This is a genomic window from Streptomyces sp. NPDC088794, assembly GCF_044750545.1.
In the GTDB taxonomy this organism is placed as follows: domain Bacteria; phylum Actinomycetota; class Actinomycetes; order Streptomycetales; family Streptomycetaceae; genus Streptomyces.
Map to the genome: position 1 here is coordinate 112,704 of NZ_JBIVKB010000017.1, position 56,167 is coordinate 168,870.

Below are 56,167 nucleotides of genomic sequence, written 5' to 3' on the forward strand. Positions count from 1 at the left end.
ACGCCGGCGACGCGGCGGAGGCCCTGCGCGAGATCCTGGAGTGCGGTGCCTCGGTCAACCTCTACATGGCGCACGGCGGCACCAGCTTCGGCGGCTGGGCGGGCGCCAACCGCGGCGGCGGCGCCCTGCACGAGGGCCCGCTGGAGCCCGACGTGACGTCCTACGACTACGACGCGCCGATCGACGAGTACGGCAGGCCCACGGAGAAGTTCCGGCGCTTCAGGGAGGTGCTCGCCGAGTACGCCGACGGGCCGCTGCCCGAGCCCCCGCCGGCGCCTCCGGGGCTGGCCGCGGACACCGACGCGCGGCTGACCGGCTGGGCGCCCCTGGACGTCGTACTGGACACGCTCGGCGGCCCCGAGGTCGCCGCGCCCGTCCCGCCGACCTTCGAGGAGCTGGGCGTGGACCGGGGGCTCGTGCGGTACTCGGTGACCGTGCCGGGGCCTCGGCAGCCGTACCCGCTGACCGCGCGCGGGCTGCGCGATCTGGCGGTGGTGTACGTCGACGGGGAGCGGGCCGGGGTGCTGGCCGAGGGCGACGAGCGGCTGAAGGAGCCCGTCGCCGGGCACGCGCGCGTGGAGCTGTGGGTGGAGTCCCTGGGGCGGGTCAACTACGGGCCGCGCTCCGGGGAACCCAAGGGCATCACCGGGGGGCTGCTGCACGAACGGCAGTTCCTGCACGACGTACGCGCGCGTGGGCTGCGCCTGGACGCGCTGGAGGACGTCGGGCCGGTGCCCTTCGGGGAGCTGCCGGGGGACGGTGCCCCGGGGTTGTACCGGGGCACCGTCGAGGTGCGGGGCGCCGGGGACGCCCGGCTCGAACTGCCGGGCTGGACCCGGGGGTTCGCGTGGATCAACGGATTCTGCCTGGGCCGCTACTGGTCCGTCGGCCCCCAGCACTCGCTGTACGTGCCCGGGCCCGTGCTGCGGGAGGGCGTCAACGAGGTGTGGGTGCTGGAGACGGAGGAGGCGGCGCCGGAGGGGATTCGACTGCGGCCCGTCCAGGAGGCGGCGGCTCCCGCAGTCGCCCCCGAAAGCCCCTAAAGGCCCCTCAAAGGCCCTAGAGGGCGTTCGCCGCCTTCGCTATGTCGGCCGCGAAGGTGCTGACCTGCGTGTACACGCCGGCCACTCCGGGGCGGGCGCAGCCGTCGCCCCAGCTGACGATGCCGACCTGGACCCACTTGTCGGCCGCGTCCCTGCGGAACATGGGTCCGCCGGAGTCGCCCTGGCAGGTGTCGACGCCGCCCTGGGGGTAACCGGCGCACAGCTCCTGCTTGGGCACCAGTTCGTTCCCGTAGTACCACTTGCACTGCGAGTCCGGGACGTAGGGGACGTTCGCCTTGAGGAGCTTGGTCGAGCCGGTGTTGGCGTTCTCCTTGGTGTCACCCCAGCCCGCGATGGTGAAGACACCGCGGTTGTACCGCGTGTCGGTGGCGATCTTCAGGGTGGGCAGGTCGATCGGGCGGGCCAGCTTGATCAGCGCCCAGTCCCGGCCGACGCCGTTGTAGCCGGTGGCCTGCTTGACCTTGGTGGACTTCACCTTGATCGCGGCGGCGGAGGTGAGGTCGGCGACCCCGGCGGTGGCGGTGATGCCGGTGTTGGTCCCGGAACCCGCCACGCAGTGGGCGGCCGTCAGCACGACGTCCTTCTTGTAGAGCGCTCCGCCGCAGCCCATGGAGAGGTGGACCATGAACGGGAACTCGCTCGACCCGGCGGGCGTTCCTCCGACGACGGGCGAGGGCGCGGCCTGCGCACTCACGGGCTGGAGGCCGGCCGCGGCGAGGGCGACGACACCGACGGCCGCGGCTCTGAGCCTCAGGGCCGAGCGGGTTCTCCTGGGCGGGGTGGAGGTCAACGTGGATCCTTTCGTGGCAAGTTGGGCGGCCCGCATTATGAAGATCGAACAGGCCCTTTGACAAGGGGGGTCGACAAAGGGGGCCCGTCCGTCCGGGCCGCGGAAGCCGCCCACGGGGATTCGGTTCGCCTCCCCGTAGAGTGGAATCGGGTTCAGGGCGTCTGAAGGGGGTCGGACGTGGCGAACGACGGTCCGGTCGAGCACGGCTACCCGCACCTGGAGACGGTGCGCGCCGCTGTCACCGCGCTCTACAAGCGCCTGTCGTACGACACCGTCCAGACCTTCTCGACCAGCGTGCTCCCCGCCGACGTGGCCTTCGCCGACACCGACGACCTGCATCTGGGCGCCCAGCGCGTGGCCCGCGAACTGGTCCGGCACTACCGCCTGCCCGACGCCCGGATGATCGTCGGCTTCCGCGAGATGACCCATGCCGCGAACGTCGAACTCGCCGCGGGACCCGAGTACTTCATCGAGCTGAACGACCGGTTCCGCACCCACCGCCGGGACATCGGCGCGGCCCTCGCCCACGAGGTCATGCACGTCTACCTGCACCGCCTCGACCTCTCCTTCCCCGGCACCCGGGACAACGAGATCCTCACGGACACGGCGACGACGTATCTCGGCGCCGGCTGGCTGCTGCTGGACGCGTACCGGGAGGACGCGGCCTCCTCGCAGAAGCTCGGCTACCTCACGCCGGAGGAGTTCGGCTACGTCCTCGCGAAGCGCGCCCTGGTCTTCGGAGAGGACCCGTCGATCTGGTTCACCAGCCCCCAGGCCTACGAGGCCTACACCCGCGGCATGACCAAGGCCCGCAACGACGAACAGCAGCCCCCGCTGACGGCGGCGGGGTGGGCGGGGCGGCGCCGGTACGCGCGCGACCGGCGGCATGCCCAGGTCCACCACACCGGCCCGGCATCGGGCTCCGCGTCGGGCTCCGCGGGTTCGGCGGTCTCGTACTCCTTCACGCCGGACGGCACGTCCGACGGCCACGGGCCGCTCCGGGTGTCGTTCCCGTGCCCGACCTGCCATCAGCGGATCAGGGTGCCGGTGAAGGGGCGGGTCAGGGCCCGGTGCGGGCTGTGCCGGACGGTGCTGGAGTGCGACACCTAGGCAGGACTCCGCAGCCGGCCCTCCTCGGCGGCCCCCTACGCTCCGTACACCGCCCCCGGCACCCCCGCCTCCGCCAGGAGCTTCAGCGCCGTCTCCCCCGCCTCCGCCGGGCTCCATCGCGCCCCCTTGTCCGCGCTCGGCCCCGACCGCCAGCCCTCCATGACCGTGATCCGGCCGCCCTCCGTCTCGAAGACCCGGCCGGTCACCCCGGCACTCGCGGCCGAGCCGAGCCAGATGACGAGCGGGGAGACGTTCTCGGGGGCCATCGCGTCGAAACCGGCGTCGGGGGCGGCCATGGTCTCGGCGAAGGTGCGTTCCGTCATGCGGGTGCGCGCCGCGGGGGCGATGGCGTTGACCTGGACGCCGTAGCGGGCGAGTTCGGCGGCGGCGACGAGGGTCAGCCCGACGATGCCGGCCTTGGCGGCGCTGTAGTTCCCCTGCCCGACCGACCCCAACAGCCCTGCTCCGCTACTGGTGTTGACGATCCGCGCGGTCGGCGCCCGGCCCGCCTTGGCCTCGGCCCGCCAGTGCGCGGCGGCGTGCTTGAGCGGGAGGAAGTGCCCCTTGAGATGGACGCGTACGACGTCGTCCCAGTCGTCCTCGTCGAGGTTGACGAGCATCCGGTCGCGCAGGAAGCCCGCGTTGTTGACGAGGGTGTCGAGCCGGCCGTACGCCTCCAGGGCGGCGGCGACCAGGGAGGACGCGCCTTCCGTGGTGGCGATGTCACCGCCGTGGGCGATCGCCTCGCCGCCGGCCGCGCGGATCTCGGCCACGACCTGCGCGGCCGGACTGTCCGCGCCCGGTGACCCGTCCAGACCGACTCCCAGGTCATTTACGACGATCCGTGCCCCCTCGGCCGCGAAGGCGAGCGCGTGGGCCCGGCCGAGCCCGCGCCCGGCACCGGTGACGACGACGACCCGGCCGTGACAGATTCCGCTCATCTCACGCCTCCTTCTGGGGAGTTGACGCCTGCTTCATCGGGACCGAGGTCTCTTTGTTGGCGGTGGCCGCGTCCAGAAAGGCCGGCGCCTCCCCGCCCCCGTGCACCAGCAGGCTCGCCCCGCTGATGTACGCGGCCGCGTCGGAGGCGAGGAAGACGGCCGCCGCGCCGATGTCGGAGGGCACGGCGAGCCGGCCGAGCGGCACCGTGCGGGAGACCGCCTCGATGCCGTCCTCGCCTCCGTAGTGCAGATGGGACAGCTCGGTGCGGACCATGCCGACGACGAGGGTGTTGACGCGCACCTCCGGCGCCCACTCCACGGCCATCGAGCGGGCGAGGCTCTCCAGACCGGCCTTGGCCGCGCCGTACGCCGCCGAGCCGGGCGAGGGCCGGCCGCCGCTGACGCTGCCGATCATCACGACGGCACCGCGCGCCCGCCGCAACTGCTCGTACGCGGCGAGCGAAGCGCCCAGCGCGGTGGTGAGGTTGAGCTCGATCACGCGCGCGTGCCACTCCACCGGGGCCTGGTCGAGCGGCCGGTAGGGTGCGCCGCCCGCGTTGTTGACGAGCGCGTCGAGCCGGGGCAGGCCGGCGAAGAACTCCCGTACGGCGTCCGGGTCCCGCAGGTCGAGGGGGACGAACTCCGTTCCCTTGAGGGGCTGTTCGGGCGGTCTGCGCGCACAGACCACCACTTCGGCGCCGGCCTCGACGAAGGCCCGCGCGATCCCGGCCCCGACACCTCGGGTGCCGCCTGTGACGACGGCGACCTTCCCGTTCAGATCCATCGCCGCTACCCTCCACCTAACAAACGTTTGGTGGAAAGGTAGCTGATGCGCGCATGGGTGTCTCCACCTCGTCCCCGGAAAAGGGGCCCGAAAAAGACGGCATCGCGATCGTCACGGTCGACTTCCCACCGGTGAACGCGCTGCCGGTGCAGGGCTGGTTCGCCCTCGCCGAGGCCGTGCGCGCGGCAGGACGTGACCCACGTACGCGCTGCGTGCTGCTCACCGCCGAGGGCCGGGGCTTCAACGCGGGTGTGGACATCAAGGAGTTGCAGGCGAAGGGGCCGAGCGCGCTGGTCGGCGCCAACCGCGGCTGTTTCGAGGCCTTCGCGGCCGTGTACGAGTGCGAGGTGCCGGTCATCGCGGCGGTGCACGGCTTCTGTCTGGGCGGCGGGATCGGTCTGGTCGGCAACGCGGACGTGATCGTGGCGAGCGAGGACGCCACCTTCGGGCTGCCGGAGCTGGACCGTGGCGCCCTGGGCGCGGCGACGCATCTGTCCCGGCTGGTCCCGCAGCACCTGATGCGCGCCCTGTACTACACCTCGCGCACGGCGACCGCGGCCGAGCTGCACGCGCACGGCTCGGTGTGGCGGGTCGTGCCGCGCGCCGAACTCCTGGATGCGGCACTGGAGTTGGCGCGGGAGATCGCCGCCAAGGACGGGGAGCTGCTGCGCCTGGCCAAGGCCGCCATCAACGGTATCGACCCGGTCGACGTGCGCCGCAGCTACCGCTTCGAGCAGGGCTTCACCTTCGAGGCGAGCGCGGTCGGGGTGGCGGACCGGGTCCGCGACACATTCGGGGCGCAGAAAGAGGGGGCGTAGGCGTGAGCGACAAGACGATGACCGCCGAGGAGGCTGTCTCCCGCCTGGAGAGCGGCATGACCCTCGGCATCGGCGGCTGGGGTTCCCGCCGCAAACCGATGGCCCTGGTACGGGCGTTGCTCCGCTCGGAGATCACCGACCTCACCGTCGTCTCGTACGGCGGCCCGGACGTCGGCATGCTCGCGGCGGCGGGCCGGATCCGCAAGCTGGTCGCCGCCTTCGTCACCCTCGACTCGATCCCGCTGGAGCCCAATTACCGCGCGGCACGCGAGCGTGGCGCCTTCGAGCTGACGGAGGTCGACGAGGCGATGTTCATGTGGGGCCTGCACGCGGCGGCGAACCGGCTGCCGTTCCTGCCGGTGCGGGCCGGTCTCGGCTCGGACGTGATGCGGGTCAACCCCGGCCTGCGGACGGTGACTTCACCGTACGAGGACGGTGAGACGTTCGTGGCGATGCCCGCCCTGCGCCTGGACGCCGCCCTGGTGCACGTCAACCGCGCCGACCGGCTGGGCAACGGGCAGTACCTGGGCCCGGACCCGTACTTCGACGACCTGTTCTGCGAAGCGGCGGACGCGGCGTACCTGTCGTGCGAACGGGTCGTCGACACAGCCGAGTTGACGAAGGAGGCACCGCCCCAGTCGCTGCTGATCAAACGGCACACCGTCACCGGCGTGGTCGAGGCCCCCGGCGGCGCGCACTTCACCTCCTGCGCTCCCGACTACGGCCGGGACGAGGCCGCACAACGCGAGTACGCGACCACGCCCTGGCCGGAGTTCGCCGAGCGGTACCTCGCCTCGCCCGAGACCTCGCCCGAGACCTCGCCCGAGGGGACCGGCTCATGACCGTCATCCGCACCCAGCTGCCCCCGCCCACCCGCGCCGAGTACTGCGTGATCGCCTGCGCCGAGGCCTGGCGCGACGGAGGGGAGATCCTGGCCAGCCCGATGGGCCTGATCCCGTCCGTGGGGGCGCGGTTGGCCCGGCTCACCTTCTCGCCCGATCTGCTGCTGACCGACGGCGAGGCGACGATCGTCCGCCCGGACGGGACGCCCGAGGGCTGGCTGCCGTACCGGCAGCACCTGACCATGGTCGCGAGCGGCCGGCGGCACGTGATGATGGGCGCGAGCCAGATCGACCGGTTCGGCAACCAGAACATCTCGTGCATCGGCGACTGGGAGCGGCCGAAGCGGCAGCTGCTCGGGGTGCGCGGAGCGCCGATCAACACCCTGAACAACCCGACCAGTTACTGGATCCCGAAGCACTCCCGGCGGGTCTTCGTGGAGAAGGTCGACATGGTCTGCGGAGTCGGTTACGACCATGCGGACGGCGCGCGCCACCACCGTATCCCTCGTGTCGTCAGCGACTTGGGCGTCTTCGACTTCGCCACTCCGGACCACTCGATGCGACTCGCCGCCCTGCACCCGGGCGTCACGGTGGAGCAGGTCAGGGAGGCGACCGGCTTCGAACTGACCCTCCCGGACGAGGTCCCGGCGACCCGTGAACCCACCGCCGAGGAGCTGCGGTTGATCCGCGAGGACATCGACCCGGCCGGCTCCCGGGCCAGGGAGGTCGGTTCGTGAGGGAGACCGCGTTCACCCGGCTCGTCGGGGTCCGGCATCCGATCGTGCAGACCGGGATGGGCTGGGTGGCGGGCCCACGGCTGGTCTCGGCGACGGCGAACGCGGGCGCGCTCGGCATCCTCGCCTCCGCGACCATGACCACGGACCGGCTGCGCGAGGCGGTCCGGGAGGTCAAGTCCCGTACGGACGCGCCCTTCGGGGTCAATCTGCGGGCCGACGCGTCGGACGCGGGCGACCGGGTGCGGATCATGATCGAGGAGGGCGTCCGGGTCGCGTCCTTCGCCCTCGCGCCCTCCCCCGAGCTGATCGCCGAGTTGAAGGCGGCGGGCGTGGTCGTGATCCCCTCGATCGGGGCCCGGCAGCACGCCGAGAAGGTCGCGGCCTGGGGCGCGGACGCCGTGATCGTGCAGGGCGGTGAAGGCGGCGGGCACACCGGCGAGGTGGCGACGACCGTGCTGTTGCCGCAAGTTGTGGACGCGGTGGACATCCCGGTGGTGGCGGCGGGCGGGTTCTTCGACGGGCGCGGTCTGGTCGCCGCGCTGGCCTACGGGGCGGCCGGGGTCGCCATGGGCACGCGGTTCCTGCTGACCTCGGACTCGACCGTGCCGGACGCGGTGAAGGCCCGGTATCTGGCGGCGACGGTGAAGGACGTCACCGTCACCACGGCGGTGGACGGCCTGCCGCACCGCATGCTGCGCACGGAGTTGGTGGACTCCCTGGAGAACTCGGGCCGCGCGCGAGCCCTGTCGCACGCCGTCCGTCGGGCGGCCGGGTTCCGGAAGCTGTCGGGGCTCACCTGGCGGCAACTGGTGCGCGACGGACTCGCCATGAAGCACGGCAAGGAGCTGACCTGGAGCCAGGTGCTGCTCGCCGCGAACACCCCGATGCTGCTCAAGTCGGCGATGGTGGACGGCCGTACGGACCTCGGGGTGATGGCGTCCGGGCAGGTCGCCGGGGTGATCGGGGACCTGCCCACGTGCGCGGAGCTGGTGGACCGGATCATGAAGGAGGCGGACGAGGTGACGGAACGGCTCAGAGCCGTTCGATGATCGTCACGTTGGCCTGTCCCCCGCCCTCGCACATGGTCTGCAGGCCGAACCGACCGCCCGTGCGCTCCAGTTCGTGCAGCAGGGTCGTCATCAGCTTGACGCCGGTCGCGCCGAGCGGGTGACCGAGGGCGATCGCGCCGCCGTTGACGTTGACCCGGTCGGGATCGGCGCCCGTCTCCTTCAGCCAGGCCAACACCACTGGCGCGAACGCCTCGTTGATCTCCACGAGGTCGATGGCGTCGATGGTCATGCCGGTCTTCTTGAGGGCATGGGCGGTGGCGGGGATGGGCGCGGAGAGCATGCGGATCGGGTCCTCGCCGCGCACGGAGAGATGGTGGACGCGCGCACGCGGGGTCAGTCCGTGTTCCCGTACCGCCCGCTCCGAGGCGAGGAGCATCGCCGCCGCCCCGTCGGAGACCTGCGAGGAGCAGGCGGCGGTGATGGTGCCGCCGTCGAGGACCGGCTTGAGTCCGGCCATCTTCTCCAGGGAGGTGTCCCGGCGCGGGCCCTCGTCGACGGTGACATGGCCGTAGGCGACGGTCTCCCGCTCGAAGCGGCCCTCGTCGATGGCCGACAGCGCGCGCCGGTGCGAGCGGAGCGCGAACTCCTCCTGGTCCTCCCGGCTGATCCCCCACTTCGCGGCGATCATCTCGGCGCCGGCGAACTGGTTCACCGGCCGCTCCCCGTACCGCGCGCGCCAGCCCTCGCTGCCCGCGAAGGGGCCCTGGGTGAAGCCGAGGGGTTCGGCGGCCTGCCGGGTCGCGAAGGCGATCGGTATCTGCGACATGTTCTGCACACCGCCCGCGACCACCAGGTCCTGGGTGCCGGACAGCACGCCCTGCGCCGCGAAGTGCACGGCCTGCTGCGAGGATCCGCACTGCCGGTCGATCGTGACACCCGGCACCTCCTCGGGGAGCCCGGCCGCCAGCCAGGCGGTCCGCGCGATGTCCCCGGCCTGCGGCCCCACCGCGTCCAGGCACCCGAAGACGACGTCCTCGACGGCGGCCGGATCGACACCCGACCGCGCGACCAACTCCTTGAGCACATGCGCCCCGAGGTCGGCCGGGTGGACTCCGCTCAGCCCTCCCTTGCGCCGCCCGACGGGCGTCCGGACCGCTTCGACGATGTAGGCCTCGGCCATGCCAACTCCCCAGACTCGCCCTTGAGTTGTGAGTGCTACGAGTGGTGCGCGTGACGAGCTATGTGCGTACGGCGATCCCGTCCAGCACCATCGACAGGTACTGCCGGGCGATCTCCTCCGGGCTGTGCTGTCCGCCGGGCCGGTACCAGGACGCGGCCACCCACACCGTGTCGCGCACGAACCGGTAGGTGAGCCGGACGTCGAGGTCGGCCCGGAACACCTGAGCGGCGACCCCTCTCTCCAGCGTGGACAGCCACGCCTTCTCGAACTTGCGCTGCGACTCGGCGAGGAACGCGAACCGCTCCTGCGCGACGAGCTGCTTGCTCTCCTTCTGGTAGATCGCGACGGCGGCGCGGTGCCGGTCGATCTCCCGGAACGACTCGGTGACCAGGGCCGCGAGCGTCTCGCGGGGCCCCGACTCGGCGTCCAGGACGGCGTCGTAGCCGCTCCAGAGCTCGTCGAGGAAGGTCCGCAGGATCTCCTCCAGCATCGATTCCTTGGAGTCGAAGTGGTAGTAGAGACTGCCCGCGAGCATGCCCGCGTGGTCCGCGATCTTGCGTACGGTGGTGGCGTTGTAGCCCTGCTCGGCGAAGACCTCGGCGGCGGTGTCGAGGAGTTCGCGGCGGCGCGCGGGAGCGGCGGTCACCTGGGGCTTCTTCTTGGTCGGCACGCGACCATTGTCGTGCCACAGCCCCGGCCCCTCATGCCGCTACGCATGCTGGCTGCTGACGGAGACGATCTCGCCGGTCATGTACGAGGAATAGCCGGAGGCGAGGAACACGATCACGTTGGCCACCTCCCAGGGCTCCGCGTACCGCCCGAACGCCTCGCGCGCGGTGAGCTCTTCCAGCAGCTCGGGCGTCGTCACCTTCGCCAGGTGCGCGTGCATGGCCAGGCTCGGCGAGACCGCGTTCACCCGCACCCCGTACGCCGCGGCCTCGATCGCCGCACAGCGGGTCAGCGCCATCACGCCCGCCTTGGCCGCCGCGTAGTGCGCCTGGCCTGCCTGGGCGCGCCAGCCCACCACGGAGGCGTTGTTGACGATGACCCCGGCGCCGGCCTCGCGCATCAGCCGCAGGGCCGCCCGGGTGCAGCGGAAGGTGCCGTTGAGGGTGACGTCCAGGACCCGGCCCCACTGCTCGTCGGTCATGTCGACGAGGTCCGAAGTCCCGCCCAGACCCGCGTTGTTGACGACGACGTCCAGCCGCCCGTGCGCGCGTACGGCCGTCTCGAACAGGGCCGTGACCTGCCCCTCGTCGGTCACGTCGCACGGCAGTGCGGTGACCGCGTCCGCCCCGAACTCCCCGGCCAGCTCGGCCTCGTGCTCCTTGAGCCGGCGCACATGCGCGTCGCTGATCAGCACGCGCGCGCCCTCCTCCAGGAACCGTCGGGCGGTGGCGCCCCCGATGCCGGCTCCGGCGGCGGCCGTGACGACCGCGGACCGCCCCGCCAGCAGCCCGTGTCCCGGCTCGTACGCGGGACTCTCGACGCCTGTCATAGGGCCACGCTAACCTACCAAACACTTGTTAGGGAAGGATGGCAGCCCATGGATCTCGCCTTCACGCAGGACGAGGACGCCTTCCGCGCCGAGACCCGGGCGTGGCTCGCGGACCATGTGCCGCGCACCGCTCTGCCGTCCCTGGAGACCGAGGCGGGCTTCGCCGCGCACCGCGCGTGGGAGGCCGAACTGGCCGCGGACCGCTGGTCGGTCGTCAACTGGCCGGTGGAGTACGGCGGCCGGGGCGTCGACCTGATCTCCTGGCTGGTCTTCGAGGAGGAGTACTGGGCGGCGGGCGCGCCGGGCCGGGTCGGGCAGAACGGGATCAGTCTGCTCGCGCCCACCCTCTTCGACCACGGCACGGCGAAGCAGCGGGCGCGCGTGCTGCCGTCCATGGCCACCGGCGAGACCGTCTGGGCGCAGGCCTGGTCGGAGCCCGAGGCCGGGTCCGATCTGGCCTCCCTGCGGTCCAAGGCCGTGCGCACGGACGGGGGTTGGCTGCTGAGCGGGCAGAAGACGTGGTCCTCGCGGGCCGCGTTCGCCGACCGCGCGTTCGGCCTGTTCCGCAGCGACCCGGACACCCCGAAGCCGCACCAGGGCCTGACCTACCTGATGTTCGACCTGCGCGCACCCGGCGTCACGGTCCGTCCGATCGGGCGCCTGGACGGGAAGCCGGCGTTCGCGGAGCTGTTCCTGGACGAGGTGTTCGTGCCGGACGAGGACGTGATCGGCGAGCCGGGCGCGGGCTGGCGGATCGCCATGTCGACGGCGGGCAACGAGCGGGGGCTGATGCTGCGCTCCCCCGGCCGCTTCCTGGCCGGCGCGGGACGGCTGCACCGGCTGTGGCAGGCGCAGGGCGCCCCGGAGGCGATGCGCGACCGGGTGGCCGACGCGGTGATCGGCGCCCGCGCCTACCGCCTGTTCACCTACGCCCACGCCTCCCGCTTCCTGGACGGCGAGTCCCTCGGCCCGGAGTCCAGTCTGAACAAGGTCTTCTGGTCGGAGTACGACATCGCGCTGCACGAGACGGCACTCGATCTCCTGTGCGAGCAGGGCGAGTTGACGGAAAACGAGTGGGCCGAGGGGTACGTTTTCTCCCTCGCGGGACCCATCTACGCGGGCACGAACGAGATCCAGCGCGACATCATCGCCGAGCGCCTGCTCGGCCTGCCGAAGGGACGCCGCTGATGCGCTTCCTGCTCGACACGGAACAGCGCGCGTTCGCGGCCTCCCTGGACTCGATGCTGGCGTCCGCGGACACCCCGTCGGCGATCCGGTCCTGGAGCGCCGGCGACCACACGCGCGGCTTCGACCTGTGGGGCCGTATCGCCGGGGCGGGCGTGTTCGCGCTGGCGGTGCCGGAGGCGTACGAGGGTCTGGGGCCGCGACCTGTCGAACTGGCCGTTGCCTTCGTCGAGTTGGGGCGGCACGCGGTGCCCGGGCCGCTGGTGGAGACGGTGACGGCGGCGGCCCTGCTGACCGAACCGGGCCCCGCGAAGCGGTACCTGCCGGCGCTGGCCTCGGGCGAGACCGTGGCCACCCTCGCCACGGCGGGCGGGTACGCGCTGGACGGGGATGCGGCGACCGCGCTGTTCACCCTGACCGACGGCGAGTTGCGCCTGGCCCCCGGCCACGGCCCCGTACGCGCCTCGCTGGACCCGGCACGGCGGCTGACCCTGCCCGCCACCGGCGGTGAACTCCTGCGCGCGGAGGCGCACTTCGGCGAGGCCCTCACCTGGGCCCGGCTCGCCACCGCCGCCCAGGCCCTCGGGGTCGGACTCGCCCTGCTCGACCGGACCGTCGCCTACGTCAAGCAGCGGCTCCAGTTCGGCGTCCTCATCGGGTCGTTCCAGGCGGTCAAGCACCAACTGGCCGACGCCAAGATCGCGTTGGAGTTCGCGCGCCCCCTGGTGTTCGGCGCCGCGCTCACCCTGGACCCGGCCGACGTGGCCGCCGCCAAGGTCGCGGCCTGCGAGGCGGCGTACACGACCGCCCGTACGGCACTGCAACTGCACGGCGCGATCGGCTACACCGCGGAGTACGACCTCTCCCTCTGGCTCACCAAGGCCCGAGCGCTGCGCACCGCTTGGGGCGGCCCCACCGAGTGCCGGGAGACGGTGCTCAGCGGCGGCGGTCGCCGCTGGTGAATCCTCAGTGGTGGTGGTCGCCGCTGGTGAGTTCCTTGTACTCCTCCGGCGTCGGCTTCGGGATCCGTGACTCGGGCCCGAACATCGCCCGGGCGAGCTGGGCCCGTACCCGCTGCGAGACGGTGACCTGTCGCCGTACACCGTTGGCGTCGACCATCGGGCCGATCTCGTAGGCCGGGTCCTGCTCGTGCTGGGTGAGGGTGTGCAGCTGGTCCTGCGGGAGTTGCTCGTGCACCTCGACGAACTCCCCGTGCGGCAGCCGCCGGATGACCCCGGTCTCCCGGCCGTGCAGCACCTTGTCCCGGTCGCGCCGTTGCAGCCCCATGCAGAACCGCTTGGTGATCAGGAAGGCCAGCACCGGCACCACGAAGAAGCCGATCCGCACGAACCAGGTGATCGCGTTGATGGACAGGTGCAGATGCGTGGCCACGATGTCGTTGCCGCCGCCGATCAGCAGCACCCCGTACAGGCTGAGCCAGGCGACGCCCAGGCCGGTGCGCACGGGCGCGTTGCGCGGCCGGTCCAGGATGTGGTGCTCGCGTTTGTCGCCGGTGATCCACGCCTCGACGAACGGGTAGACGCCGAGGGCGAGCAGGATCAGCGGGAAGAGCGAGAAGGGGATCAGGACGCCCGGCACGAGAGTGTGGCCCCAGGCGCTGATCTCCCATCCCGGCATCACCCGGATCAGCCCCTCGGAGAAGCCGAGATACCAGTCGGGCTGGGCACCGGTCGTCACCAGGTCGGGCCGGTAGGGGCCGAAGGCCCAGACGGGGTTGATGCTGGCGATGCCGCCCATGATCGTCAGGACGCCGAAGACGAGGAAGAAGAAGCCGCCCGCCTTCGCCATGTAGACCGGCAGGAACGGCATGCCGACGACCGACTTCTGGTCGCGTCCCGGCCCCGGGTACTGGGTGTGCTTGTGGTAGAAGACCAGGATCAGATGGGCGACCACCAGGCCCAGCATGATCCCGGGCAGCAGCAGGACATGGACCGGGAAGAGCCGCGAGATGATGTCGTGCCCCGGGAACTCGCCGCCGAACAGGAACATCGACAGATACGTGCCGACGATCGGGATCGACAGGATCGCACCGTCGGCGAAGCGGATGCCGGTGCCGGACAGCAGGTCGTCCGGGAGCGAGTAGCCGGTCAGGCCGGTGATGATGCCGAGCATCAACAGGGTCCAGCCGAAGATCCAGTTGACCTCGCGCGGCTTGCGGTAGGCGCCGGTGAAGAACACCCGCATCATGTGGATGAGCATGCCGGCGATGAAGACCACGGCCGCCCAGTGGTGGATCTGCCGGATCAGCAGCCCGCCGCGCACATCGAAGCTGATGTCGAGCGAGGACTCGTAGGCCCGGGTCATGACGACGCCGTTGAGGGGCTCGTACGAGCCGTGGTAGACGACCTCGACGCCGCTGGGCTCGAAGAACAGGGTGAGATAGATGCCGGTCAGGATCAGGATGATGAAGCTGTAGAGGCAGATCTCGCCGAGCATGAAGGACCAGTGGTCCGGGAAGACCTTGCGCATGTTGGCCTTGGCCAGGCCGTAGAGCCCGAGCCGTCCGTCGGCCCAGTCGGCGAGCTTCTCGCCCTTCCCGGCCGCGCTTCGACGGGCCGAACCACCCGTCTCCGCAGCCCCGTTGACCGATCGCGCCCCGTCCATGCAGCAGCCTCCCCGTCGGATCGACATCAGGGTTGCACGGGCGGGGGACTTAGCCAACGGTGCGTGCGGCCCGTCCGGCCGGCCGACCCGTTTTCCTGATCACCCCCGGCGTTCGATATTTTGTTCGCCGCCGCCCCAACCGGCTCGCTCTTCCGCCCCACCCTTCCGTCCCACCCCCTTCCCCACCCTCCGTCCAACCCCTGTCCGAGGAGCCGGCCGTGGATTCCGAGTCCGCCGTCACCACCTGCTATCGCCATCCCAAGGTGGAGTCCCACGTCCGGTGCACCCGCTGCGAGCGGCACATCTGCCCGGACTGCATGCGGGAGGCCGCCGTCGGCCACCAGTGCGTGGAGTGCGTACGCGAGGGCGCGCGGTCGGTGCGTGAGCCGCGGACGGCGTTCGGTGGCCGGATCTCGACGGTGCCGCTGGTGACGTACGTACTGATCGCGCTCAATGTGCTCGCCTACGTGGCCGAGGTGGCGCGGCCCGCGGTCGTGGACCGGTTCGAGATGCTGGGCCGGGGTCTGGTCGGGCCCGACGGCGGCCACTACGTGTGGCAGGCGGTGTACCCCGGCACCTTCCACGCCGAGGGTGTCGTGGACGGCGAGTGGTACCGGCTGCTCACCGGCGCATTCCTCCATCTGCCGCCCACCGGTGGGTCGTTCGGGATCCTGCACATCGTGATGAACATGGTGTCGCTGTGGAACATCGGGCGGGTCGTCGAGGCCCAGCTCGGCCGGGTCCGCTACCTCGCCCTCTATCTCCTGTCCGCCCTCGGCGGCTCGGTCCTGGTGCTGCTGATCGCCCCGGACACCCCCACCCTCGGCGCGTCCGGCGCGATCTTCGGGCTCGGCGCCGCCTACTACGTCATGGCCCGCCGGCTGGGCGCCGACATGGCGAGCGTCAACCGCTTCATGGCCGGCCTGCTGCTGTGGCTGCTGATCTCCGCCGGCCTCACCTCCTGGCAGGGCCACCTCGGCGGTCTGCTGGCCGGCAGCCTGGTCACGGTCGCCTTCGCCTACGCCCCACGCGACCGGCGCCGCCCCTTCGTCCAGGCGGGCGCGTGCGTGGCACTGCTCACACTGCTGGTGGTCCTGTCGCTGGCGAGGGTCGCGGAACTGACCGTGTGAGCGACCTGGGCGCGAGTGGCTCACATACCTTGGCCTAATCTGTGCGTCATGAGACGTGCCGGTTTCCTCCTGTTCGCGGCGGTCCCCGTGGCCCTCGCGGCGGGGTTCTACTTCCTGCCCGGGGACACCTCCGGCACCTCCGACGGCGCGTCGAAGAACCCCTCCGCCGCCGCCTCGCAGGACGACAGGGCGCTCGCCGGCCTGCCCCCGGGGCTCGCCGCGCCCGCGAAGAAGGAGCTGGCCCAGCAGCTGGTGGCGAGCGCCGAGAACTCGACCCTCGACTGGCGCAGCGCCTACGGCTACATCGAGGACATCGGCGACGGCCAGGGCTACACGGCCGGCCTCGTCGGCTTCTGCACCGGCACCCACGACCTGCTCACCCTGGTCCAGCGCTACACGAAGACCCATCCGGGCAACGGCCTGGCCGGCTACCTCCCCGCCCTGCGCAAGGTCGACGGCACGGACTCGCACGAGGGCCTGGACCCCGGTTTCACCGCCGCCTGGAAGGCCGAGGCGAAGCTGCCCGCCTTCCGCGCGGCCCAGGACGAGGAGCGCGACCGCGTCTACTTCGACCCGGCGGTCCGCGAGGCCAAGCTCGACGGCCTGGGCACCCTGGGCCAGTTCATCTACTACGACGCCATGGTCTTCCACGGCCCGGGCGACGACGCGACCAGCTTCCACGGCCTGCGCGAGCGCGCGATCCGCGAGGCGGACACCCCCGCCCAGGGCGGCTCGGAGAGGGCGTACCTGGACATCTTCCTGGACATCCGCCGCGCCGCCATGAAGGCCAAGAGCCCCGGCCTCGACACCTCCCGCGTCGACACGGAGCAGCGGCGGTTCCTGTACGACGGCAACCTGGCCCTGAAGACCCCGCTGACGTGGCAGGTGTACGGGGAGACGTACAAGGTGCCCTGACGGGCGCGCGGTCGGCGCTGCGGCGGGACAACGCGGCGGCGCCTGCCCTTGGGTCCGGTCGGGGACTTGTCGGGCAGACGCCGTCAGTGCTCCGTACGCCTTTGTACGGACGTTTCTTGATGAACCGTCAGACCATCAACGACCGGTCCGTCGGGCGGATCGGCGCCGGCAGGTCGCTCGCGCCGGCCAGGAACCGGTCGCAGCCGCGGGCGGCCGAGCGGCCCTCGGCGATCGCCCACACGATGAGCGACTGGCCGCGGCCGGCGTCACCGGCGACGAAGACGCCGGGCACATTGGTCTGGAAGTCGGCGTCGCGGGCGATGTTACCGCGCTCGTCGAGGTCCAGGCCGAACTGGTCGACCAGGCCGTTGTCCCGGTCGGTGCCGGTGAACCCCATGGCGAGGGTGACCAGTTGGGCGGGGATCTTGCGCTCGGTGCCCGGCTTCGGGGTCAGCCTGCCCTCGACGAACTCGACCTCGGTGAGGTGCAGCCACTGGACGTTGCCGTCCTCGTCGCCCTCGAAGTGGGTGGTCGAGACGGAGTAGACCCGCTCGCCGCCCTCCTCGTGCGCGGACGTCACCTTGTAGAGCATCGGGAAGGTCGGCCACGGCTGGGAGACCGGGTTCCGCTCGTCGCCCGGGCGGGGCATGATCTCCAACTGCGTGACGGAGGCGGCGCCTTGACGGTGGGCGGTGCCCACGCAGTCGGCGCCGGTGTCGCCGCCGCCGATGACCACGACGTGCTTGCCCTCGGCCGAGATCGGGGAGGTGACGTAGTCGCCCTCCTGGACCTTGTTCGACAGCGGCAGGTACTCCATCGCCTGGTGGACGCCGGTCAACTCCCGCCCCGGGACCGGGAGATCACGGGCGGTGGTGGCGCCGGCGGCGATGACGACGGCGTCGTAGCGCTTCTTCAGGTCGGTCGCCTTGAGGTCGACGCCGATCTCGATGCCGGTCCGGAAGCGGGTGCCCTCCGCGCGCATCTGCTCGATACGGCGGTTGATGTGCCGCTTCTCCATCTTGAACTCGGGGATGCCGTACCGGAGAAGCCCCCCGATGCGGTCCGCGCGCTCGTAGACGGCGACCGTGTGGCCGGCCCGCGTGAGCTGTTGGGCGGCGGCGAGGCCGGCCGGGCCCGAGCCGATGACGGCGACGGTCTTGCCGGACAGCCGCTCGGGGATCTGCGGGGCGACGTCACCGGTCTCCCACGCCTTGTCGATGATCGAGACCTCGACGTTCTTGATGGTGACGGCCGGCTGGTTGATGCCGAGCACACACGCCGACTCGCACGGAGCCGGGCACAACCGGCCCGTGAACTCGGGGAAGTTGTTCGTCGCGTGCAGGCGCTCCTGCGCGGCCGACCAGTCCTCGCGGTAGGCGTAGTCGTTCCACTCGGGGATGAGGTTCCCCAGCGGACAGCCGTTGTGGCAGAACGGGATGCCGCAGTCCATGCACCGGCCGGCCTGCTTGCTGATGATCGGCAGCAAGGAGCCGGGGACGTAGACCTCGTTCCAGTCCTTCAGCCGTACGTCGACGGGACGGGACTTGGCGACCTCGCGCCCGTGGTTCAGGAAGCCCTTCGGGTCAGCCATTGATCGCCGCCTCCATCATCTTCTCGGTGATCTCGGACTCGGAGAGTCCCGCCTGCTCGGCGGCGTCCTTGGCGGCGAGCACTGCCTTGTACGTACTGGGGATGATCTTGGTGAAGCGCTCGACCGCGGTGTCCCACTCGGCCAGCAGCTTCTCGGCGACCGTCGACGCGGTCTCCTCCTGGTGACGGCGCACCACGTCGTGCAGCCACTGCCTGTCCGCGTCGTCCAGCTCCTGGATCGCGCCCAGGTTGCCGACGTTGACGTTGTCGCGGTTCAGGTCGATGACGTACGCGATGCCACCGGACATGCCGGCCGCGAAGTTGCGGCCCGTCTCGCCGAGGACCACCGCGTGACCGCCGGTCATGTACTCGCAGCCGTGGTCGCCCACGCCCTCGGAGACCACCGTGGCACCGGAGTTGCGGACACAGAACCGCTCGCCGGTACGACCGCGCAGGAACAGCTCGCCGCCGGTCGCGCCGTACGCGATGGTGTTGCCCGCGATCGTCGAGAACTCGGCGAGGTGGTCGGCCCCCCGGTCCGGACGGACGACGACCCGGCCGCCGGAGAGGCCCTTGCCGACGTAGTCGTTGGCGTCGCCCTCCAGGCGCAGCGTGACACCGCGCGGCAGGAAGGCGCCGAAGGACTGGCCCGCCGAGCCGGTGAAGGTGATGTCGATGGTGTCCTCGGGCAGCCCTGCCCCGCCGAACTTCTTCGTCACCTCGTGGCCGAGCATCGTGCCGACCGTGCGGTTGATGTTGCGGATCGCGACCTGCGCGCGCACCGGCTGGGCGTCGGTGGCGCTGGACGCGGCCAGGGCGTCGGCGGCGAGCTTGATCAGCTCGTTGTCGAGCGCCTTCTCCAGGCCGTGGTCCTGCTGGATGACCTGGTGCAGCGCGGCACCCTCGGGCATCTCGGGCACGTAGAAGAGGGGGGCCAGGTCCAGGCCCTGCGCCTTCCAGTGGTTCACGGCGCGCTCGACGTCGAGCGTGCCGGCCTGGCCGACGGCCTCCTCGATGGTGCGGAAGCCCAGCTCCGCGAGGATCTCGCGGACCTCCTCGGCGATGAACTTGAAGAAGTTCACGATGTACTCGGCCTTGCCGGCGAACCGGTCGCGCAGCACCGGGTTCTGGGTGGCGATGCCGACCGGGCAGGTGTCGAGGTGGCAGACGCGCATCATGACGCAGCCGGAGACGACGAGCGGCGCGGTCGCGAAACCGAACTCCTCGGCGCCGAGCAGCGCGGCGATGACGACGTCACGGCCGGTCTTCAGCTGGCCGTCGGTCTGGACGACGATCCGGTCGCGAAGTCCGTTGAGCAGCAGGGTCTGCTGGGTCTCGGCGAGCCCCAACTCCCAAGGTCCACCGGCGTGCTTGAGCGAGGTCAGGGGCGAGGCACCCGTACCGCCGTCGTGCCCGGAGATGAGGACGACGTCCGCGTGCGCCTTGGAGACACCCGCGGCGACCGTGCCGACACCGACCTCGGAGACCAGCTTCACGTGGATCCGCGCCTGCGGGTTCGCGTTCTTCAGGTCGTGGATCAGCTGGGCGAGGTCCTCGATGGAGTAGATGTCGTGGTGCGGCGGCGGCGAGATGAGGCCCACACCCGGCGTCGAGTGCCGGGTCTTGGCAACCCACGGGTAGACCTTGTGGCCGGGCAGCTGGCCGCCCTCGCCGGGCTTGGCGCCCTGCGCCATCTTGATCTGGATGTCGTCCGCGTTGACCAGGTACTCGGAGGTGACACCGAAGCGGCCGGAGGCGACCTGCTTGATGGCGCTGCGCCGGGCCGGGTCGTAGAGCCGGTCCGCGTCCTCGCCGCCCTCACCGGTGTTGGACTTACCGCCCAGCTGGTTCATGGCGATGGCCAGCGTCTCGTGCGCCTCGCGCGAGATGGAGCCGTAGGACATGGCGCCGGTGGAGAAGCGCTTGACGATCTCGGAGACCGGCTCGACCTCGTCGACGGAGATCGGCTCGCGGCCGCTCTTGAAGCCGAACAGACCGCGCAGCGTCATCAGGCGCTCGGACTGCTCGTTCACGCGGTCCGTGTACTTCTTGAAGATGTCGTAGCGGTTGGCACGCGTGGAGTGCTGGAGGCGGAAGACCGTCTCCGGGTCGAACAGGTGCGGCTCGCCCTCGCGGCGCCACTGGTACTCGCCGCCTATGTCGAGGGCGCGGTGCGCGGGCGCGATGCCGCTCGCCGGGTACGCCTTCGCGTGCCGGGCGGCGACCTCCTTGGCGATGACGTCGATGCCGACGCCGCCGATCTTGGTGGCGGTGCCGCTGAAGTACGTCTCCACGAAGCCCCGGTCGAGACCGACGGCCTCGAAGACCTGGGCGCCGCGGTAGGAGGCGACGGTCGAGATGCCCATCTTGGACATGACCTTCAGGACGCCCTTGCCGAGCGCGTAGATCAGGTTGCGGATGGCCTGCTCGGGCTCGATGCCGGGCAGGAAGGTACCCGCGCGGACCAGGTCCTCGACGGACTCCATCGCCAGGTACGGGTTGACCGCGGCGGCGCCGAAGCCGATCAGCAGGGCCACGTGGTGGACCTCGCGGACGTCACCGGCCTCGACCAGCAGGCCCACCTGGGTGCGCTGCTTGGTGCGGATGAGGTGGTGGTGGACGGCCGCGGTGAGCAGCAGCGAGGGGATCGGCGCGTGCTCGGCGTCGGAGTGGCGGTCCGACAGGACGATCAGCCGGGCGCCGTTCTCGATGGCCGCGTCGGCCTCGGCGCAGATCTCCTCGATGCGCGCGGCGAGGGAGTCGCCGCCGCCGGAGACCCGGTAGAGACCGGAGAGGGTCGCGGCCTTGAAGCCGGGCATGTCGCCGTCGGCGTTGACGTGGATGAGCTTGGCCAGCTCGTCGTTGTCGATCACCGGGAAGGGCAGGGTGACACTGCGGCACGAAGCGGCCGTCGGCTCCAGGAGGTTGCTCGCGGGCCCGAGGGAGGAACGCAGCGAGGTCACGAGCTCCTCGCGGATGGCGTCCAGCGGCGGGTTGGTGACCTGAGCGAACAGCTGGGTGAAGTAGTCGAACAGCAGCCGCGGGCGCTCGCTCAGCGCGGCGATCGGCGAGTCCGTACCCATCGAACCGATCGGCTCGGCACCGGCCTTGGCCATCGGCGCGATGATGACGCGCAGCTCCTCCTCGGTGTAACCGAAGGTCTGCTGGCGGCGGGTGACGGAGGCGTGGGTGTGGACGATGTGCTCGCGCTCGGGCAGGTCGCCCAGCTCGATCTCGCCGGCCTCGATCCACTCGGCGTACGGCTTCTCGGCGGCGAGCTCCGCCTTGATCTCGTCGTCCTCGATGATGCGGTGCTCGACGGTGTCGACGAGGAACATGCGGCCGGGCTGGAGGCGGCCCTTGCGGACGACCTTGGCCGGGTCGATGTCCAGGACGCCGACCTCGGAGCCGAGGACGACCAGACCGTCGTCGGTGACCCAGTAGCGGCCGGGGCGAAGGCCGTTGCGGTCGAGGACCGCGCCGACCTGCTTGCCGTCGGTGAAGGTGACGCAGGCCGGGCCGTCCCAGGGCTCCATCATCGTGGAGTGGAAGGTGTAGAAGGCGCGGCGGGCCGGGTCCATGGAGTCGTGGTTCTCCCACGCCTCCGGGATCATCATCAGCACCGAGTGCGGCAGTGAACGGCCGCCCAGGTGCAGGAGTTCGAGCACCTCGTCGAAGGACGCCGAGTCGGAGGCGTCCGGCGTACAGATCGGGAAGACGCGCTCGAGTCCCTTGTCGCCGAAGAGATCCGAGGCGATCTGCGACTCGCGGGCCGCCATCCAGTTGCGGTTGCCCTTGACGGTGTTGATCTCACCGTTGTGCGCCACGAAGCGGTACGGGTGGGCCAGCGGCCACGACGGGAAGGTGTTCGTGGAGAAGCGGGAGTGCACGAGCGCGATCGCGGAGGCGAAGCGGCGGTCGGACAGGTCCGGGAAGAAGGGCTCCAGCTGGCCGGTGGTCAGCATGCCCTTGTAGACGATGGTCCGCGCGGACAGCGAGGGGAAGTAGACCCCGACCTCGTGCTCGGCGCGCTTGCGCAGCACGAAGGCCCGGCGGTCCAGGACGATGTCCTTCGACGCGCCGTCGGTGACGAAGATCTGCCGGAAGGCGGGCATCGTCGAACGGGCGGTGGCACCGAGCAGTTCGGGAGCGACCGGCACATCGCGCCAGCCGAGCACGGTGAGGCCTTCCTCGGCCGCGATCGTCTCGATCCGCGAGACGGCGTCCTGGAGGCCGGCCTCCGGCAGGAAGGCGATGCCGACCGCGTAGCCGCCCGCCTCGGGCAGCTCGAATCCGGCCACCTCGCGGAAGAACGCGTCGGGGACCTGGGACAGGATGCCGGCGCCGTCGCCGGAGTCGGGCTCGGAGCCGGTGGCGCCGCGGTGCTCGAGGTTGCGCAGGACCGTCAGGGCCTGCTCGACCAGGGTGTGGGACGCCTCGCCGGTGAGGGTGGCCACGAAGCCGACGCCACACGCGTCGTGCTCGTTGCGGGGGTCGTACATACCCTGCGCAGCAGGGCGAGCATCCATGAAGGACCAGTTCTGGCCATTCTCGGAATGCTGGGACGGCTGGCGCGGCGTACGCATCGGCTCTCCCGTCGTCGTCTCAAGTGGCATATGCATAGTGCCGAGGGACGACGTTGGCCCTCTGCGGAGTGCAAAATTTCGTGCAGGTTACATGATGGGGCGGTTCTCGGGAACTGGATACTACGTCCCAACATGCGGACGTCACGGGGTCGCGGTGGGGGTACCGGGCCCAGCGACGGAAGCCGTAGGGGACCCGAGCGGACAGATCGATGCCCGTCGGTCCGGGCGCGAGGAGGGCTACGTCGCCCACCTCACGGATGCGCGACAGGCCTCATTGCCCGCAGCGCTTACGGCTCATGCCCGGTGGTTAAGCACTCGAAACCAGCTAGTAACGGCTACTTATGCGTCAGTCCGCATACCTAGCGGTCCCCCTATCCTACGGCCGTCCCGAAGAACCCGCCCAGGGCGTACGTCACACCGGCCGCGGCACCCCCGAGAGCGAGCTGCCGAAGCCCGCTGAACCACCAGCTCCGGGCCGTCACCCGAGCCACCACGGCCCCACACCCGAAGAGCCCGACCAGCGCGAGCAGCACCGCAGGCCACAGCGAGGTCGCACCGAGCAGATACGGCAGTACGGGCAGCAGGGCCCCCAGCGCGAAGGCCCCGAACGACGACACGGCCGCAACCGCAGGCGAGGGCAGATCCCCCGGGTCGATGCCGAGCTCCTCGCGAGCATGGATCTCAAGAGCAAGCTCGGGATCACGAGAGAGCTGCCGCGCCACCTCCCGCGCAAGGTGGGAGTCGACCCCTCGCGCCTCGTACAGGGCGGCCAACTCGGCCTCCTCATCCTGCGGATGCTTCCGCAGCTCCCTGCGCTCCACGTCCAACTCGGCCTCGACAAGCTCGCGTTGGGACGCCACGGACGTGTACTCCCCGGCGGCCATGGAGAAGGCGCCGGCGGCAAGCCCTGCCAGCCCCGTGAGGACGATCGCCTGATGCCCGACGGACCCACCGGCGACACCGGTCATCAACGCGAGGTTGGACACCAGCCCGTCCATGGCCCCGAACACGGCGGGCCGCAGCCACCCTCCCGTCACATCCCGGTGCGTGTGGTTGTCACGGTGCGCCTCATGAAGGGCGGCCTCGGTCTCGATGATGGCCATGCGCGAATCTCCCCAGCAAGCTAAGCCAAAGCTAACTTTAGACACGTTCCACTCTTGAACAACGCCAAAGATACACACGCCCATTCCCGCCCACCAGCAAGGAAAGGCTGCGCTAACCTGCGGCTTTACCGCTTCCCGCTCACCCGTGCGGGGCCCCGCCCAGATGTCGACCGGGTGACATGAGACCTCCGGACGCTCTGGTCAACCGCCGATGGTGGGACACATCCGCAAAGGTGCCGCGCCCTGTGCGGACCCCCGCCCGGAGAGGCCGTCCATGACATCGATCGCCTGCATCCCCTCGGCCCCGGCCCCCGGGAACGCCCCCGAACTCCGCGAGCGGGCCCGCGGCGCCCTGCTCGGCCTGGCCGTCGGTGACGCCCTCGGGGCCCCCGCCGAGAACATGAAGCCCTCCGAGATCCGGGCCCGCTGGGGCCGCATCACGGGCTACGTGGCCGAGGAACCGGCGGGCACGGACGACACGGAGTATGCGATCTTCTCGGGCCTACTGCTGGCCCGCCACGGCTCGGCCCTCTCCCCCTCCCACGTGGAGGCGGCCTGGCACGAGTGGATCGCGGACCGGGACGAGGGCCCGTTCAGGGGCGCGGGTTTCAGCGAACGCGGCACCCTGGAGAACCTCCGCCGAGGCCTGGCGGCCCCCATCTCCGCGCAACACCGCCATGCCTGGAGCGACGGCCTGGCGATGCGCGCGGCCCCCTTCGGCGTCTTCGCGGCGGGCCGCCCGGCGGAAGCAGCCCGCCTGGTAGCGATCGACGGCTCGGTGAGCCACGACGGCGAGGGCATCTACGGCGGCCAGGCGGTAGCGGCAGGCGTCGCGGCGGCGATGGCGGGCGCCCCCACGATCGCGGTGGTGGCCTCGGCCCTGGCGGTGATCCCGGACGACTCCTGGACGGCCCGCTCCCTGCGCCGAGCGGTGGCAGTGGCCCACCGAGGCGAACGCGCCGTCCGCTCCGCGGTCGTCATCGGCGGCTACCCCTGGACCGACCTGGCCCCCGAGGCGGTCGCCCTGGCCTTCGGCGCGTACGCGGCGGCGGACGGCGACTTCGCGGAAGCGGTCCTCACGGCGGTCAACATGGGCCGCGACGCGGACACGACAGCGGCGGTGGCGGGCGCGCTGGCGGGAGCGACGCGGGGGGTGTCGTCGATCCCGGAGGAGTGGGCAACACGAATCGGCCCAGCCCGCGGAAGCTGCCTACCGGCGATGTCCGGCCACCACGTCCTGGAGGTGGCGGACCTGCTGACCCGGGCGATGCCCAGGGAATACGAGGCCACCGAGCCGACGGCCGACGGATCGGGGGCGACGCGATGAGACCACCGGGACCGTGGTCCGAGGGAATGGGCACGAGCGCCCCTACGACCATGACGCCTATTGACGAGCCGACGCCCAGGAGCACGCCGACCACCATTGAGCCGACGCCCAGGAGCACACCGACCGCCAGCGAGCCGACATCCACGATCACGCCCACCACCAGCGAACCGACGTCCGCGGCGGAGCCGATCGGACCGGAGGTCGCCGATGGTGGGATCGCCCCACAAGGGCCACCGGCACCCGACAAGGAAAGTTGTACGGGTGGTGCGGGTGGGAACAACCGGGCCGAAGGCGAAGCCGAGGCCCGCAAAGCGACAACCCTCGGCCTCCTCCTCGGCCTGGCCGCAGGCGACGCCGCAGGATGGCCCGCAGCAAGACACCGAGCAACCCGCATGCCCCAATGGACCCGCCGCCTGACCCGCGAACTCGACACCTTCGCCGAACAGAACGCAACCACAACCCTCCCCGTCCCCATCGCGCTGAACCAACCCCCCGAGCCCCTCAAACTCGGCCCCTCGGACGACGCGGAATGGGCAGCCTTCGCCGCAGAAGCCCTACTGAAGGCCGGCGACGACACCGCCCTCGGCGACCTCTCAAGAGACCGCCGCACAAGAGCCGCCATCGACCTCACCTGGAACGCCCTCGCCGCAGAAGTAGCCGCCGCAGCAAACCGCGCCCCGGAAGTCGAATCCGCCGTACTCCCCCTCCGCGCCCGCATCTCCGTCCGAGCCGGCCTAGGAAACCTCGCAGCCGGCCTACGCCCACCCGCCACCGGCCACGACAACCCCCACTACTTCGACGACGCGGCCTGCGTAAGAGCCTGCGTCCTCGCGCTAGCCCACCCCGGCGACCCCGAACGCGCCGCCGCCCTGGCCGAGTTCGACGCCCGCTACACCCAGGACGGCGACGGCGTACACGGAGCAAGGGCGATGGCCGCGGCGGTATCCCTCGCCCTGACGGGAGCCGACGTGGACACCTGCGTATCCGCGGCCCTCACCGAACTCCCCGCATCCACAGAGATCGGCCGCAACGCCCGCCACGCCCTCCACCTGGCCGCAACCACCGAATCCGCCTTCGCCCTGATCCCCCTCCTGGAGCACCAAATCGTCGACCACGTCTACAGCTACGGCATCGCCGCCGCCGAAACCGTCTCGGTCGCCCTCGCCCTCGCAACCGCCGCACAGGGCCGTATCGCCGAGGCGGTCCCCGCCGCGGCCTGCCTCTCCCGCGTGGCCGACTCCGCCCCCGCCCTGGTCGGCGCCCTCACCGGCGCACTGAGCGGCGGCGACGCCATCCCCGCCACCTGGCGGGACGCCTGCCGCACTCTCTCCGGCTGCGCACTCCCCCGCCTCACCGGCACCGACCTGGTGGAACTCGCCGGACTCCTGGAAGCCGCACAACCGGCCCCGCCAGGAGCATGATTCGGTGCATGCCTCTCAAACAACCCACACAACAAGAAACCACCCTTGAGGACCGCATCACCGGAGCCCTGGTGGGCGCGGCGGTCGGCGACGCCCTCGGCGGCCCGGTCGAGGGCTACTCCCCCGACCAGATCCTCGAACGCCACGGCGGCCGCGTCCACGGCATCGTCGGCCCCTGGAACGGCGACGACTGGCGCACGGCCCGCCCGATCGCGCCGTACCACAAGGGCGACGGCCACGTCACCGACGACACCTTGATGACGCACGCGCTGATCCGCGTCTACGCGAAGGTCCGCGACCACCTGGACGCGTACGCGATCGCCGACCACCTGGTCCCCGACCTGACGACGAACCCGCGCTGGATCCCGGAGTTGGAGGCGGAGGCCCTCCCCCTCCACCGCATCTTCCTCGCGGAGAAGTGGCTGGTGGCCCGCCTCCACTACGGCCACGTGGACCCGCGCGAGGCCGGCGTGGGCAACATCGTCAACTGCGGTGCGGCGATGTACATGGCCCCGGTGGGCCTGGTCAACGCGGCCAACCCGAGGGGCGCATACACCGAAGCCCTGGACATCGCGGCGGCCCACCAGTCCTCGTACGGCCGCGAGGCGGCAGCGGTCTTCGCCGCGGCGGTGGCGGCGGCCTGCGTACCGGGCGCGACCCCCGACTCGGTGGTCGCGGCCTGCCTCACCGTGGCGAAGGACGGCACCCGCACGGCAATCGAGCAGGTCTGCGAAGCAGCCACGCACTACTCGGACTTCGAATCGGCGCTGATTCCCCTACGGGAGGCGGTGGCGCCGTACGACACGGTGGGCCCCGACTACCGCTCCCCCTCCCTGGACGCCCGGCGCCCCTCCCGCACCAGGGCGATCGAGGAACTCCCCATCGCTCTCGGCATGTTGGTGGTCTCCGGCGGCGACTTCCGCCACGCGGTGCTGGGTTCGGTGAACTACGGCCGGGACTGCGACTCGATCGCGACGATGGCGGGCGCGATGGCCGGCGCGTTGGGTTCACCGGTCCCACAGGACTGGTCCAAGACAATCGCGGAGGCCAGCCGCCTGGACCTCTGGGAACCGGCGACGACCCTCACCGCCGTAGCGCGCGAGATCTTCGAAGGAGACGTCCACCGACGCCGAGCCCACGAGGCCGCGTTCACGCAGATCGCAGGCCCCAGATGCTCCGACTGACCTGGGTCCAACCAGAAGACCTGATCGGCCACGAACTCCACCAGGCAATCCTGGACGGCCGAGAACCCACAACCATCGCAACCCGCTGGCGAACGGCGGGAGGCCACGAGGCCCCTCACAGAGCAGGCGCGTCCCCCGACCCGACCTCCCGCTACCTACGCCAACTGGCAGAAGACCTACTGGACGAACTAGCAGACCTACCAAGCAAGTTGACCGAGCACGAACCAACAGACCTAGCAAGAATCAAAGCGAGCTGTCCCCACTGGCCCTATCCAGCCCAAGCCAGCGGCCCAGACTTGCCCCACCCAGCCCAAGCTGGCGGCCCCACCTGCCCCCCTCCCGCCCCAGCTGCGGGCAGTCGTGCCGCTGGGGCGGCACGGGTGGGCGCAGCGGCACCCCGCAAGCGCGGGCAAGCGACACCCACCTCCACAGCACCCCTCACCCAGGCCGGCCTGGAAGCAGCCTGGCTGGGCAGAGCAGTCGGCTGCCTCCTGGGCAAACCAGTGGAGAAACTCCCCCTCGAAGCCATCCGCCAACTGGCCAGATCCACCAACAACTGGCCCCTGAACACCTACTTCACAGCAAAAGGCGTCCCCGCCGAACTCCTCTCCACCCACCCCTGGAACCGCCGCTCCGCCCCCACCTCCCTCGCCGAGAACATCGACGGCATGCCAGAGGACGACGACCTCAACTACCCCCTCCTGAACCTCCTGTTGCTACAACGCCACGGCAGACACTTCACCCCCACCGACCTGGCCACCCTCTGGCTCGACGAACTCCCGGCCGGCCGCACCTTCACCGCGGAACGCATCGCCTACCGCAACCTCCTCACCGGCATCGAACCCCCACAGACAGCCCGCCACCGCAACCCCTTCCGAGAATGGATCGGCGCCCTGATCCGCGCCGACGTCCACGGCTGGACCAACCCCGCCGCCCCCGCCGCCGCGGCCGAGCAGGCCCACCGCGACGCCACCCTCACCCACACCGCCAACGGCGTCTACGCGGCGATGTTCATCGCGGCCACCATCGCCCAGGCGACCACCGGCACCCACGACATCCACACCTGCCTCCGCACCGGCCTCACGGTGGTCCCACCCCGCTCCCGCCTCGCCGAAGCCATCCACCACGCGATCCGACTCGCCCGGAAACACCAGGACTTCGACACCGTCGTCGACGAACTCCACGCCACCTACGCCCCCACCCACCACTGGGTCCACGCCATCCCCAACACCGCCCTGATCACCGCCGCCCTCACCCACGCGAACGGCGACTTCACCGGCTCCGTCTCCCGCGCGGTGGGCGGCGGTTGGGACACCGACTCCAACGGCGCCACCGCGGGCAGCATCGCCGGACTCCTCGCCGGTACCCCCACCGCCCTCCCCGACCACTGGACGGCCCCGCTGAAGAACCGACTCGCCACCTCCGTCGGCGACTTCGACGGCACCGGCTTCGACACCCTGGCTCACCTCACCCACCGGGAGGCTTCCCGCCCATGACCCACATCGTCGTACTGGGCAGCACGAACATGGACCTGGTCGCGTACGTCGACAGGGCGCCGGAGCGCGGAGAGACCGTGACGGGACGGGAGTTCCGTACGATCACCGGCGGCAAGGGCGCCAACCAGGCGATCGCCGCCGCCCGCGCCGGCGCCACGGTGACGATGATCGGCGCCGTCGGCAACGACGTCTACGGCCCCCAACTCCGTGCCGCCCTCGAACACTCCGGCGTCGACACCGACCTCCTCCGCACGATCGACACCCCCTCCGGCACCGCCCACATCGTCGTGGACGACGACGGCGGCAACGCGATCGTGGTCATCCCCGGCGCCAACGGCACCGTCGACCACCTGGCGCCAGGCGACGAGGCCCTCATCGCCTCCGCCGACGCCCTGCTCCTCCAGTTGGAGATCCCCCTCGCGGCGGTGATCGCGGGCGCGCAGGCGGCCCGCGCCCACGGCGTCCGCACGATCCTCACCCCCGCCCCCGCCCAACCGCTCCCACCCGAACTCCTCGGCGCCGTCGACCTGTTGGTCCCCAACGAGCACGAGGCGACCACCCTCACCGGCCTCGCCGACCCGATCGCCGCGGCCACCGCCCTGCTCGACAGCGTGCCGGCGGCCGTCGTCACCCTCGGCCCGGCCGGCTGCCTCTACGTCACCCGCGGCGCCGAACCCCTCGCCGTCCCCGCGCCCGAAGTGACCGCCATCGACTCGACCGGCGCCGGCGACACCTTCGTGGGCGCCCTCGCGGTGGCCCTCGCCGAGGAGCGCCCGATCCGCGAGGCACTCAAGTGGGCAGCGGCGGCAGCCGCGTTGTCGGTGCAACGGCCCGGCGCGTCGGCGTCGATGCCGTACCGCTCCGAGATCGAGACGGAGTACGCCTCATGAACACCGAACCCACCAGGACCACCCCCGCCACCACGACCACACCCCTCGGCCCGGCCTCTTCCCCGCTGTCCGGCCTGCGCGTCCTCGACCTCGCCACCCTCTTCGCCGGACCCCTCGCCGCCACCCTGCTCGGCGACTTCGGCGCCGAGGTCGTCAAGATCGAGCACCCGACGAAACCCGACCCCTCGCGCGGCCACGGCCCGTCCAAGGACGGCGTCGGCCTGTGGTGGAAGCTGCTGGGCCGCAACAAGCGCACGATCACCCTGGACCTGTCCAAGCCCGGCGGCCGGGACACCCTCCTGCGCCTCGCCGCCACCGCCGACGTGATCATCGAGAACTTCCGCCCCGGCACCCTGGAGAAATGGGACCTCGGGTGGGCCGAACTCTCCGCCGCCAACCCCGGGTTGGTCCTCGCCCGGGTCACCGGCTTCGGGCAGTTCGGCCCGTACGCGCACCGCCCCGGCTTCGGCACTCTCGCCGAGGCGCTCAGCGGCTTCGCCGCGATCACCGGCGAACCGGACGCGCCCCCGACCCTCCCGCCGTTCGGCCTGGCCGACTCGATCGCGGGCCTGGCGACGGCGTACGCCGTGATGACCGCCCTCGCCGCCCGCGACCGCACCGGCGAGGGCCAGGTCGTCGACATGGCGATCATCGAGCCGATCCTCACCGTGCTCGGCCCCCAGCCCCTCTGGTACGACCAGCTCGGCCACGTCCAGCCCCGTACCGGCAACCGGTCCGTCAACAACGCCCCGCGCGGCACCTACCGCACCGCCGACGGCAGTTGGGTCGCCGTCTCGACCTCCGCCCAGTCGATCGCCGAACGGGTGCTGCGCCTCGTGGGACGCCCGGAGCTGATCGACGCACCGTGGTTCGCGACGGGCGAGGGACGGGCCCGCCACGCCGACCTGCTCGACGAGGCCGTCGGCGGCTGGATCGCCGAGCGCCCTCGCGACGAGGTGCTCGCGGCCTTCGAGAAGGCTGAGGCCGCGGTCGCCCCGATCCAGGACGTACGGGATGTGATGGAGGACCCGCAGTACGCGGCCCTCGACACGATCACCACCGTCGAGGACCCCGAACTGGGCCCCCTGCGCATGCAGAACGTCCTCTTCCGCCTCTCCGCCACCCCCGGCGCGATCCGCTGGGCGGGCCGCCCGCACGGCGCGGACACCGACGAGGTCCTGACCGACCTGGGCCTGACCCCGGCCGAACTGGCCACCCTGCGCGCGGCGGGCGCCGTATGAACACAACCCCGCTGAACGCAACCGCGACGAGCACGACCCCCCTGCCCCCGATTCCACTGACCTGGCTCTACGCCCCCGGCGACCGCCCGCACGTAGTGGCCAAGGCGCTCGCGTCCGGCGCCGATGTGGTGGTGGTCGACCTGGAGGACGCGGTCGCCCCGGACCGCAAGGAGTACGCCCGCGCGGCCACCGCCGAACTCCTCACCGCACCCCAGCCCGTCCCCGTCCACGTCCGCGTGAACGCCCTCGACGGCCCGCTCGCGGTCCAGGACCTCGCCGTACTGGCCGCCCTCCCCGGTCTCTCCGGTCTCCGCCTCCCGAAGGTGACGTCCGCGACACAGGTGATCGCCGTCGCGGAGGCCACGGCCCCCGCCGCCCCTGTCGAGGGAGACGCGCCCGCGCTCCACGCCCTCCTGGAATCGGCCCTCGGCATCGAACACGCCCACGCCATCGCCACCGCCCACCCCGCGCTGCGCGGTATCGCGCTGGGCGAGGCGGATCTACGGGCCGACCTGGGCGTACGCGAGGACGCGGGGCTGGACTGGTGCCGGTCCCGGGTCGTGGTGGCCGCACGGGCGGCGGCCCTGCCCCCGCCGCCGCAGTCGGTCCATCCGGACATCCGTGACCTGGAGGGCCTGGCCGCGTCCTGCGCGCACGGCCGCACCTTGGGTCTCCTGGGCCGGGCCGCCATCCATCCCCGTCAACTCCCGATCATCGAACGGGCCTACCTGCCCACGAAACGGGAGATCGAGGAAGCGGAGACGGTCGTGAAGGCGGCGACGAGGGAACAGGGCGCCCAGGCGCTGCCGGACGGGAGGTTCATCGACGCGGCGGTGGTGACAGCGGCGCACCGTACCCTGTCACTCGCCCGCCGCCGCTGAGAGTCGGAAAAGCGGGCCGGTCAGCCCTTCTTGGCCGACTCGGCCTCGTCCTTCACGTCTTCGTCGGCCGAGTCCTCGTCGGCCGCGCTCTTCTCACCGGTGGTGTCGTCCTCGGCGGCTTCCTTCGCCTCCGAGGACGCCTCCTTGTCACCGGCGTCCGCCTTGGCGGAGACGTCAGTCTGCTTCTTCTCGTCCCCGTCGCCGTCGGCCTCGCCGTCCTCCGCGGCGCCCGGCTCCACGACCTCCTCGCGTCCCGGCCGCTTCTTCGCCGAGATCACGAAGTACGTGACCGCCAGCAGGAAGACGACCATCGCGGTCCAGTCGTTCAGCCGCAGACCCAGGATGTGGTGGGCGTCGTCGACGCGCAGGTACTCGATCCAGGCCCGGCCCACACAGTACGAGGCGACGTACAGCGCGAAGGCCCGCCCGTGGCCGAGCTTGAAGCGCCGGTCGGCCCAGATGACCAGGAAGGCGACGCCGACGCACCACAGGGACTCGTAGAGGAAGGTCGGCTGGTAGGTGCCGGGCACCCGCCCGTCCGTCGAGGACGTGATCTTCACGGCCCAGGGCAGATCCGTCGCCTTGCCGTAGAGCTCCTGGTTGAACCAGTTGCCCCAGCGGCCGATCGCCTGTGCGAGGGCGATGCCGGGTGCGAGGGCGTCGGCCCACGCCGGCAGCGGGATGCCCCGGCGCCGGCAGCCGATCCAGGCGCCCACCGCGCCGAGGGCGATCGCGCCCCAGATACCGAGGCCGCCCTCCCACACCTTGAAGGCGTCCACCCAGTCACGGCCCTCGCTGAAGTACAGCTCGTAGTCCGTGATCACGTGGTAGAGGCGACCGCCGACCAGGCCGAACGGCACGGCCCAGACCGCGATGTCGGCCACCGTGCCGGCCCGGCCGCCGCGGGCGATCCAGCGCTTGTTGCCGAGCCAGACCGCGACGAAGACGCCGATGATGATGCAGAACGCGTAGCCGCGCAGCGGAATGACACCGAAGAGGTGCACCACCGAGCGCGACGGGCTGGGAATGTAGGCAAGTTCCATGGCAGGGTCGACGCTACCGTGCCGGACCGGGCGCATGACGGGCGGCCCGGCAACGGGTCCATAACAGGGTGGTGAGAATCGTCCACCCCTGATCGCTCACCCCTTGTTCGCCTCCTGCACCTGCTGCTTCAGCTTCGCGGGAGTCATCGACTGGTCCGCGTAGATGTTCTTGCCGTTCAGCAGGACCGTCGGCGTGCCGCTGAAGCCGCCGGTGGAGAAGGCCTGCGCGGACTTCGCGACCCAGCTGTTGTGCGTACCCTCCTCGACACATGTACGGAACGTCGCCGTGTCGAGTCCGTCGACCTTGCCCGCCAGCTCGATCAGCTTGCTGTTCTTGGCGTAGGCGTCGTCGGTCTCCGTCGGCTGGTTCTCGTACAGCGTGTCGTGGTAGTCGCGGAACTTTCCGGCGTCCTGGGCGCAGGCCGCCGCGTTGGCCGCGTTGCGCGAGCCGGTGCCGCCGAGGTTGCCGTCGATGATCGTGACCAGGTGGTACTCGACCCGCAGCTGGCCGGAGTCCGTCAGCTCGTGCAGCGTCGAGCGGTACGCCGACTCGAAGGCCTTGCAGGCCGGGCAGCGGAAGTCCTCCCAGACCGTGAGGGTCGTCTTCGCCCCGTCCTTGCCGACCGGGATCGCGAGGCTGTCCTTGCCCTGCGCCCCGGAGGGTGCCACGACCGGTCCCGCGGACTTGCTGCCGTCGTCCTTGCCCGAGTTGGCGGCGACCACGCCGATCACCGCCGCAAGACCCAGGACGCAGACGACGCTCGCGCCCACGATCAGCGTCCGCCGTCGCCGCTCCCCGGCCTTCTGCTTCTCACGCTCGACCGCCAGCCGCTCGCGAGCGGTGCGCTTTCCGTCACGGTTCTTCTCACTCACACCCCCAGAACGAACCGGGGAGGCGCAGCGCGCCTCCCCGGTCCCAGCTCCACCCGTTCGAGTGACTGGCTGTTCTGTTACGAGCTCTCAGGCGCGCGTGTCCACGCCTTCCTGCCTCCGTTCGGCCTACGCCTGTCCGCGTACGCCCTTGGCCAGTTCACCGGCGAGCGCGCGGACCGCCTCGACGCCGGCCGCGTCGTCCGGCGCGTCCAGCATGCGCTTGACGAAGGCCGAGCCGACGATCACACCGTCGGCGAAGCCGGCCACCTCGGCGGCCTGCTTGGCGTCGGAGACCCCGAGCCCGACGCAGACGGGCAGGTCGGTGCCGGTGGCGCGGGTGCGTGCCACCAGGTCCTGGGCCTGCGCGCCCACGGAGGCGCGGGTACCGGTGACGCCCATCAGCGAGGCGGCGTAGACGAAGCCGCTGCCCGCCGCGGTGATCCGGGCGAGCCGTTCGTCCTTGCTGCTGGGCGCGACCACGAAGACCGTGGCGAGCCCGTGCTTCTCGGCGTGCTCCCTCCACAGCCCCGCCTCCTGCACCGGCAGGTCGGGCAGGATGCAGCCCGCCCCGCCGGCCTCGGCGAGCTCGGCGGTGAAGCGCTCGACGCCGTAGCGGTCGATGGGGTTCCAGTACGTCATGACGAGTACGGGCTTCCCGCTCGCCGCGTGCGCCTCGCGGACCGTACGCATGACGTCCGCGATCTTGACTCCGCCGCGCAGGGCGATGTCGTCGGCGGTCTGGATGACGGGCCCGTCGAGGACGGGGTCGCTGTGCGGCAGCCCCACCTCGACGACGTCCGCGCCACCGTCGAAGGCGGCCTTGATCGCCTCGATGCCGCCGTCCACGGTCGGGAACCCGGCCGGGAGGTAGGCGATGAGCGCGGAGCGGCCTTCGGCCTTGGCACCGGCGAGGGTGTCGGACAGCAGCTGAATGTTCCCGCTCACTTGGCGTCCCCCTCGATCTCGGCGGTGGCGGCGGCGTCGGCCGCGACCTCGGCGTCGGTGTCGTACAGGCCGAAGTAGCGTGCGGCCGTGTCCATGTCCTTGTCGCCGCGGCCGGACAGGTTGATGACGATCAGCCCGTCCTTGCCCAGCTCGCGGCCGACCTCCAGGGCGCCGGCCAGCGCGTGGGCGCTCTCGATGGCCGGGATGATGCCCTCGGTGCGGGACAGCAGGCGCAGGGCCTGCATCGCCGCGTCGTCGGTGACCGCGCGGTACTCGCCGCGGCCGCTGTCCTTGAGGTAGGAGTGCTCGGGGCCGATGCCCGGGTAGTCCAGACCGGCCGAGATGGAGTACGGCTCGGTGATCTGGCCCTCCTCGTCCTGGAGGACGTAGGAGCGGGAGCCGTGCAGGATGCCGGGCTCGCCCGCGGTGAGGGTCGCCGCGTGCTCGCCGGTCTCCACACCGTGCCCTGCTGGCTCGCAGCCGATGAGGCGTACGCCGGCGTCCGGGATGAAGGCGTGGAACAGGCCGATGGCGTTGGAGCCGCCGCCGACACAGGCGATGGCCGCGTCGGGGAGGCGTCCGGCGCGCTCCAGGATCTGCCGGCGGGTCTCGACGCCGATCACGCGGTGGAAGTCGCGGACCATGGCCGGGAAGGGGTGCGGGCCGGCGACCGTACCGAACAGGTAGTGCGTGTGGTCGACGTTGGCGACCCAGTCGCGGAAGGCCTCGTTGATCGCGTCCTTCAGCGTGCGGCTGCCGGACTTCACGGCGACGACCTCGGCGCCGAGCATGCGCATGCGGGCCACGTTCAGGGCCTGGCGCTGGGTGTCGATCTCGCCCATGTAGATGGTGCATTCGAGGCCGAACAGCGCGCAGGCCGTCGCGGTCGCCACGCCGTGCTGGCCGGCGCCGGTCTCCGCGATGACCCTGGTCTTGCCCATGCGCTTGGTGAGCAGGGCCTGGCCGAGGACGTTGTTGATCTTGTGCGAGCCGGTGTGGTTGAGGTCCTCGCGCTTGAGGAATACGCGGGCACCGCCCGCTTCCGCGGCGAAACGGGATACCTCGGTCAGCGCGCTGGGCCTGCCGGTGTAGTTGACCAGGAGGTCGTCCAGTTCGCGGGCGAACTCCTCGTCGTGCTTGGCCTTTTCGTACTCGACGGCGACCTCGTCCACGGCGGCGACGAGGGCCTCCGGGATGAACTTGCCGCCGAACGCGCCGAAGTAGCCCTCGGCGCTGGGGATGTGACCCTCGGGGTCGGGAATGAAGAACTCGCTGGGCATGCGGAAACCTCACGGTGAGTGCGGAAAAAGACACTGATCGCCGTGGGGGCGGGGGTTGTTCAGATGGCTGCGGGACCGCTGTGGCTGGTCGCGCAATCCCCGCGCCCCTAAGGGGCGCGCTGCCATCGGCGGCCGTTTACCTGCCCAGGTTCGTCTCCGATGACGTAACGGACCCTGCGGCCGTGGATCCTGCGCGCCGGGGCGCGGCAGCCCCGAGGGCGGCAGCCGCGCGCGAGGCGGGCGTGCCGGTCCATGGGGGTCAGGGTGAGCGTCATCGGGGGTAACTCTAGCCGGAGATCAGCTGCGGCCGTGGCGGAGTGCGGGGTGTTCGCCCGCGGCCACCAGGTCCGCGACCGCGGTCTTCGGGTCCTTGCCCGTCACCAGGGACTCGCCGACCAGGACCGCGTCGGCGCCGGCGTTGGCGTAGGCGATGAGGTCGTGCGGGCCGCGGACGCCGGACTCGGCGATCTTGACGAGGCCGGCGGGGATCTCGGGCGCGAGGCGCTCGAAGGTGCCGCGGTCGACCTCCAGGGTCTTCAGGTTGCGCGCGTTGACGCCGATGATCTTGGCGCCCGCGTCCACCGCCCGCTCGACCTCGTCCTCGTCGTGCACCTCGACGATCGGGGTCAGACCGATGGAGACGGCCCGCTCGATCAGCGACTCCAGGGCCGGCTGCTCCAGGGCGGCCACGATCAGCAGCGCGAGGTCGGCGCCGTACGCGCGGGCCTCCCACAGCTGGTACGACGTGACGATGAAGTCCTTGCGCAGGACCGGGATGTCCACGCGGGCGCGGACGGCCTCCAGGTCGGCCAGCGAGCCGCCGAAGCGGCGCTGCTCGGTCAGCACGGAGATGACGGCCGCGCCGCCCGCCTCGTAGTCCGCGGCGAGTCCGGCCGGGTCGGCGATCGCGGCCAGCGCGCCCTTGGAGGGGCTGGAGCGCTTGACCTCACAGATGACCTTGACGCCGTCGCCCTTGAGCGCGGCCAGTCCGTCCTTGGCCGCGGGAGCCTTCGCCGCGCGTTCCTTGAGCTCGTCGAGGCTGACGCGCGCCTGCCGTTCCGCGAGGTCGGCACGGACTCCGTCGATGATCTCGTCGAGCACACTCACGCGAGCGGCCCCCTTCCAGACGGTTGACTGTTGAAGCGGTTGACCCGGAGATAAAACCGGTGGTCACGTCGATGGTATCCGGAGCGGGGCGTAGGCCTCACATCCGGTTGACGCCGGTCCCACTACCTGGACATTCGGTAATTGATCAAGGGTGCAGCCAGCCACCGAGGGGCAGGTTCCGGACAACCGTGAAGACCAGCAGCAATGCCCCCAGCGACCACAGGTGCACCGGCCCGAGATCGATCCGCAGCGGCCGTCCGCGCGCCGCGCGCACCACCCATACGGTCCACACCACGGCGAAGCCCAGATAGGCGACCACGGCCAGCGCGTTGTCCTGGAGCGCCGCCAGGAAGTCCCCGTGCGCGAAGGCGTGCGCGCTGCGCAGGCCGCCGCAGCCGGGACAGTAGATGCCGGTGAGGCTGTACAGGGGGCAGGCCGGGTAGTGGCCGGGTTCGTTCGGGTCCACGGTGCCCACGTAGGCGAAGGCCCCGACGACCGCGGCGAGGATCCCCGCGGGGACCGCGATCCGTCCCAGTGCCGACCCGGAGTCGGACGGCGTCACCCTCTGGCTGTCGGCGTTCACGTCTCGCATTCTGCCCCCTCGCACACGGATGCGACACGAGTGAGGGGCGACCCGGCACCGGATCGCCCCTCACGAAAGCCGTGTGCGCGTCAGCTCTTGACGCCCACCGGGTTGCTCGCGGCAGCGGCGGCGGCCCGCGCCTCCGCGTGCGGGTCCTCCTTCGACTGGCCGAGGCCCATCCCGCGCATGATGAGGCCGACGACCCCGCCGAGGACCACGACGACCATGCCGGCCCAGAAGCCCGCGGGCTCAGCCATCACCATAAAGACACCCGAAACGCAGAACCCGATGAAGGCGATCGTGACACCGGTCCAGGCGGCCGGGGTGTGACCGTGGCTGCTGCCCGCCATGACTTGCTCCTCGTTGCTGTGTGTACGTCGTGTACGTCTCCGAGCCAAACGCTCAGCACTCATTGTTCCGCATACGCGGGTGCAAGCTATCCCGGGGTCACGTCAAGCGCCCCTTCAGGGGCGCGGGGAACTGCGCGACCAGCCACGACCAACCGACACTCGCGCACCCGGCACCCTCCCCCAGAGCGACTACGCCCCGGTGGGATCCTCGCCCCGATCCAACGCCTTCCAGATCTCCTCCGGCCGATCCGGATCCACCGGCGCAGCCCTACGGCGAACCCTCGGAGCACCGTTGCGCTCGTACCGACCGGACATCGCAGGCCACAACCGCCCGTACCGAATCGCGAGCAACCCGGCCAGCAGAAGCAACCCGCCGCCAACAGCGGCAACGTACGGCCAAGCGGTATGCGAGAGCGCATCAACAGTCGCCGACGTGTCGCCCGCCGCCTTCGCCGCCTGCTCGTCCAACGCAGAGCTGTCCGACACGCCAAGCAGCGCAGCGGCAACCGTGCCGGCGCCCGAGAGCGCGAGCAGCACCGAGACCAGCAACCGCCCCGCCTTGCGAACAGCGAAGACGGCGACCAGCGCGGCAAGGCCGACTATCGCCAGCGCCGCGGGCACACCCGTGACGTCACTTCCCCTGGCGGTCAGCGGAAACGCGCCGCCGGCCACCGTCGCGGTGCCCTCCGACCAGCGTTGGCGCGTCGACAACAGCGCCACGGCCGCGCCGAGCGCGCCGGACGTCAGGGCCACGGCAAGACTCCGGCGGGCGGCCCGAGCGGGTCCCGCGGCTTCGGATCGGGGGTGAGGAACAGCAGTCACGTACCCCACTATTGCCTGAACCCCGGGCGAACCGTCACCCGGGGCTCACGTGATACGCGCCCCACTGCCCGGAAAGAGTCCGGTTTGCGGCCTTAACTGCCCAGCCGGTTCGCCGTGTGGACGGCGCGCAGGACCGCCGCCGCCTTGTTGCGGCACTCCTCGTCCTCGGCGACCGGATCGGAGTCGGCGACGATGCCGGCGCCCGCCTGGACGTACGCCGTGCCGTCGCGCAGCAGGGCCGTGCGGATGGCGATGGCGGTGTCGGAGTCGCCCGCGAAGTCGAGGTAGCCGACGCAGCCGCCGTACAACCCCCGCCTGGACGGCTCCAGTTCGTCGATGATCTGCATCGCCCGGGGCTTGGGCGCGCCGGAGAGGGTGCCGGCCGGGAAGCAGGCCGTCAGGACGTCGTAGGCGGTGCGGCCCGCGGCCACCCGGCCGGTCACCGTGGAGACGATGTGCATCACGTGCGAATAGCGCTCGATGGACATGAAGTCGACGACCTCGACCGAGCCCGGCTCGCAGACCCGCCCCAGGTCGTTGCGGCCCAGATCGACCAGCATGAGGTGCTCGGCGCGCTCCTTGGGGTCGGCGAGCAGCTCGTCGGCGAGGGCCTGGTCCTCCTGCGGGGTGGCCCCGCGCGGGCGGGTGCCGGCGATGGGGTGGACCATGGCCCGCCCGTCCTCGACCTTCACCAGCGCCTCCGGGCTGGAGCCGACCACGTCGAAGCCCTCGAAGCGGAAGAGGTACATGTACGGCGACGGATTGGTCGCCCGCAGGACCCGGTAGACGTCCAACGCGCTTGCCGTGCACGGCGTTTCGAAGCGCTGCGAGGGGACGACCTGGAAGGCCTCGCCGGCCCGGATGCGCTCCTTGACGTCCTCGACGGCGGCCCGGAAGTCGGGGCCGCCCCACAGCGCGGTGTACTCGGGCAGTTCGGAGGGCGGGAGTGCGGCCGGCGGCTGGGCCACCGCGCGCGAGAGGTCGGCCTCCATGGCGTCGAGGCGGGCGACCGCGTCCGCGTGGGCCTCGTCGACGCCCGTGTCGAGGTCGTTGTGGTTGATCGCGTTGGCGATCAGCAGGACCGAGCCCTCCCAGTGGTCCATGACGGCGAGGTCGCTGGTCAGGAGCATGGTCAGCTCGGGGAGCCTGAGGTCGTCGCGCTCGCCGGGGCCGATCTTCTCCAGGCGACGCACGATGTCGTAGCCCAGATAGCCGACCATGCCGCCGGTGAAGGGCGGCAGGCCCTCCTGGTGGGGCGTGTGCAGGGCCTCGATGGTGGCGCGCAGGGCGGCCAGCGGGTCACCGTCGACCGGGACGCCGACGGGCGGGGTGCCGAGCCAGTGCGCCTGGCCGTCGCGGGCCGTGAGCGTGGCGGCGCTGCGGACTCCCACGAAGGAGTACCGAGACCATTGGAAAGCTGTGCGGCCGTTCTCCGCGGACTCCAGCAGGAAGGTGCCGGGGCGCTCGGCGGCGAGCTTGCGGTAGAGCGCGACCGGGGTGTCGCCGTCGGCGAGGAGCTTGCGGGTGACCGGGATGACCCGACGGTCGGTGGCCAGCTTGCGGAAGGTCTCGAGGTCCATGGCGGCTGACCCTACTGATTCGGGACGGCGGAGCCGGAATCGGAGCCGTCCTTGAGGAGCGCTTCGGAGCCGTCCCTGAGAAGCACTTCGGCACCGTCCTTGAGAAGCACGTCCGCGTCGAAGCAGGTGCGCGCGCCGGTGTGGCAGGCGGCGCCGACCTGGTCGACCTTCACGAGGACCGTGTCCGCGTCGCAGTCCAGGGCGACGGACCTGACGTGCTGGACGTGCCCCGAGGTGTCGCCCTTGACCCAGTACTCCCGGCGGCTGCGCGACCAGTACGTGCAGCGTCCGGTGGTCAGGGTGCGGTGCAGCGCCTCGTCGTCCATCCAGCCCAGCATCAGCACCTCTCCGGTGTCGTACTGCTGGGCGATGGCGGGCACGAGCCCGTCGGGGCTGCGCTTGAGGCGGGCGGCGATCTCGGGGTCGAGACCGCTGGACTGGGGCTTGCTGGTCATGGGTGCCATTGTGCCGCGCGGCACTGACAGTGACGGGACGGTGTCCACTGTGCGGACTTGGTGGACGGTCGTACGCTGGCAGCATGTCGACCTTTGCCAAGCGCGAACGGCTTCTGCTCGCCGATCTCTTGGAAACCGCGGGCCCTGACGCCCCGACCCTCTGCGAGGGCTGGCAGGCCCGGGACCTCGCCGCGCACGTGGTGGTGCGCGAGCGCCGCGCCGACGCGGCCGGCGGCATCATGATCAAGCAGCTCGCGCCACGTCTGGACCGGGTGATGGCGGAGTTCGCGGCGAAGCCGTACGAGGAGCTGATCCAGCTCATCCGTACGGGCCCGCCGCGCTTCTCTCCGTTCCAGCTCAAGCAGCTCGACGAGGCGTCCAACACGGTCGAGTTCTACGTCCACACGGAGGACGTACGGCGTGCGCAGCCGGAGTGGACGCCCCGCGAGCTGGACCCGGTGTTCCAGGACGCCCTGTGGTCCCGCCTGGAGCGCATGGCCCGGCTGATGGGCCGCGGCGCGCCCACCGGCCTGGTGCTGCGCCGTCCCGACGGCCAGACCGCGGTCGCCCACAAGGGCGCACCGGTCGTGACGGTGACGGGTGAGCCCTCGGAGCTGCTGCTGTTCGTCCACGGCCGGCAGAACGTGGCCAAGGTGGAGCTGGACGGCGACGAGAACGCGATCGCCAAGCTCCAGGAGGCCAAGCAGCTCGGCATCTGAGGCATCCCAGGCATCCGGAAGGGCGCTCTGCTTTGGAAGGGCGCTCTTCTTTGGAAGGGCGCCCCTCTTCAGCTAGCGAACGGGATGCCCCGCGTCCCTGAGCGCCCGCTTCACTTCCCCGATCCGCAGATCCCCGAAGTGGAAGACGGACGCGGCGAGCACGGCGTCCGCGCCCGCGCCGATGGCCGGCGGGAAGTCGGTGAGCCGGCCCGCGCCGCCGGAGGCGATCAGCGGGACCGTGACGTGCTTGCGGACGGCCTCGATCATCTCGATGTCGTAGCCGTCCTTGGTGCCGTCCGCGTCCATCGAGTTGAGCAGGATCTCACCCGCGCCCAGCTCGGCGGCCCGGTGCGCCCACTCGACCGCGTCGATGCCGGTGCCCTTGCGGCCGCCGTGCGTGGTGACCTCGAAGGACCCGCTCTCGGTGCGCCGCGCGTCCACCGAGAGGACCAGCACCTGGCTGCCGAAGCGCTCGGCGATCTCCTGGATCAGCTCGGGGCGCGCGATCGCCGCCGTGTTGACGCCCACCTTGTCGGCGCCGGCCCGCAGCAGCTTGTCCACGTCCTCGGCGGTGCGGACACCGCCGCCGACCGTGAGCGGGATGAACACCTGCTCGGCGGTGCGGCGCACCACGTCGTAGGTGGTCTCGCGGTTGCCCGAGGACGCGGTGATGTCCAGGAAGGTCAGCTCGTCGGCGCCCTCGGCGTCGTAGACCTTGGCCATCTCGACGGGGTCGCCCGCGTCGCGCAGGTTCTGGAAGTTGACGCCCTTGACGACCCGGCCGTTGTCGACGTCCAGGCAGGGGATGACGCGTACCGCGAGGGTCATGCGGAGGACTCCCCTCGGTACGCCTCCACCTCGACCTCGACGACCAGGCTGGGGTCCACGAAGCCGGAGACGATGATCATGGACGCGGCGGGCCGGACCGTGTCGAACAGCTCCTTGTGCGCGCGCCCGACGTCGTCCACGTCCCGGGCATGCGTGATGTACATGCGCGTACGCACCACGTCGTCCCGGCCCAGACCCAGCTGTTCGAGCGCCGCGACCGCCACCTTGAACGCGTTGATCGTCTGCTCGTAGGGACCGCCCCCGGCGATCTCACCGTCCACTATCGACGTGCAGCCGGCGACCAGCACCAGTCCGTTCGGCAGTTCCACCGCGCGGGAGTAGCCGAACTGCTCCTCCCAGGGCGCTCCGCTCGACACGCGTCGTACACCGCTCACTTGGCTACCGCCTCCAAGGCCTCTTCCAGGGTGAACGCCTTCGCGTACAGGGCCTTCCCGACGATGGAGCCCTCGACACCGAGGGGTACCAGCTCGGAGATGGCGCGCAGGTCGTCGAGCGAGGACACGCCGCCGGACGCCACGACCGGGCGGTCGGTGGCCGCGCACACGTTGCGCAGCAGCTCCAGGTTGGGGCCCTGGAGGGTGCCGTCCTTGGCGATGTCGGTGACGACGTACCGTGCGCAGCCTTCCTTGTTGAGGCGCTCCAGCGTCTCGTAGAGGTCGCCGCCGTCGCGGGTCCAGCCGCGGCCGCGCAGGGTCGTTCCGCGTACGTCGAGACCGACCGCGATCTTGTCGCCGTGCTCGGCGATGACCTTGGCGACCCACTCGGGGGTCTCCAGGGCGGCCGTGCCGAGGTTCACCCGGGTGCAGCCGGTGGCGAGGGCCGCGGCGAGGGTGTCGTCGTCGCGGATGCCGCCGGACAGTTCCACCTTGATGTCCATGGCGCCGGTGACCTCGGCGATCAGCGCGCGGTTGTCGCCGGTCCCGAACGCGGCGTCCAGGTCGACCAGGTGCAGCCACTCGGCGCCCGACCGCTGCCAGGCGAGGGCGGCCTCCAGCGGGGAGCCGTACGAGGTCTCCGTGCCGGACTCGCCGTGCACGAGGCGGACGGCCTGACCGTCACGGACGTCGACGGCGGGGAGGAGTTCGAGCTTGGCCATGGTCTAGAGGGTTCCGATCCAGTTGGTGAGCAGCTGTGCGCCGGCGTCGCCGGACTTCTCGGGGTGGAACTGGGTGGCCCACAGGGCGCCGTTCTCCACGGCGGCCACGAAGGGCTTGCCGTGCGTCGACCAGGCCACCTTGGGTGCGCGCAGCAGGCCGTTGTGGACTTCGAGGGACCAGTCGTGGACGGCGTAGGAGTGCACGAAGTAGAAGCGCGCGTCCGTGTCCAGTCCTGCGAAGAGCTGGGAGTCGGCCGGTGCCTCGACGGTGTTCCAGCCCATGTGGGGCACGATGTCGGCCTGCAGCGGTCCGACCGTGCCGGGCCACTCGTCGAGGCCCTCGGTCTCCACGCCGTGCTCGATGCCCCGCGCGAACAGGATCTGCATGCCGACGCAGATGCCCAGCACCGGGCGCCCGCCGGCCAGCCTGCGGCCGACGATCCAGTCACCGCGCGCGTCCTTGAGACCGCGCATACAGGCGGCGAAGGCGCCGACGCCCGGCACCAGCAGACCGTCCGCGTTCATGGCCTTGTCGAAGTCGCCCGTTATCTCGACCTCGGCACCCACGCGCGCGAGGGCACGTTCCGCGGAACGGACGTTCCCGAAGCCGTAGTCGAAGACGACGACCTTCCTGGCCGCGCTCAATTCCACACCTCCAGCCGGACCACACCCGCCACCAGGCACATCGCGGCGGCGATCGACAGCAGCACGATCAGGCTCTTGGGCATCTCCTGCTTGACGAAGGAGATGATGCCGCCGACCAGGAAGAGGCCGACGACGATCAGGATGGTCGACAGGCCGGTCACAGCGCGCCCTTCGTGGAGGGGAGGATGCCGGCCGCGCGCGGGTCGCGCTCGGAGGCGTAGCGCAGGGCCCGGGCCAGCGCCTTGAACTGGCACTCCACGATGTGGTGCGCGTTGCGCCCGTACGGCACGTGCACGTGCAGTGCGATCTGGGCCTGGGCGACGAAGGACTCCAGGATGTGCCGGGTCATCGTCGTGTCGTACTCGCCGATCATCGGCGCCATCTTCTCGGGCTCGGTGTGCACGAGGTAGGGGCGGCCGGAGAGGTCGACGGTCACCTGGGCCAGCGACTCGTCCAGGGGAACCGTGCAGTTCCCGAAGCGGTAGATCCCGACCTTGTCGCCGAGCGCCTGCTTGAAGGCGGCGCCGAGGGCGAGGGCGGTGTCCTCGATGGTGTGGTGCGAGTCGATGTGCAGGTCGCCCTCGGTCTTCACCGTGAGGTCGAACAGACCGTGCCGGCCGAGCTGGTCGAGCATGTGGTCGTAGAAGCCGACCCCTGTCGACACGTCGACCTTGCCGGCTCCGTCGAGATCGATCTCGACGACGACCGAGGTCTCCTTGGTCACCCGCTCCACACGTCCTACGCGGTTCATGCGCTCTGCTCCTTCTTCAGTTCACGGACCGCGTCGAGGAACGCGTCGTTCTCCTCCGGGGTTCCGGCGCTGACCCGCAGCCACCCCGGGATGCCGTTGTCCCGGACCAGGACACCCCGGTCGAGGATCGCCTGCCAGGCGGTGTGGGAATCCGCGAACCGCCCGAACTGCACGAAGTTGGCGTCCGATTCGACCACTTCGTAGCCGATGGCCCGCAACTCGCCCACCAGCCGGTCCCGTTCGCCCTTCAGCTGCTCCACGTACCCGAGCAGTGTGTCGGTGTGCTCCAGGGCGGCCAGCGCGGTCGCCTGGGTGACAGCCGACAGGTGGTAGGGCAGCCGTACGAGCTGCACGGCGTCGACGACGGCCGGGTGCGCGGCGAGATAGCCGAGCCGCAGGCCCGCCGCCCCGAACGCCTTCGACATCGTCCGCGAGACGACGAGATTCGGCCGACCTTCGAGCAGCGGCAGCAGCGAGTCGCCGTGGCTGAACTCGATGTACGCCTCGTCGACGATCACCATGGACGGCTTGGCGGCCTGCGCGGCCTCGTACAGCGCGAGGACCGTCTCGGGCGGAACGGCGTTGCCCGTGGGGTTGTTGGGGGTGGTGATGAACACAACGTCGGGCTTGTTCTCGGCGATCCACCGCTCGGCGGCGGCGAGATCGATCGTGAAGTCGGCGTTGCGCGGGCCGGAGATCCAGCCCGTGCCCGTGCCGCGCGCGATGAGCGCGTGCATCGAGTACGACGGTTCGAAGCCGATCGCCGTGCGGCCGGGCCCGCCGAAGGTCTGGAGCAGCTGCTGGATGACCTCGTTGGAGCCGTTGGCGGCCCAGACGTTGGCCCGGCCGACCGCGTGACCCGCCGTGTCCGTCAGGTACTTGGCGAGCTGGGTGCGCAGCTCGACCGCGTCCCGGTCCGGGTAGCGGTTGAGGTCGCGGGCGGCCTCGCGGACGCGCTCGGCGATGCGCTCGACCAGTGCCTCGGGCAGCGGGTAGGGGTTCTCGTTGGTGTTCAGCCGTACGGGCACGTCCAACTGGGGCGCGCCGTAAGGGGACTTGCCGCGCAGCTCGTCCCGTACGGGCAGATCGTCGATTCCGAAGCTCACTTGCCGGGCACCTTCCAACCGAACCTTGCCTTGATCGCCGCTCCGTGCGCGGGCAGGTCCTCCGCCTCCGCCAGCGTGACCACGTGATGCGCCACGTCGGCCAGCGCGTCCTTCGTGTAGTCGACGATGTGGATGCCCCGGAGGAAGGACTGCACCGACAGGCCGGAGGAGTGGCAGGCACAACCCCCGGTCGGCAGCACGTGGTTGGAGCCGGCCGCGTAGTCCCCGAGGGAGACCGGCGCCCAGGGTCCGACGAAGATCGCGCCGGCGTTCCTGACCCGGTCGGCCACCGCCGCCGCGTCCGCCGTCTGGATCTCCAGGTGCTCGGCGCCGTACGCGTCGACCACCCGCAGCCCCTCGTCGACGCCGTCGACGAGGACGATCGCGGACTGCCTGCCCCGCAGCGCGGGGACGATCCGGTCCTCGATGTGCTTGGTGGCCGCGACCTGCGGCTCCAGCTCCTTCTCGACCGCGTCCGCGAGCGTCACGGAGTCCGTGACCAGGACGGCGGCCGCGAGCGGGTCGTGCTCGGCCTGACTGATCAGGTCGGAGGCGACGTGCACCGGGTCGGCGGTCTCGTCGGCGAGGATCGCGATCTCGGTGGGACCGGCCTCCGTGTCGATGCCGATCTTGCCCGCGAAGTAGCGCTTGGCGGCGGCGACCCAGATGTTGCCGGGGCCCATCACCATGTTCGTGGGAGCGCAGGACTCCGTGCCGTACGCGAACATCGCGACGGCGGTCGCGCCGCCCGCCGCGTACACCTCGTCGACGCCGAGCAGCGCACAGGCCGCGAGGATCGTCGGGTGCGGCAGACCGCCGAAATCGGCCTGCGCCGGGGAGGCGAGGGCGATCGACTCGACGCCCGCCTCCTGGGCCGGGACCACGTTCATGACCACGGTCGACGGATACACGGACCGCCCGCCGGGCGCGTAGAGCCCCACCCGGTCGACCGGCACCCACTTCTCGGTGACGGAACCGCCCGGCACGACCTGGGTCGTGTGCGTCATACGACGCTGCTCGCGGTGGACGAGACGGGCGCGCCGGATGGACTCCTCCAGGGCCGCGCGCACGGCCGGATCGAGCTGCTCCAGAGCCTCACTCAGCGCCTCGACCGGGACCCGTACGGATTCCAGCCGCACCCCGTCGAACTTCTCGGCGAAGTCGATCAGCGCCGCGTCGCCCCGATGATGCACGGCCTCGCAGATCGGCCGCACCTTCTCCAGGGCGGCCGAGACGTCGAAGTCGGCTCGGGGCAGCAGGTCGCGCAGGGCGGGCCCTTGCGGGAGGGCGTCACCGCGCAGATCGATTCGGGAGATCACGGGGCCAATTCTCTCAGACGGCGATCGGCCGTCGTCCGCGCGTATCAATGGCTGATACAGAACGTGGCCGGAACCCGGAAGATCGTCGTCGCGTCTAGTGTTCCGGGCGTTACTCAGCGGGCATCACCAGCTGTGCGAAACCCGTAGGTGGACGGGGAGGAAGGAAACGCAGTGACCGAGGGTGCCGGCATCCGCGCGGGGGATCTGCCGGACGATCTGACCGCCGCCGAGGCCGGCATGTGGCAGGCCTTCCGCAACGGCAGCGTGTACGACCTGAGCAGCGGGGACACCGTCGTCGACGATCCGCACGGCGGGCATCCCTGGGGTCCCGAGCGCACGGTACGCGCGCGGATCGTGTGCTGGCTGCTGCTGGACGGCCCGCCCGCGCTCTCCGGCCGGGTGGCGTCGCTGAAGCTGCGCGGGGTGCAGATCAGCGGGGTGCTGGACCTCGCGGGCGGCACCGTGACGCCGTACGTGGAGCTGCGCGGCTGCCGTTTCGAGCGGGAGGTGCTGCTGCCCGAGGCGCGGTTCCAGACCATGCGGATGGTGGACTGCTCGGTGCCCCGCCTGGAGGCGGCCCGGGTGCACACGGAGGGTGACCTGCATCTGCCCCGCTGCCGGTTCCACAACGGCGTACGGCTGACCGACGCGCACATCGGCACCGATCTGCTGCTCAACCAGGCGATCGTCTACCGCGACCGCAGCGGCCGTTCGATCGCCGCCGACGGCATGACCGTGGGCCAGGACCTCCAGGCCGAGCTCCTGGAGTCGCACGGCGAGCTGAGCCTGCGCAGCGCCAAGGTCGGTGTCTCGCTGAGCCTGCGCGGGGCGCGCCTCGCCAACCCGTACACCCGGCTCGCGCTGAACGCGCCCCAGCTGACCGTGGGCCGGACCCTGTACCTGACCCCGGCGGGCGTCGGCAGTCCCGCGCTGAGCGGCTCGACGCCCGCGCGCGGCACCCGCATACAGCGGTTCGAGTGCCAGGGCGGGGTGCGTCTGGACGACGGACGGTTCGGGGACTCGGTCGACCTGGAACGGGCCCGGTTCACCTTCACCGACGACCAGGAACTGTCGCTGCGCCGGGTGCAGACGCCCGAGCTGCGCTTCCTGGGCGAGCGGCCGCAGCGCGGGGCGGTCGTGCTGTCGGGCGCGAAGGTGATCAACCTGGTCGACCGCTCCAGCGCCTGGCCGACGCCCGGCAACCTGCACATGGGCGGTTTCGCCTACGAGAACCTGGTGCCGACCGGCCGGTTCCCGCTGGAGGAGCGGCTGGGCTGGGTGGCCGCGGCGACCGCCGAGTACAACCCGGAGCCGTACGAGCGGCTGGCCGCCGTGCTGCGGGCCGGCGGCGAGGACGAGGACGCGCGCGAGGTACTGCTCGCCAAGCAGCGCCGGCGCCGCGAGACGCTGCCGCCGGCGGCCAAGCTCTGGGGGTACGTGCAGGACTGGGCGGTGGCCTACGGGTACCGGCCGGGACGGGCCGCGGTGTGGATGGCGGTGCTGTGGGCCGCGGGCTCGGTGGCGTTCGCGCACGCGAGCCATCCGCCGGTGCAGGCCGGGGGCCATCCGGCGTGGAACCCGGCCCTGTTCGCCCTCGACCTGCTGCTCCCGGTGATCGACCTCGGTCAGGTCGGCGTCTGGCAGCTGAGGGGCGGCTGGCAGTGGCTGGCGGCCACGATGATCATCCTGGGCTGGATCCTGGCGACGACGGTGGCGGCGGGCGCGACCCGGCTGCTGCGGCGGAACTAGGGCCTGTCGTCGGGGCGGCCGTCGGGGTCGTCTCCGGGCACGCAAGGGGTGCACACGGAATGCGCACCGAACGCACATGACCTCCAGATCTCGCGCCTGCCCCGACCGAACGGTTGTTGAACAGTCATCACCTTTTACCTTCCCTTGACCTAGGCGCGTACAACTTTCGATGAGTTGCCCGCTCCATCTGGCGCCGGGCTGACCTGCGGTCCTTCAATGGTCGACACCATGGCTCTGCTGCACCCCTTCAGCCGCGCGGCCCGCACACCCCGGGCCGAGCCGCGCCTCTCCCCCGGCCTCCCGGCCGACGACGAGGTGCTGCTCGACGTGCCCGACGACGGTCTCGGCGCCGTGCTGGTCGCGGCGGCCCGTGGCGAGCACCGGCCGGCGGCCGATCTGCTCGCCGCCACCCGCCGGGGCGCCGACTGGGAGGGCCGCGACCGCTGCGTACGCCGGCTCGCGGCCTTCGCGTGCTCACGCGCGGAGTGGTTCGAGCAGTGGTACGAGGCCGCTCCGCAGGACCCCGACGCGCGCGTGGTCGCGGCCCAACTCGCCGTCGACCGGGCCTGGCCCTCCCCGGCGCGCGCGGAGCTGCTGCGCGAGGTGAGCCCACTGATCACGGCCGCGGCGCGCGGCGACGACCGCGACCCGGTGCCGTGGCGGATCGCGCTGGACCACGCGCGCGGGGCGAACGCCGGGCACAAGTACTTCGAGGAGCTGTGGGAGGCCGCGGTCCGCCGCGCCCCGCACCACTACGGCTGCCATGTGGCCGCCCTGAACTACCTCGCCGCCTTCTGGCACGGCTCGCACCGCGAGTGCCTGGACTTCGCCGACCGGGCCGCGCAGGACGCGCCCGCGGACTCGCTGGTCCAGGGGCTGCCGGCCCGCGCGGTCCTGGCCTACCTCACCGACGACTGCGGCCCCGAGGTGCCCCGGCACCGGCTGGACGCGGCGGCCGACCGGGCGATCGCGCTCTCCGCCCGCTTCCCCGCGGCCCGCCCCTGGCCGGCCGAGCTGCGCAACAAACTGATGTACGTCCTCGTACGCCTGGAGCGCTGGGACGACGCCTACGCGCAGCTGCGGCTGATCGGCCCGTACGCCACGTCCTTCCCGTGGGACCGGCAGTCGGACGACCCGCTCGCGCTGTTCCTGAGGACCCGCGACGAGATCCGTTCGGCGGTGCTGTCGTCGCCGCCCCGGCATCCACGGAGTGAGCGGGGCGGACGCGCCCGCTCCGGAGACCATTAGGCTTCTGCGCCGTGACCACCGTCCAGCTCCCGCTCTTCCCCCTGAACTCGGTGTTGTTCCCGGGGCTGGTGCTGCCTCTGAACATTTTCGAGGAGCGCTATCGCGCCATGATGCGCGAACTGCTCAAGACCCCCGAGGACGAACCGCGCCGGTTCGCCGTCGTGGCGATCCGTGACGGCCACGAGGTGGCCCCGACCGCGCCCGGCATGCCCGACCCGACCGCGCCGCGCGATGTGGGACCTGCGGCCGGCTTCGGTCCCGACCCACTCAAGTCCTTCCACGGCACGGGCTGCATCGCCGACGCGGCGACGATCCGGGAGCGCGCGGACGGCACCTTCGAGGTGCTCGCCACGGGCACGGCCAGGGCGCGGCTGGTGTCGGTCGACGCGTCGGGCCCGTTCCTGACGGCCGAGGTCGAGGAGCTGCCGGAGGAGCAGGGCGAGGAGGCCGGGGCGCTGGCCGAGGGGGTGCTGCGGGCGTTCCGCCAGTACCAGAAGCGGCTGGCAGGGGCGCGGGAGCGCTCGCTGTCGACGGGCGCTGACCTCCCCGACGACCCGTCCGTGGTCTCGTACCTCGTGGCTGCCGCGATCATGCTCGACACGCCGACGAAGCAACGTCTGCTGCAGGCCCCGGACATCGCCTCCCGCCTCCGCGAGGAACTGAAACTCCTTCGCACCGAGACGGCGATCATCCGTAACCTGCCGTCCCTACCGGCGTCGGAACTGACGCGCAGCCCGACGAGCCTGAACTGAGGCACGGCACCCATGGCGAAGAAGTCCAAGAAGCACCAGCCCTCCGCGGGCGGCACACCGGCGACGGTGGCCCTGACGTCCGCGGGGGTGTCGCACACGATCCACTCCTACGACCACGACCCCTCCCACCCGTCCTACGGCGAGGAGGCGGCCGAGGCGATGGGCGTGTCCCCGGACCGGGTCTTCAAGACGCTCGTCGCGGACGTGGACGGCACGCTGACGGTGGCGGTGGTCCCGGTGGCGGGCACGTTGGACCTGAAGGCGCTGGCGGCCGCGGTGGGCGGCAAGCGGGCGGCGATGGCGGACCCGACGCTGGCGGAACGAACGACCGGCTACGTCCGCGGTGGCATCTCCCCGCTCGGCCAGCGCAAGAAGCTCCCCACGGTGCTGGACGAGTCGGCGTCGTCCCACCCCACGATCTGCGTCTCGGCGGGCCGCCGGGGCCTGGAGGTGGAACTCTCGCCGGAGTCCCTCGCGACTCTGACCGCCGCGGTACTGGCGCCGATCGGTCGCGCCTGACCCCTCGACGCGGGGCCGTTCCTCGGTTAAACCCAACAGCCATGTCGAAGAAAACCCGCAAACGCAAGTGGCGCACCAGAAAGGCCAACCACGGCCACCGCCCGGCATAACGGGCCTCTCTCGCCCCATCTCCGGGGGCTGCCGCCCCCAGACCCCCGCTTCGGCCTGAACGGCCTCGTCCTCAAACGCCGGACGGGCTGAAAGATTCCAGCCCAGGTCGGCGAAAACTCAGCCCCTCCGGCGTTTGAGGAGCGGGGTCTGGGGCGGAGCCCCAGGATGGGACGGGTAGGGGCGGCGGGGGCGAGAAAAACCGCCTACGACAGCGGCGCCCCGTACCCGTCCTTCGGCACAGCCCCCGCCTGATACAACTCAGGATCCCGCGGCCCGAACAACGCCGTCAGCCCCAGGTGGACGAGCAACCCCGCGAACGGCCACGCCAGCAACGCCCCCTTCGCCCCCAACTTCAACGGCGCCGAGAACGTGACCCCCTTGCCCACATCCTTCGCGTGCGCGATCACATCGTCCGTGGGCCCGAGCCACACCCCCACCCGCCAGGCGAGCAACGCCCCGAGCAGTCCCCCGACCCCCACCGCCACGACCAACGGCACACCCCCACGCCGCCGCCACGCGAACACCACCACCGCACTCACGACCCCGAACGCCAACGCGAGCAACGCGAACGTCCCGTCGACCCCGATCGCCTGCTCCCCCTCGCTGTCCGCGAGATAGACGACCCAGCTCTTCTCGACCACGTCCCCCACGAGCGGCACATGCGGCGCCAGCCACCACCACAGCACCCCCAGCAGCACACCCGAGAGCGCGACCGCCACGGCGACGATGCCGGCCTCCCGCAGCTCGGCCTTCATCCCCGGCCCGTCCTGCCCGTAGGCGCCGTCCCAGAGGGAGTCACGCGGCGCGGAAGCCGCATACCCGGCACCGGGATCGCCACCCGGCGCGGCCCCCGGAGGCTGCCACGCGTCGTGCGAGGAGTGTTCGTGCGGCGGCGGAGGCGGAGTCAACGGTGCGGTCACCCTGACATCGTGCCAGGCGCGTCTGTGCGGCGCGTCACCGGACGGCCGCCCGGCGGTACGCCCAGGTGGCGACGGCGAGCGAGATGACCCCGACGACTCCGCAGACGGCCAGGTCACCGAGGACGAAGGCCCAGTCGGGATGCGGCCCGAAGGTACGTGCGAAGGCCTCGACGCCGTACGTGGACGGCAGCAGGTCCCGCGTGAAGCGCACCGCGTCGGGCATCCGGTCGGCCGGCAGCACCCCGAGCAGCAGCGCCGCGGACATGCCCAACTGCCCGAGCAGCGTGGCCAGTTCGGGCCGCGGCGCGAGCAGTCCGAGCGCGGCCCCGAGCCCGGCGAGCGCGGCCCCGGCCAGCGGGATCACCGCGACCAGCACCCACAGATGCGTCAGCGGCAGCCCGAACAGCACGCAGCCGAAGACCGCGGTCACCACGGTCCCCGGCACGGTGAAGGAGGCGTACGCCCCGGCCGCCCCGAGCACCACGGCGGCCGGCGGCACCGGCAGCGTGGCGTAGTGGTCGAGCCCGCCGCTGGCCCGCAGCTGCCCGAAGTACTGGGCGAGCAGGTTCAGCGCGACGAACGCCACGACGAGCACGGAGGATCCGGCCACCACCGACTCGGCCTCACCGCCGCCGTCCACGACCCCGCGCATCAGGATCATGATCCCGATCGACTGGAAGGTCGCCACGAACAGCAGGGGGATCCGCGCGACCCGCGCCCGCGACAGCTGCGCCCGGTAGATCGCGCACAGGGACGGCCACAGGCGTGCCCGCGGCGCGAGCTCGGCCGCGCCCACGGGGGCGGCCTCCTCGACGGCCAGGGCACTGCCCGGCAGGACTTCGGCGGGTACGACACTCACGTCGCGCGGCTCCCCTTCTGCTCAGCGTCCGTTTTCTGCTCAGCGTCCGTTGCGGCCCGAGAGCCCGTTGCGCGAGGCTCGCCCGCCCTGTCCCCGTTCCATACGGATACGGCGGCTCGCGCGCTCACGCCTTCACCAACCCCTGCCGCGCGGCGCCGCCCAGCGCCAGGTACACGTCCTCCAGGGACGGCGTGGTCAGGGTGAAGTCGTCCAGTGCGGCGAACGCGCTGCCGCCGGTGACCGTGGCGACGACGGTACGCGCCTCCTCCGGGGCCAGCCGCAGTGTCCAGCGGCGGCCGGACTCGACGGCCCGCTCGCGCAGCGCGGCGACCTCGGGGACGTGCAGCGGCGCCTTCTCGCGCCACACCAGGTCGACCCGGACCTCCCCGGCGACCTGCTCCTTGAGCCCGGTCGGGGTGTCGCAGGCGATGACCCGGCCCTGGTCGAGGACGGCGACCCGGTCCAGGACGGTCTCGGCCTCGATGACGTTGTGGGTGACGAGCAGGACGGTCGTGCCGCGCTCGGCCCGCCGCCGGTCGACGGCCGCCCACACGGCCCGCCGGGCCACCGGATCCATCCCGGTGGTCGGTTCGTCGAGCACCAGCAGCGGCCGCTCCCCCACCAGCGCGGCGGCCAGACACGCGAGCCTGCGCTGCCCGCCGGAGAGCTTCTTCAAGGGGCGCCCGGCGAGCGCGGTGAGCCCCAGTTCGTCGAGTACGTCGTCCCGCTCGGCCCGCGCGTCACGCGCTTCCAGGCCGCGCAGCCGTCCGGTGGTCTCGGCGGCGAGGGACACCGTCAGCTCGTCCAGGGCGGTCGACTCCTGGCCGAGGTAGGCGAGGATCCGCGCGGCCCGCTCCGGGTGCCGCACGATGTCGTGCCCGAGGATCTCGACGCGGCCCGCGTCGGGCCGCATCAGCCCGGTCAGCTGCCGTACGAGGGTGGTCTTGCCGGCCCCGTTCGGCCCGAGCAGCCCGAAGATCTCACCGCCGCGGATGTCGAGGCGTACGTCGTCGGTGGCCCGTACCGCGGGTGTCGCGGGCGTGCCGCGCCGTCCCCGTACCGCCGGATAGGTCTTGGTCAGTCCGCGCACCGCGCACACGACATCGCCACCGTGCCGATGTGCCTGTGCCGCGCGCGTACTCACAAAGGACGAGAGTACGGGGTCGACGAGCCCCGCCCGCTCCCGGGTTGGCCCACAACGGCAAATCCACCGGTAAGGAACTACTCACCCGCGGGGGCGTGCTCGGCCGCCGTGCGGACGTCGATCTCCCGCCAGAACCCGGCCCGGATGGCGTACCGGTCGTGCTCGTCGATCTGGTCGTCCTTGTGCGCGAGCAGGCCGAACCGGGCCGCGTAGCGCAGCAGCTCACCGTCGATCCGGTGCGGGACGCGCGGGTACATCCCGGACAGCTTCTGCAGCTGGACCTGTTCGCCGAGGCGGCCCATCCACCGCCGGGCGAACACCTGTCCGACCTCGTAGGGGTCGCCGCCGACCGCGGTGATGTCCTCCTCCCGGTCGGCCCACCGCTGCTCCGCCGTGGTCAGCTGGGCCAGCGTGGGCATCGAGGCCGCGTCGGGCGCCTCGGCGACGGGCCGGTCGACCCAGCCCTTGTCGGAGGACCAGCGCAGGGTCGCGCTCGCCGGATGCCGGTCGGGCTGGGCACCGGGGGCGCGCAGCGCGGCGAGGTCCTTGGGGGTGGGCACGCCCTTGGGCGCGGGCACCCGCTCCTGCGCACCGTTCTCCGAGTCGGCCGCGGCCGGGGCGTGCTCGGCCTCCTCCTCGGGCCGCTCGCCGGCCGGCGCGAGCGGGGCGTCCGGCAGCGGCGCGGACAGGATCGCGGCGATCTCGGGCCGCGGCACCGGCGGCGGCGCGCACACCCCGCCGAGGTCCTTGGCCCGTACGGCCTTGACGATCCACGCCCGGTCGAGCACGCGCCGCTCGTCGGCCTCCGCGACCAGGTCCTCGGACTGGTTGTAGTCGCCGTCGGCGGCCTGCACGGCCCACAGGTGTACGGCGACCCCGTGCTCCTTGGCGGCCATCATGCCCGGCAGCAGATCGCCGTCGCCGGTGACCAGGACGACGTCGGAGCAGGCGCGGTTGCGGGCCAGCTCGGTCAGCTCGGCGTGCATCGCGGCGT

The 56,167-nt window shown here is 71.4% G+C and carries 55 protein-coding genes (2 of these 55 only partly in view); 22 read left to right on the forward strand and 33 right to left on the reverse strand.

The window, feature by feature from the left end; all coding sequences use genetic code 11:
- On the forward strand, positions 1–1,043 hold the 3' portion of the coding sequence (locus ACIP6U_RS38145) for a beta-galactosidase family protein (RefSeq protein ID WP_401727292.1). The gene continues 745 nt to the left of window position 1, outside the view; the window shows 1,043 of its 1,788 coding nt (coding positions 746–1,788); its start codon lies off the left edge, out of view; its stop codon occupies positions 1,041–1,043.
- A 16-nt stretch (positions 1,044–1,059) separates the two neighbouring features.
- Here ACIP6U_RS38145 and ACIP6U_RS38150 read toward each other — a convergent pair whose 3' ends face one another.
- Complete coding sequence (locus tag ACIP6U_RS38150) at positions 1,060–1,854, reverse strand: S1 family peptidase (RefSeq protein WP_401727293.1); 795 nt, start codon at positions 1,852–1,854, stop codon at positions 1,060–1,062.
- A gap of 177 nt (positions 1,855–2,031) precedes the next feature.
- Between ACIP6U_RS38150 and ACIP6U_RS38155 the strand changes: the two genes are divergently transcribed.
- A complete protein-coding gene (locus ACIP6U_RS38155) occupies positions 2,032–2,964 on the forward strand; it encodes a hypothetical protein (protein ID WP_401727294.1) in 933 nt (310 codons plus the stop codon).
- Positions 2,965–2,999: 35 nt separating this feature from the next.
- Here ACIP6U_RS38155 and ACIP6U_RS38160 read toward each other — a convergent pair whose 3' ends face one another.
- Both ACIP6U_RS38160 and ACIP6U_RS38165 read right to left on the reverse strand, forming a co-directional pair.
- The gene (locus ACIP6U_RS38160) at positions 3,000–3,905 is read right to left on the reverse strand and encodes an SDR family oxidoreductase (protein ID WP_401727295.1); all 906 of its coding nucleotides are present in this window, start codon (positions 3,903–3,905) and stop codon (positions 3,000–3,002) included.
- Position 3,906: 1 nt separating this feature from the next.
- Positions 3,907–4,689, reverse strand: coding sequence for an SDR family oxidoreductase (locus ACIP6U_RS38165; protein WP_401727296.1), 783 nt, complete (start codon positions 4,687–4,689; stop codon positions 3,907–3,909).
- 53 nt (positions 4,690–4,742) lie between these two features.
- Here ACIP6U_RS38165 and ACIP6U_RS38170 point away from each other — a divergent pair, with 53 nt between their 5' ends.
- From ACIP6U_RS38170 to ACIP6U_RS38185, 4 genes are read left to right on the forward strand one after another with little or no spacing between them, the layout of a single operon-like run.
- Positions 4,743–5,507: an enoyl-CoA hydratase family protein gene (locus ACIP6U_RS38170; RefSeq protein ID WP_401727297.1), complete on the forward strand. Its 765-nt coding sequence runs from the start codon at positions 4,743–4,745 to the stop codon at positions 5,505–5,507.
- A gap of 2 nt (positions 5,508–5,509) precedes the next feature.
- On the forward strand, positions 5,510–6,349 hold the full coding sequence (locus ACIP6U_RS38175) for a CoA transferase subunit A (protein WP_401727298.1): 840 nt from the start codon (positions 5,510–5,512) through the stop codon (positions 6,347–6,349).
- The gene (locus tag ACIP6U_RS38180) at positions 6,346–7,086 is read left to right on the forward strand and encodes a CoA-transferase subunit beta (protein WP_401727299.1); all 741 of its coding nucleotides are present in this window, start codon (positions 6,346–6,348) and stop codon (positions 7,084–7,086) included. The genes ACIP6U_RS38175 and ACIP6U_RS38180 overlap by 4 nt, the downstream gene beginning before the upstream one ends.
- Complete coding sequence (locus ACIP6U_RS38185; RefSeq protein WP_401727300.1) at positions 7,083–8,135, forward strand: NAD(P)H-dependent flavin oxidoreductase; 1,053 nt, start codon at positions 7,083–7,085, stop codon at positions 8,133–8,135. Before ACIP6U_RS38180 ends, ACIP6U_RS38185 begins: the two co-directional genes overlap by 4 nt.
- On the opposite strand, the gene ACIP6U_RS38190 is transcribed toward ACIP6U_RS38185, so the two are convergent.
- The 3 genes from ACIP6U_RS38190 to ACIP6U_RS38200 are packed head-to-tail and all read right to left on the reverse strand — an operon-like array spanning position 8,119 to position 10,774.
- Entirely contained in the window at positions 8,119–9,276 is a 1,158-nt protein-coding gene (locus tag ACIP6U_RS38190) for an acetyl-CoA C-acetyltransferase (RefSeq protein WP_401727301.1), read from the reverse strand. The two genes, ACIP6U_RS38185 and ACIP6U_RS38190, sit on opposite strands and share 17 nt — an antisense overlap.
- A gap of 58 nt (positions 9,277–9,334) precedes the next feature.
- Positions 9,335–9,946, reverse strand: coding sequence for a TetR/AcrR family transcriptional regulator (locus ACIP6U_RS38195; protein WP_401727302.1), 612 nt, complete (start codon positions 9,944–9,946; stop codon positions 9,335–9,337).
- Positions 9,947–9,985: 39 nt separating this feature from the next.
- The gene (locus tag ACIP6U_RS38200; RefSeq protein WP_401727303.1) at positions 9,986–10,774 is read right to left on the reverse strand and encodes an SDR family oxidoreductase; all 789 of its coding nucleotides are present in this window, start codon (positions 10,772–10,774) and stop codon (positions 9,986–9,988) included.
- A 48-nt stretch (positions 10,775–10,822) separates the two neighbouring features.
- Here ACIP6U_RS38200 and ACIP6U_RS38205 point away from each other — a divergent pair, with 48 nt between their 5' ends.
- Positions 10,823–11,962, forward strand: a complete 1,140-nt coding sequence (locus ACIP6U_RS38205) for an acyl-CoA dehydrogenase family protein (RefSeq protein ID WP_401727304.1) — start codon at positions 10,823–10,825, stop codon at positions 11,960–11,962.
- Positions 11,962–12,921, forward strand: a complete 960-nt coding sequence (locus ACIP6U_RS38210; RefSeq protein ID WP_401727305.1) for an acyl-CoA dehydrogenase family protein — start codon at positions 11,962–11,964, stop codon at positions 12,919–12,921. Before ACIP6U_RS38205 ends, ACIP6U_RS38210 begins: the two co-directional genes overlap by 1 nt.
- A 4-nt stretch (positions 12,922–12,925) precedes the next feature.
- On the opposite strand, the gene ACIP6U_RS38215 is transcribed toward ACIP6U_RS38210, so the two are convergent.
- Positions 12,926–14,584 carry a cytochrome bc complex cytochrome b subunit gene (locus tag ACIP6U_RS38215; RefSeq protein ID WP_401727306.1) on the reverse strand — a complete coding sequence of 553 codons (1,659 nt, stop codon included), beginning with the start codon at positions 14,582–14,584 and terminating at the stop codon, positions 12,926–12,928.
- 218 nt (positions 14,585–14,802) lie between these two features.
- Between ACIP6U_RS38215 and ACIP6U_RS38220 the strand changes: the two genes are divergently transcribed.
- Both ACIP6U_RS38220 and ACIP6U_RS38225 read left to right on the forward strand, forming a co-directional pair.
- Positions 14,803–15,714, forward strand: coding sequence for a rhomboid family intramembrane serine protease (locus tag ACIP6U_RS38220; RefSeq protein WP_401727307.1), 912 nt, complete (start codon positions 14,803–14,805; stop codon positions 15,712–15,714).
- Positions 15,715–15,762: 48 nt separating this feature from the next.
- A complete protein-coding gene (locus ACIP6U_RS38225; protein ID WP_401727308.1) occupies positions 15,763–16,629 on the forward strand; it encodes a chitosanase in 867 nt (288 codons plus the stop codon).
- A gap of 127 nt (positions 16,630–16,756) precedes the next feature.
- Here the strand turns inward: ACIP6U_RS38225 and ACIP6U_RS38230 are convergent, their stop codons facing one another.
- The 3 genes from ACIP6U_RS38230 to ACIP6U_RS38240 form a co-directional block, all read right to left on the reverse strand.
- Entirely contained in the window at positions 16,757–18,220 is a 1,464-nt protein-coding gene (locus ACIP6U_RS38230) for a glutamate synthase subunit beta (protein ID WP_401727309.1), read from the reverse strand.
- Positions 18,213–22,805 carry a glutamate synthase large subunit gene (gltB, locus tag ACIP6U_RS38235; protein WP_401727310.1) on the reverse strand — a complete coding sequence of 1,531 codons (4,593 nt, stop codon included), beginning with the start codon at positions 22,803–22,805 and terminating at the stop codon, positions 18,213–18,215. Before gltB ends, ACIP6U_RS38230 begins: the two co-directional genes overlap by 8 nt.
- 371 nt (positions 22,806–23,176) lie before the next feature.
- Positions 23,177–23,908, reverse strand: coding sequence for a VIT1/CCC1 transporter family protein (locus ACIP6U_RS38240; protein ID WP_401727311.1), 732 nt, complete (start codon positions 23,906–23,908; stop codon positions 23,177–23,179).
- A 274-nt stretch (positions 23,909–24,182) separates the two neighbouring features.
- Between ACIP6U_RS38240 and ACIP6U_RS38245 the strand changes: the two genes are divergently transcribed.
- Genes ACIP6U_RS38245 through ACIP6U_RS38275 form a run of 7 tightly spaced genes read left to right on the forward strand, consistent with a single transcriptional unit; the run spans position 24,183 to position 32,348 of the window.
- Positions 24,183–25,235 (forward strand): ADP-ribosylglycohydrolase family protein, encoded by a 1,053-nt coding sequence (locus ACIP6U_RS38245; RefSeq protein ID WP_401727312.1) that lies wholly within the window; start codon positions 24,183–24,185, stop codon positions 25,233–25,235.
- A gap of 50 nt (positions 25,236–25,285) precedes the next feature.
- Positions 25,286–26,656: an ADP-ribosylglycohydrolase family protein gene (locus ACIP6U_RS38250; protein WP_401727313.1), complete on the forward strand. Its 1,371-nt coding sequence runs from the start codon at positions 25,286–25,288 to the stop codon at positions 26,654–26,656.
- 8 nt (positions 26,657–26,664) lie between these two features.
- Complete coding sequence (locus tag ACIP6U_RS38255; protein WP_401727314.1) at positions 26,665–27,840, forward strand: ADP-ribosylglycohydrolase family protein; 1,176 nt, start codon at positions 26,665–26,667, stop codon at positions 27,838–27,840.
- Positions 27,828–29,336, forward strand: coding sequence for an ADP-ribosylglycohydrolase family protein (locus ACIP6U_RS38260; RefSeq protein WP_401727315.1), 1,509 nt, complete (start codon positions 27,828–27,830; stop codon positions 29,334–29,336). The genes ACIP6U_RS38255 and ACIP6U_RS38260 overlap by 13 nt, the downstream gene beginning before the upstream one ends.
- The gene (gene rbsK / locus ACIP6U_RS38265; RefSeq protein ID WP_401727316.1) at positions 29,333–30,226 is read left to right on the forward strand and encodes a ribokinase; all 894 of its coding nucleotides are present in this window, start codon (positions 29,333–29,335) and stop codon (positions 30,224–30,226) included. Before ACIP6U_RS38260 ends, rbsK begins: the two co-directional genes overlap by 4 nt.
- Positions 30,223–31,467 (forward strand): CaiB/BaiF CoA transferase family protein, encoded by a 1,245-nt coding sequence (locus ACIP6U_RS38270; RefSeq protein ID WP_401727317.1) that lies wholly within the window; start codon positions 30,223–30,225, stop codon positions 31,465–31,467. Before rbsK ends, ACIP6U_RS38270 begins: the two co-directional genes overlap by 4 nt.
- Positions 31,464–32,348, forward strand: coding sequence for an HpcH/HpaI aldolase/citrate lyase family protein (locus tag ACIP6U_RS38275; RefSeq protein ID WP_401727319.1), 885 nt, complete (start codon positions 31,464–31,466; stop codon positions 32,346–32,348). Before ACIP6U_RS38270 ends, ACIP6U_RS38275 begins: the two co-directional genes overlap by 4 nt.
- A gap of 20 nt (positions 32,349–32,368) precedes the next feature.
- On the opposite strand, the gene lgt is transcribed toward ACIP6U_RS38275, so the two are convergent.
- The 11 genes from lgt to hisI form a co-directional block, all read right to left on the reverse strand.
- The gene (gene lgt, locus ACIP6U_RS38280; protein ID WP_401727320.1) at positions 32,369–33,391 is read right to left on the reverse strand and encodes a prolipoprotein diacylglyceryl transferase; all 1,023 of its coding nucleotides are present in this window, start codon (positions 33,389–33,391) and stop codon (positions 32,369–32,371) included.
- A 96-nt stretch (positions 33,392–33,487) separates the two neighbouring features.
- On the reverse strand, positions 33,488–34,264 hold the full coding sequence (locus ACIP6U_RS38285) for a DsbA family protein (protein WP_401727321.1): 777 nt from the start codon (positions 34,262–34,264) through the stop codon (positions 33,488–33,490).
- Between the two features lie 126 nt (positions 34,265–34,390).
- Positions 34,391–35,209 carry a tryptophan synthase subunit alpha gene (gene trpA, locus ACIP6U_RS38290; protein ID WP_401727322.1) on the reverse strand — a complete coding sequence of 273 codons (819 nt, stop codon included), beginning with the start codon at positions 35,207–35,209 and terminating at the stop codon, positions 34,391–34,393.
- Positions 35,206–36,489, reverse strand: coding sequence for a tryptophan synthase subunit beta (trpB, locus tag ACIP6U_RS38295; RefSeq protein WP_401727323.1), 1,284 nt, complete (start codon positions 36,487–36,489; stop codon positions 35,206–35,208). The genes trpA and trpB overlap by 4 nt, the downstream gene beginning before the upstream one ends.
- Positions 36,490–36,596: 107 nt before the next feature.
- The gene (gene trpM, locus ACIP6U_RS38300) at positions 36,597–36,764 is read right to left on the reverse strand and encodes a tryptophan biosynthesis modulator TrpM (RefSeq protein ID WP_401727324.1); all 168 of its coding nucleotides are present in this window, start codon (positions 36,762–36,764) and stop codon (positions 36,597–36,599) included.
- 22 nt (positions 36,765–36,786) lie between these two features.
- Positions 36,787–37,596, reverse strand: coding sequence for an indole-3-glycerol phosphate synthase TrpC (gene trpC / locus ACIP6U_RS38305; protein ID WP_401727325.1), 810 nt, complete (start codon positions 37,594–37,596; stop codon positions 36,787–36,789).
- A 145-nt stretch (positions 37,597–37,741) separates the two neighbouring features.
- Entirely contained in the window at positions 37,742–38,188 is a 447-nt protein-coding gene (locus tag ACIP6U_RS38310; protein ID WP_401727326.1) for a DUF2752 domain-containing protein, read from the reverse strand.
- 80 nt (positions 38,189–38,268) lie between these two features.
- Positions 38,269–38,529, reverse strand: coding sequence for an HGxxPAAW family protein (locus ACIP6U_RS38315; protein ID WP_401727327.1), 261 nt, complete (start codon positions 38,527–38,529; stop codon positions 38,269–38,271).
- Positions 38,530–38,718: 189 nt separating this feature from the next.
- Positions 38,719–39,360 carry a TIGR02234 family membrane protein gene (locus ACIP6U_RS38320; RefSeq protein WP_401727328.1) on the reverse strand — a complete coding sequence of 214 codons (642 nt, stop codon included), beginning with the start codon at positions 39,358–39,360 and terminating at the stop codon, positions 38,719–38,721.
- Between the two features lie 83 nt (positions 39,361–39,443).
- Positions 39,444–40,931, reverse strand: a complete 1,488-nt coding sequence (locus ACIP6U_RS38325) for an anthranilate synthase component I (protein WP_401727329.1) — start codon at positions 40,929–40,931, stop codon at positions 39,444–39,446.
- A gap of 11 nt (positions 40,932–40,942) precedes the next feature.
- The gene (hisI, locus tag ACIP6U_RS38330) at positions 40,943–41,386 is read right to left on the reverse strand and encodes a phosphoribosyl-AMP cyclohydrolase (protein ID WP_401727330.1); all 444 of its coding nucleotides are present in this window, start codon (positions 41,384–41,386) and stop codon (positions 40,943–40,945) included.
- Between the two features lie 83 nt (positions 41,387–41,469).
- On the opposite strand from hisI, the gene ACIP6U_RS38335 reads away from it, so the two are divergent.
- The gene (locus ACIP6U_RS38335) at positions 41,470–42,105 is read left to right on the forward strand and encodes a TIGR03085 family metal-binding protein (RefSeq protein WP_401727331.1); all 636 of its coding nucleotides are present in this window, start codon (positions 41,470–41,472) and stop codon (positions 42,103–42,105) included.
- 72 nt (positions 42,106–42,177) lie between these two features.
- Here the strand turns inward: ACIP6U_RS38335 and hisF are convergent, their stop codons facing one another.
- The 8 genes from hisF to hisD are packed head-to-tail and all read right to left on the reverse strand — an operon-like array spanning position 42,178 to position 47,871.
- Positions 42,178–42,933 carry an imidazole glycerol phosphate synthase subunit HisF gene (gene hisF / locus ACIP6U_RS38340; RefSeq protein ID WP_401727332.1) on the reverse strand — a complete coding sequence of 252 codons (756 nt, stop codon included), beginning with the start codon at positions 42,931–42,933 and terminating at the stop codon, positions 42,178–42,180.
- A complete protein-coding gene (locus tag ACIP6U_RS38345; RefSeq protein WP_401727333.1) occupies positions 42,930–43,328 on the reverse strand; it encodes a RidA family protein in 399 nt (132 codons plus the stop codon). Before ACIP6U_RS38345 ends, hisF begins: the two co-directional genes overlap by 4 nt.
- A complete protein-coding gene (gene priA, locus ACIP6U_RS38350; protein ID WP_401727334.1) occupies positions 43,325–44,050 on the reverse strand; it encodes a bifunctional 1-(5-phosphoribosyl)-5-((5-phosphoribosylamino)methylideneamino)imidazole-4-carboxamide isomerase/phosphoribosylanthranilate isomerase PriA in 726 nt (241 codons plus the stop codon). The genes ACIP6U_RS38345 and priA overlap by 4 nt, the downstream gene beginning before the upstream one ends.
- A 3-nt stretch (positions 44,051–44,053) precedes the next feature.
- Complete coding sequence (gene hisH / locus ACIP6U_RS38355; RefSeq protein ID WP_401727335.1) at positions 44,054–44,701, reverse strand: imidazole glycerol phosphate synthase subunit HisH; 648 nt, start codon at positions 44,699–44,701, stop codon at positions 44,054–44,056.
- On the reverse strand, positions 44,692–44,856 hold the full coding sequence (locus ACIP6U_RS38360) for a hypothetical protein (RefSeq protein ID WP_280877318.1): 165 nt from the start codon (positions 44,854–44,856) through the stop codon (positions 44,692–44,694). Before ACIP6U_RS38360 ends, hisH begins: the two co-directional genes overlap by 10 nt.
- Positions 44,853–45,446, reverse strand: a complete 594-nt coding sequence (gene hisB / locus ACIP6U_RS38365) for an imidazoleglycerol-phosphate dehydratase HisB (RefSeq protein ID WP_401727336.1) — start codon at positions 45,444–45,446, stop codon at positions 44,853–44,855. Before hisB ends, ACIP6U_RS38360 begins: the two co-directional genes overlap by 4 nt.
- Positions 45,443–46,552 carry a histidinol-phosphate transaminase gene (locus ACIP6U_RS38370; RefSeq protein ID WP_401727337.1) on the reverse strand — a complete coding sequence of 370 codons (1,110 nt, stop codon included), beginning with the start codon at positions 46,550–46,552 and terminating at the stop codon, positions 45,443–45,445. Before ACIP6U_RS38370 ends, hisB begins: the two co-directional genes overlap by 4 nt.
- Positions 46,549–47,871 carry a histidinol dehydrogenase gene (hisD, locus tag ACIP6U_RS38375; protein ID WP_401727338.1) on the reverse strand — a complete coding sequence of 441 codons (1,323 nt, stop codon included), beginning with the start codon at positions 47,869–47,871 and terminating at the stop codon, positions 46,549–46,551. Before hisD ends, ACIP6U_RS38370 begins: the two co-directional genes overlap by 4 nt.
- Positions 47,872–48,042: 171 nt before the next feature.
- On the opposite strand from hisD, the gene ACIP6U_RS38380 reads away from it, so the two are divergent.
- The 4 genes from ACIP6U_RS38380 to ybaK all read left to right on the forward strand — a co-directional run bounded on the left by ACIP6U_RS38380 (position 48,043) and on the right by ybaK (position 52,139).
- Positions 48,043–49,620 carry an oxidoreductase gene (locus tag ACIP6U_RS38380; protein WP_401727339.1) on the forward strand — a complete coding sequence of 526 codons (1,578 nt, stop codon included), beginning with the start codon at positions 48,043–48,045 and terminating at the stop codon, positions 49,618–49,620.
- A 216-nt stretch (positions 49,621–49,836) separates the two neighbouring features.
- Positions 49,837–50,868, forward strand: a complete 1,032-nt coding sequence (locus ACIP6U_RS38385; RefSeq protein ID WP_401727340.1) for a hypothetical protein — start codon at positions 49,837–49,839, stop codon at positions 50,866–50,868.
- Positions 50,869–50,879: 11 nt separating this feature from the next.
- Positions 50,880–51,620: an LON peptidase substrate-binding domain-containing protein gene (locus ACIP6U_RS38390; RefSeq protein WP_401727341.1), complete on the forward strand. Its 741-nt coding sequence runs from the start codon at positions 50,880–50,882 to the stop codon at positions 51,618–51,620.
- 12 nt (positions 51,621–51,632) lie between these two features.
- Complete coding sequence (ybaK, locus tag ACIP6U_RS38395; protein WP_401727342.1) at positions 51,633–52,139, forward strand: Cys-tRNA(Pro) deacylase; 507 nt, start codon at positions 51,633–51,635, stop codon at positions 52,137–52,139.
- A gap of 314 nt (positions 52,140–52,453) precedes the next feature.
- On the opposite strand, the gene ACIP6U_RS38400 is transcribed toward ybaK, so the two are convergent.
- From ACIP6U_RS38400 to ACIP6U_RS38415, 4 genes are all read right to left on the reverse strand, one after another.
- Positions 52,454–53,170, reverse strand: coding sequence for an AAA family ATPase (locus ACIP6U_RS38400; protein ID WP_401727343.1), 717 nt, complete (start codon positions 53,168–53,170; stop codon positions 52,454–52,456).
- A 34-nt stretch (positions 53,171–53,204) separates the two neighbouring features.
- On the reverse strand, positions 53,205–54,029 hold the full coding sequence (locus ACIP6U_RS38405) for an ABC transporter permease (RefSeq protein WP_401727344.1): 825 nt from the start codon (positions 54,027–54,029) through the stop codon (positions 53,205–53,207).
- 124 nt (positions 54,030–54,153) lie between these two features.
- The gene (locus ACIP6U_RS38410) at positions 54,154–55,128 is read right to left on the reverse strand and encodes an ABC transporter ATP-binding protein (protein ID WP_401727440.1); all 975 of its coding nucleotides are present in this window, start codon (positions 55,126–55,128) and stop codon (positions 54,154–54,156) included.
- Positions 55,129–55,250: 122 nt separating this feature from the next.
- Positions 55,251–56,167: the 3' portion of an NYN domain-containing protein gene (locus ACIP6U_RS38415; RefSeq protein WP_401727345.1), read on the reverse strand. The gene runs 298 nt beyond the window's last position; the window shows 917 of its 1,215 coding nt (coding positions 299–1,215); its start codon lies beyond the right edge, outside the window — the gene reads right to left on this strand; it ends in the stop codon at positions 55,251–55,253.

Bases quoted from the DNA above. Each gene is read 5' to 3' on its own strand.
- ACIP6U_RS38275 (WP_401727319.1), top strand. From the start codon at position 31,464: ATGAACACAACCCCGCTGAACGCAACCGCGACGAGCACGACCCCCCTG.
- trpM (WP_401727324.1), bottom strand. From the start codon at position 36,764: ATGACGCTCACCCTGACCCCCATGGACCGGCACGCCCGCCTCGCGCGC.
- ybaK (WP_401727342.1), top strand. From the start codon at position 51,633: ATGGCGAAGAAGTCCAAGAAGCACCAGCCCTCCGCGGGCGGCACACCG.
- ACIP6U_RS38200 (WP_401727303.1), bottom strand. From the start codon at position 10,774: ATGACAGGCGTCGAGAGTCCCGCGTACGAGCCGGGACACGGGCTGCTG.
- ACIP6U_RS38170 (WP_401727297.1), top strand. From the start codon at position 4,743: ATGGGTGTCTCCACCTCGTCCCCGGAAAAGGGGCCCGAAAAAGACGGC.
- ACIP6U_RS38250 (WP_401727313.1), top strand. From the start codon at position 25,286: ATGACGCCTATTGACGAGCCGACGCCCAGGAGCACGCCGACCACCATT.
- rbsK (WP_401727316.1), top strand. From the start codon at position 29,333: ATGACCCACATCGTCGTACTGGGCAGCACGAACATGGACCTGGTCGCG.
- ACIP6U_RS38190 (WP_401727301.1), bottom strand. From the start codon at position 9,276: ATGGCCGAGGCCTACATCGTCGAAGCGGTCCGGACGCCCGTCGGGCGG.
- ACIP6U_RS38205 (WP_401727304.1), top strand. From the start codon at position 10,823: ATGGATCTCGCCTTCACGCAGGACGAGGACGCCTTCCGCGCCGAGACC.
- ACIP6U_RS38260 (WP_401727315.1), top strand. From the start codon at position 27,828: ATGCTCCGACTGACCTGGGTCCAACCAGAAGACCTGATCGGCCACGAA.
- ACIP6U_RS38225 (WP_401727308.1), top strand. From the start codon at position 15,763: ATGAGACGTGCCGGTTTCCTCCTGTTCGCGGCGGTCCCCGTGGCCCTC.
- priA (WP_401727334.1), bottom strand. From the start codon at position 44,050: ATGGCCAAGCTCGAACTCCTCCCCGCCGTCGACGTCCGTGACGGTCAG.
- ACIP6U_RS38315 (WP_401727327.1), bottom strand. From the start codon at position 38,529: ATGGCGGGCAGCAGCCACGGTCACACCCCGGCCGCCTGGACCGGTGTC.
- hisF (WP_401727332.1), bottom strand. From the start codon at position 42,933: ATGACCCTCGCGGTACGCGTCATCCCCTGCCTGGACGTCGACAACGGC.
- ACIP6U_RS38180 (WP_401727299.1), top strand. From the start codon at position 6,346: ATGACCGTCATCCGCACCCAGCTGCCCCCGCCCACCCGCGCCGAGTAC.
- ACIP6U_RS38385 (WP_401727340.1), top strand. From the start codon at position 49,837: ATGGTCGACACCATGGCTCTGCTGCACCCCTTCAGCCGCGCGGCCCGC.
- ACIP6U_RS38325 (WP_401727329.1), bottom strand. From the start codon at position 40,931: ATGGACCTCGAGACCTTCCGCAAGCTGGCCACCGACCGTCGGGTCATC.
- ACIP6U_RS38245 (WP_401727312.1), top strand. From the start codon at position 24,183: ATGACATCGATCGCCTGCATCCCCTCGGCCCCGGCCCCCGGGAACGCC.
- lgt (WP_401727320.1), bottom strand. From the start codon at position 33,391: ATGGAACTTGCCTACATTCCCAGCCCGTCGCGCTCGGTGGTGCACCTC.
- ACIP6U_RS38215 (WP_401727306.1), bottom strand. From the start codon at position 14,584: ATGGACGGGGCGCGATCGGTCAACGGGGCTGCGGAGACGGGTGGTTCG.
- ACIP6U_RS38255 (WP_401727314.1), top strand. From the start codon at position 26,665: ATGCCTCTCAAACAACCCACACAACAAGAAACCACCCTTGAGGACCGC.
- ACIP6U_RS38240 (WP_401727311.1), bottom strand. From the start codon at position 23,908: ATGGCCATCATCGAGACCGAGGCCGCCCTTCATGAGGCGCACCGTGAC.
- hisB (WP_401727336.1), bottom strand. From the start codon at position 45,446: ATGAACCGCGTAGGACGTGTGGAGCGGGTGACCAAGGAGACCTCGGTC.
- trpB (WP_401727323.1), bottom strand. From the start codon at position 36,489: ATGCCCAGCGAGTTCTTCATTCCCGACCCCGAGGGTCACATCCCCAGC.
- ACIP6U_RS38210 (WP_401727305.1), top strand. From the start codon at position 11,962: ATGCGCTTCCTGCTCGACACGGAACAGCGCGCGTTCGCGGCCTCCCTG.
- ACIP6U_RS38165 (WP_401727296.1), bottom strand. From the start codon at position 4,689: ATGGATCTGAACGGGAAGGTCGCCGTCGTCACAGGCGGCACCCGAGGT.
- ACIP6U_RS38335 (WP_401727331.1), top strand. From the start codon at position 41,470: ATGTCGACCTTTGCCAAGCGCGAACGGCTTCTGCTCGCCGATCTCTTG.
- ACIP6U_RS38310 (WP_401727326.1), bottom strand. From the start codon at position 38,188: ATGCGAGACGTGAACGCCGACAGCCAGAGGGTGACGCCGTCCGACTCC.
- hisI (WP_401727330.1), bottom strand. From the start codon at position 41,386: ATGACCAGCAAGCCCCAGTCCAGCGGTCTCGACCCCGAGATCGCCGCC.
- ACIP6U_RS38160 (WP_401727295.1), bottom strand. From the start codon at position 3,905: ATGAGCGGAATCTGTCACGGCCGGGTCGTCGTCGTCACCGGTGCCGGG.
- ACIP6U_RS38270 (WP_401727317.1), top strand. From the start codon at position 30,223: ATGAACACCGAACCCACCAGGACCACCCCCGCCACCACGACCACACCC.
- gltB (WP_401727310.1), bottom strand. From the start codon at position 22,805: ATGCGTACGCCGCGCCAGCCGTCCCAGCATTCCGAGAATGGCCAGAAC.
- ACIP6U_RS38230 (WP_401727309.1), bottom strand. From the start codon at position 18,220: ATGGCTGACCCGAAGGGCTTCCTGAACCACGGGCGCGAGGTCGCCAAG.